This is a genomic window from Rhizobium sp. BK379 (assembly GCF_014193955.1).
Lineage (GTDB): Bacteria > Pseudomonadota > Alphaproteobacteria > Rhizobiales > Rhizobiaceae > Rhizobium.
The window spans coordinates 1-54901 of the sequence record NZ_JACIAD010000013.1; the positions used below are offsets into that span (position 1 = coordinate 1).

The 54901-nt window shown below is 58.3% G+C and carries 47 protein-coding genes and 9 pseudogenes; 39 read left to right on the forward strand and 17 right to left on the reverse strand.

The window, feature by feature from the left end; all coding sequences use genetic code 11:
- Nucleotides 1-90: 90 nt before the first annotated feature.
- Nucleotides 91-863, reverse strand: a pseudogene (locus tag FHT93_RS34590) (DUF2213 domain-containing protein); the annotation flags it as partial.
- A 724-nt stretch (nt 864-1587) separates the two neighbouring features.
- Here FHT93_RS34590 and FHT93_RS34595 point away from each other — a divergent pair.
- Nucleotides 1588-1749, forward strand: coding sequence for a hypothetical protein (locus FHT93_RS34595; protein ID WP_018116047.1), 162 nt, complete (start codon nt 1588-1590; stop codon nt 1747-1749).
- 310 nt (nt 1750-2059) lie between these two features.
- Here FHT93_RS34595 and FHT93_RS35830 read toward each other — a convergent pair whose 3' ends face one another.
- The 4 genes from FHT93_RS35830 to FHT93_RS34615 all read right to left on the reverse strand — a co-directional run bounded on the left by FHT93_RS35830 (nt 2060) and on the right by FHT93_RS34615 (nt 4565).
- A complete protein-coding gene (locus FHT93_RS35830) occupies nt 2060-2341 on the reverse strand; it encodes a hypothetical protein (protein ID WP_246781794.1) in 282 nt (93 codons plus the stop codon).
- Complete coding sequence (locus tag FHT93_RS34600) at nt 2338-3318, reverse strand: SGNH/GDSL hydrolase family protein (RefSeq protein WP_348649818.1); 981 nt, start codon at nt 3316-3318, stop codon at nt 2338-2340. The genes FHT93_RS35830 and FHT93_RS34600 overlap by 4 nt, the downstream gene beginning before the upstream one ends.
- A gap of 493 nt (nt 3319-3811) precedes the next feature.
- Nucleotides 3812-4138: a hypothetical protein gene (locus FHT93_RS34610; RefSeq protein ID WP_018116043.1), complete on the reverse strand. Its 327-nt coding sequence runs from the start codon at nt 4136-4138 to the stop codon at nt 3812-3814.
- Nucleotides 4139-4268: 130 nt separating this feature from the next.
- Nucleotides 4269-4565 (reverse strand): hypothetical protein, encoded by a 297-nt coding sequence (locus FHT93_RS34615; RefSeq protein ID WP_246781795.1) that lies wholly within the window; start codon nt 4563-4565, stop codon nt 4269-4271.
- A 17-nt stretch (nt 4566-4582) separates the two neighbouring features.
- Here FHT93_RS34615 and FHT93_RS34620 point away from each other — a divergent pair, with 17 nt between their 5' ends.
- The 8 genes and pseudogenes from FHT93_RS34620 (at nt 4583) to FHT93_RS34655 (ending at nt 10694) form a co-directional block, all read left to right on the forward strand.
- On the forward strand, nt 4583-4873 hold the full coding sequence (locus FHT93_RS34620; RefSeq protein WP_183851369.1) for a hypothetical protein: 291 nt from the start codon (nt 4583-4585) through the stop codon (nt 4871-4873).
- Between the two features lie 542 nt (nt 4874-5415).
- Nucleotides 5416-5709 (forward strand): hypothetical protein, encoded by a 294-nt coding sequence (locus FHT93_RS34625; protein WP_162709981.1) that lies wholly within the window; start codon nt 5416-5418, stop codon nt 5707-5709.
- Between the two features lie 472 nt (nt 5710-6181).
- Nucleotides 6182-6355 (forward strand): annotated as a pseudogene (locus FHT93_RS34630) (transposase); the annotation flags it as partial.
- A gap of 1159 nt (nt 6356-7514) precedes the next feature.
- Nucleotides 7515-7778, forward strand: a complete 264-nt coding sequence (locus tag FHT93_RS34635) for a hypothetical protein (RefSeq protein WP_183851370.1) — start codon at nt 7515-7517, stop codon at nt 7776-7778.
- A gap of 123 nt (nt 7779-7901) precedes the next feature.
- Entirely contained in the window at nt 7902-8114 is a 213-nt protein-coding gene (locus tag FHT93_RS34640; protein ID WP_018116039.1) for a hypothetical protein, read from the forward strand.
- Between the two features lie 160 nt (nt 8115-8274).
- Nucleotides 8275-8553 carry a hypothetical protein gene (locus tag FHT93_RS34645; RefSeq protein ID WP_018116038.1) on the forward strand — a complete coding sequence of 93 codons (279 nt, stop codon included), beginning with the start codon at nt 8275-8277 and terminating at the stop codon, nt 8551-8553.
- A gap of 731 nt (nt 8554-9284) precedes the next feature.
- Nucleotides 9285-10290, forward strand: a pseudogene (locus tag FHT93_RS34650) (PAS domain-containing protein).
- Nucleotides 10287-10694 (forward strand): response regulator, encoded by a 408-nt coding sequence (locus FHT93_RS34655; protein WP_183851371.1) that lies wholly within the window; start codon nt 10287-10289, stop codon nt 10692-10694. The pseudogene FHT93_RS34650 and the gene FHT93_RS34655 overlap by 4 nt, the downstream one beginning before the upstream one ends.
- Nucleotides 10695-10741: 47 nt before the next feature.
- On the opposite strand, the pseudogene FHT93_RS34660 reads toward FHT93_RS34655, so the two are convergent.
- Nucleotides 10742-11796 (reverse strand): annotated as a pseudogene (locus FHT93_RS34660) (histidine kinase dimerization/phosphoacceptor domain -containing protein).
- Between the two features lie 262 nt (nt 11797-12058).
- Here FHT93_RS34660 and FHT93_RS34665 point away from each other — a divergent pair.
- From FHT93_RS34665 to FHT93_RS36060, 3 genes are all read left to right on the forward strand, one after another.
- Nucleotides 12059-12856, forward strand: a complete 798-nt coding sequence (locus FHT93_RS34665; protein ID WP_183851372.1) for an alpha/beta hydrolase — start codon at nt 12059-12061, stop codon at nt 12854-12856.
- The gene (locus tag FHT93_RS34670; RefSeq protein ID WP_183851390.1) at nt 12856-14520 is read left to right on the forward strand and encodes a PAS domain-containing hybrid sensor histidine kinase/response regulator; all 1665 of its coding nucleotides are present in this window, start codon (nt 12856-12858) and stop codon (nt 14518-14520) included. The genes FHT93_RS34665 and FHT93_RS34670 overlap by 1 nt, the downstream gene beginning before the upstream one ends.
- Before the next feature lie 908 nt (nt 14521-15428).
- Nucleotides 15429-16091: a hypothetical protein gene (locus tag FHT93_RS36060; RefSeq protein ID WP_348649819.1), complete on the forward strand. Its 663-nt coding sequence runs from the start codon at nt 15429-15431 to the stop codon at nt 16089-16091.
- Here FHT93_RS36060 and FHT93_RS34675 read toward each other — a convergent pair.
- Nucleotides 16030-17553, reverse strand: coding sequence for a PAS domain-containing sensor histidine kinase (locus tag FHT93_RS34675; protein ID WP_246781796.1), 1524 nt, complete (start codon nt 17551-17553; stop codon nt 16030-16032). The two genes, FHT93_RS36060 and FHT93_RS34675, sit on opposite strands and share 62 nt — an antisense overlap.
- A 572-nt stretch (nt 17554-18125) precedes the next feature.
- On the opposite strand from FHT93_RS34675, the gene FHT93_RS34680 reads away from it, so the two are divergent.
- Together FHT93_RS34680 and FHT93_RS34685 are read left to right on the forward strand one after the other, a co-directional pair.
- Nucleotides 18126-18326 (forward strand): type II toxin-antitoxin system VapB family antitoxin, encoded by a 201-nt coding sequence (locus FHT93_RS34680; protein WP_088703492.1) that lies wholly within the window; start codon nt 18126-18128, stop codon nt 18324-18326.
- Nucleotides 18323-18706, forward strand: coding sequence for a type II toxin-antitoxin system VapC family toxin (locus FHT93_RS34685; RefSeq protein ID WP_113207582.1), 384 nt, complete (start codon nt 18323-18325; stop codon nt 18704-18706). Before FHT93_RS34680 ends, FHT93_RS34685 begins: the two co-directional genes overlap by 4 nt.
- A 736-nt stretch (nt 18707-19442) precedes the next feature.
- On the opposite strand, the gene FHT93_RS34690 is transcribed toward FHT93_RS34685, so the two are convergent.
- Entirely contained in the window at nt 19443-20465 is a 1023-nt protein-coding gene (locus FHT93_RS34690; protein WP_183851374.1) for an aldo/keto reductase, read from the reverse strand.
- Nucleotides 20466-20524: 59 nt separating this feature from the next.
- On the reverse strand, nt 20525-21139 hold the full coding sequence (locus FHT93_RS34695; RefSeq protein ID WP_183851375.1) for an NAD(P)H-dependent oxidoreductase: 615 nt from the start codon (nt 21137-21139) through the stop codon (nt 20525-20527).
- 203 nt (nt 21140-21342) lie between these two features.
- Here FHT93_RS34695 and FHT93_RS34700 point away from each other — a divergent pair.
- The 9 genes and pseudogenes from FHT93_RS34700 to FHT93_RS34740 form a co-directional block, all read left to right on the forward strand.
- Nucleotides 21343-21519: pseudogene (locus FHT93_RS34700) on the forward strand (cold-shock protein); the annotation flags it as partial.
- A 350-nt stretch (nt 21520-21869) separates the two neighbouring features.
- A complete protein-coding gene (locus FHT93_RS34705; protein WP_183851376.1) occupies nt 21870-22562 on the forward strand; it encodes a hypothetical protein in 693 nt (230 codons plus the stop codon).
- Between the two features lie 241 nt (nt 22563-22803).
- On the forward strand, nt 22804-23118 hold the full coding sequence (locus FHT93_RS34710) for a plasmid stabilization protein (RefSeq protein ID WP_183851377.1): 315 nt from the start codon (nt 22804-22806) through the stop codon (nt 23116-23118).
- 38 nt (nt 23119-23156) lie between these two features.
- The gene (locus FHT93_RS34715) at nt 23157-23453 is read left to right on the forward strand and encodes a DUF3175 domain-containing protein (RefSeq protein WP_183851378.1); all 297 of its coding nucleotides are present in this window, start codon (nt 23157-23159) and stop codon (nt 23451-23453) included.
- Between the two features lie 83 nt (nt 23454-23536).
- Nucleotides 23537-24868 (forward strand): zinc-binding dehydrogenase, encoded by a 1332-nt coding sequence (locus tag FHT93_RS34720; protein ID WP_183851379.1) that lies wholly within the window; start codon nt 23537-23539, stop codon nt 24866-24868.
- Between the two features lie 23 nt (nt 24869-24891).
- On the forward strand, nt 24892-25335 hold the full coding sequence (locus FHT93_RS34725; protein ID WP_183851380.1) for a PPC domain-containing DNA-binding protein: 444 nt from the start codon (nt 24892-24894) through the stop codon (nt 25333-25335).
- 338 nt (nt 25336-25673) lie between these two features.
- Nucleotides 25674-26320: pseudogene (locus FHT93_RS34730) on the forward strand (IS110 family transposase); the annotation flags it as partial.
- 449 nt (nt 26321-26769) lie between these two features.
- The gene (locus tag FHT93_RS34735) at nt 26770-27813 is read left to right on the forward strand and encodes a porin (protein ID WP_113207590.1); all 1044 of its coding nucleotides are present in this window, start codon (nt 26770-26772) and stop codon (nt 27811-27813) included.
- A 316-nt stretch (nt 27814-28129) separates the two neighbouring features.
- Complete coding sequence (locus FHT93_RS34740) at nt 28130-28306, forward strand: hypothetical protein (protein ID WP_183851381.1); 177 nt, start codon at nt 28130-28132, stop codon at nt 28304-28306.
- Between the two features lie 509 nt (nt 28307-28815).
- Here the strand turns inward: FHT93_RS34740 and FHT93_RS34745 are convergent.
- Nucleotides 28816-29115 carry a hypothetical protein gene (locus tag FHT93_RS34745; RefSeq protein WP_183851382.1) on the reverse strand — a complete coding sequence of 100 codons (300 nt, stop codon included), beginning with the start codon at nt 29113-29115 and terminating at the stop codon, nt 28816-28818.
- A 643-nt stretch (nt 29116-29758) separates the two neighbouring features.
- Here FHT93_RS34745 and FHT93_RS34750 point away from each other — a divergent pair.
- The 9 genes and pseudogenes from FHT93_RS34750 to FHT93_RS34790 all read left to right on the forward strand — a co-directional run bounded on the left by FHT93_RS34750 (nt 29759) and on the right by FHT93_RS34790 (nt 38705).
- Nucleotides 29759-30025 (forward strand): DUF1488 domain-containing protein, encoded by a 267-nt coding sequence (locus tag FHT93_RS34750; protein WP_029616594.1) that lies wholly within the window; start codon nt 29759-29761, stop codon nt 30023-30025.
- A gap of 434 nt (nt 30026-30459) precedes the next feature.
- The gene (locus FHT93_RS34755) at nt 30460-31413 is read left to right on the forward strand and encodes a class I mannose-6-phosphate isomerase (protein WP_183851383.1); all 954 of its coding nucleotides are present in this window, start codon (nt 30460-30462) and stop codon (nt 31411-31413) included.
- Entirely contained in the window at nt 31410-33692 is a 2283-nt protein-coding gene (locus tag FHT93_RS34760) for a glycosyltransferase family 4 protein (protein ID WP_183851384.1), read from the forward strand. The genes FHT93_RS34755 and FHT93_RS34760 overlap by 4 nt, the downstream gene beginning before the upstream one ends.
- Nucleotides 33693-33722: 30 nt before the next feature.
- Complete coding sequence (locus tag FHT93_RS34765) at nt 33723-35021, forward strand: glycoside hydrolase family 130 protein (protein WP_029616593.1); 1299 nt, start codon at nt 33723-33725, stop codon at nt 35019-35021.
- 301 nt (nt 35022-35322) lie between these two features.
- Nucleotides 35323-35457, forward strand: a complete 135-nt coding sequence (locus FHT93_RS34770) for a DUF4167 domain-containing protein (RefSeq protein ID WP_112542234.1) — start codon at nt 35323-35325, stop codon at nt 35455-35457.
- Nucleotides 35458-35459: 2 nt separating this feature from the next.
- Complete coding sequence (locus FHT93_RS34775; RefSeq protein WP_246781797.1) at nt 35460-35750, forward strand: response regulator; 291 nt, start codon at nt 35460-35462, stop codon at nt 35748-35750.
- A 524-nt stretch (nt 35751-36274) separates the two neighbouring features.
- Nucleotides 36275-36571, forward strand: a pseudogene (locus FHT93_RS34780) (co-chaperone GroES).
- Between the two features lie 65 nt (nt 36572-36636).
- Nucleotides 36637-38262: a chaperonin GroEL gene (gene groL / locus FHT93_RS34785; RefSeq protein WP_018116019.1), complete on the forward strand. Its 1626-nt coding sequence runs from the start codon at nt 36637-36639 to the stop codon at nt 38260-38262.
- Nucleotides 38263-38315: 53 nt separating this feature from the next.
- Entirely contained in the window at nt 38316-38705 is a 390-nt protein-coding gene (locus tag FHT93_RS34790) for a hypothetical protein (protein ID WP_018116018.1), read from the forward strand.
- Between the two features lie 363 nt (nt 38706-39068).
- Here the strand turns inward: FHT93_RS34790 and FHT93_RS34795 are convergent, their stop codons facing one another.
- From FHT93_RS34795 to FHT93_RS34805, 3 genes are all read right to left on the reverse strand, one after another.
- Nucleotides 39069-39440, reverse strand: coding sequence for a response regulator (locus FHT93_RS34795; RefSeq protein ID WP_018116017.1), 372 nt, complete (start codon nt 39438-39440; stop codon nt 39069-39071).
- A gap of 100 nt (nt 39441-39540) precedes the next feature.
- Nucleotides 39541-40158 (reverse strand): response regulator transcription factor, encoded by a 618-nt coding sequence (locus FHT93_RS34800; protein WP_183851385.1) that lies wholly within the window; start codon nt 40156-40158, stop codon nt 39541-39543.
- Nucleotides 40158-42041 carry a HAMP domain-containing sensor histidine kinase gene (locus tag FHT93_RS34805; RefSeq protein ID WP_183851386.1) on the reverse strand — a complete coding sequence of 628 codons (1884 nt, stop codon included), beginning with the start codon at nt 42039-42041 and terminating at the stop codon, nt 40158-40160. Before FHT93_RS34805 ends, FHT93_RS34800 begins: the two co-directional genes overlap by 1 nt.
- Nucleotides 42042-42226: 185 nt before the next feature.
- Here FHT93_RS34805 and FHT93_RS34810 point away from each other — a divergent pair, with 185 nt between their 5' ends.
- From FHT93_RS34810 to FHT93_RS34820, 3 genes and pseudogenes are all read left to right on the forward strand, one after another.
- Nucleotides 42227-43252: an HAD family hydrolase gene (locus tag FHT93_RS34810; protein ID WP_183851387.1), complete on the forward strand. Its 1026-nt coding sequence runs from the start codon at nt 42227-42229 to the stop codon at nt 43250-43252.
- Between the two features lie 108 nt (nt 43253-43360).
- Nucleotides 43361-44199, forward strand: a pseudogene (locus tag FHT93_RS34815) (hypothetical protein).
- Nucleotides 44200-44399: 200 nt separating this feature from the next.
- Nucleotides 44400-45188 (forward strand): hypothetical protein, encoded by a 789-nt coding sequence (locus tag FHT93_RS34820; RefSeq protein WP_183851388.1) that lies wholly within the window; start codon nt 44400-44402, stop codon nt 45186-45188.
- 163 nt (nt 45189-45351) lie between these two features.
- Here the strand turns inward: FHT93_RS34820 and FHT93_RS34825 are convergent, their stop codons facing one another.
- The 3 genes from FHT93_RS34825 to FHT93_RS34840 form a co-directional block, all read right to left on the reverse strand.
- Nucleotides 45352-45810, reverse strand: coding sequence for a hypothetical protein (locus FHT93_RS34825; RefSeq protein ID WP_246781798.1), 459 nt, complete (start codon nt 45808-45810; stop codon nt 45352-45354).
- 10 nt (nt 45811-45820) lie between these two features.
- Nucleotides 45821-48262 (reverse strand): arylsulfatase, encoded by a 2442-nt coding sequence (locus FHT93_RS34830; RefSeq protein WP_183851389.1) that lies wholly within the window; start codon nt 48260-48262, stop codon nt 45821-45823.
- A gap of 455 nt (nt 48263-48717) precedes the next feature.
- Nucleotides 48718-50391, reverse strand: coding sequence for an arylsulfatase (locus tag FHT93_RS34840; RefSeq protein WP_018116008.1), 1674 nt, complete (start codon nt 50389-50391; stop codon nt 48718-48720).
- Between the two features lie 419 nt (nt 50392-50810).
- On the opposite strand from FHT93_RS34840, the gene FHT93_RS34845 reads away from it, so the two are divergent.
- From FHT93_RS34845 to FHT93_RS34860, 4 genes are all read left to right on the forward strand, one after another.
- The gene (locus tag FHT93_RS34845; protein ID WP_029616589.1) at nt 50811-51779 is read left to right on the forward strand and encodes a formylglycine-generating enzyme family protein; all 969 of its coding nucleotides are present in this window, start codon (nt 50811-50813) and stop codon (nt 51777-51779) included.
- A 1564-nt stretch (nt 51780-53343) separates the two neighbouring features.
- Nucleotides 53344-53610, forward strand: coding sequence for a DUF1488 domain-containing protein (locus FHT93_RS34850; protein WP_018116005.1), 267 nt, complete (start codon nt 53344-53346; stop codon nt 53608-53610).
- 135 nt (nt 53611-53745) lie between these two features.
- On the forward strand, nt 53746-54012 hold the full coding sequence (locus FHT93_RS34855; protein WP_018116004.1) for a BON domain-containing protein: 267 nt from the start codon (nt 53746-53748) through the stop codon (nt 54010-54012).
- Nucleotides 54013-54171: 159 nt separating this feature from the next.
- Nucleotides 54172-54540 (forward strand): hypothetical protein, encoded by a 369-nt coding sequence (locus FHT93_RS34860; RefSeq protein WP_113210953.1) that lies wholly within the window; start codon nt 54172-54174, stop codon nt 54538-54540.
- On the opposite strand, the pseudogene FHT93_RS35840 reads toward FHT93_RS34860, so the two are convergent.
- Nucleotides 54527-54808: pseudogene (locus FHT93_RS35840) on the reverse strand (glycosyl transferase family 1); the annotation flags it as partial. The gene FHT93_RS34860 and the pseudogene FHT93_RS35840 overlap by 14 nt on opposite strands.
- Between the last annotated feature and the right edge of the window lie 93 nt (nt 54809-54901).

The window sequence follows — 54901 nt, forward strand, 5'->3', positions numbered from 1 at the left end:
AACGCGCTGGCACCAATGATGGTGGCGGCATAATCGAGGCGGAAATCCACTTAGCGAAACGCCCGAAACTGTTCAGACAAACCGAGCCACCTCTATTTCGGCATCCTTCTTGGCGAGCTCGCTGTCTTTTGCAGCGATTACGGCGACGTGCGCGGCGTCTGCCGTGCCCAGCTTGGAGCGGGCATCCGCAAGCAGCTGCTGCAGCGTTGCGATAACCGTGGCACCCTGATCGGTTACTTCAACCGGGATGGCATCGACGGTAACCGTCTTCAGGGGCATGATCGTTTCCTTTGTCGGGTTGTGATCAGGGGTGACGGGGCTGATGCCCCAATTCGCACCGTCACCGATGCGAGCCTTTGAACAAGCCCGCGCGCGATCGACGACGGCCAGGTGGTTGATTTTGATATTGGTCTGCTGTGCGTCGAATTGCTGGCCGTCCGGCGTGACACCGTCGCCCCATACGAGCTCGCAGACATAGCCGGCGGAGAGCCCGCGCTTGCCACCCTCGACGCCTTTGATTGCCGCTGCGTCCTTAAGGATGAGCGGGAGATAGACCCACTCCCCGTCGCGCTTGGCGGCGGTGCTGACCTCGCCGACGGCCAGATCCTTCCAGTTCTCCGCGGTGACCGCGTCCTTCGGGTGATCCATGGTCACGGGCGCGCGTGAGTGAAGCTCTGCAGGCTGGCGTCAGCCAAGACCGATTCCGGCGGACGATAGACACGCACGACGGACAATTCCGGCTTGCCGACCTCATCACCCGTATAGAGCTGGATGCCGGTCCGAACTGCCTTCGCTTCGGCGGCAAGGTAGCCGTCGTCGGTCCGCCGCGTTCCCGCGATGGTGACAGCATCAGTAAAGTTCATGGCTTCGCTCCCCGCTCTGTCTAGAGCCGGTTAGGTGGGCGTTCAGATTTCAGGCGGGGAACCCATATCCGGACCAAATTGATGGCCGAGGGAACCTTCTGCTTCGTCGGAAGTAGGGTGTACGGGACGTTCGATGGACTCCAGACCTGCGTTCGAGCGTTCCTGTTTCCAAGTCCCTTAAATTAGCCCGCTTCGGCGGGCTCTTTTTCGATCGCATAATGGCCCTTATTCCAGGCCGACCTTCGGTCACGAAGCCGAGAAAACTCCTTTAAATTGCATTATATTCATGATACACCTCTGATATCGACCGAATTTGTGCACTTCCCCAAGTGCAAGTTCGGAAGAGCAATGCACGGCCCGTAGTCGCGCCTGCGTGATTGGTCGGTACCCGACTGCAGGAGGGCGTCACCCCTCGTCCTCCTGCTCCTCTCAGCGCGGCGCTTAGCGCTGGCCGAAAGCTTGACTGTCACGCAAATTTACAAAACCTCCGGTAGACTTCCAAAATCTGGCCAGTAGACTTCCGCGCGCGCTGATGCTGCACTATCAGCGGGAGAAGGGCTCTTTATTCCTAACTCAGAGACCCTTCTCCGTTTTTCTCCAAACGCACAATCGGCGCTAGCTCGTCTCCACCTTTTTCCTACGGTCACTTCCCCTTGTCGATAGATCGTCACCGACCTATCTGATCGAACCCGTTCGGACTTGTTCAAGTGAGGATGGATGAGCCATGCTGTGGTGGATCTTGTACATTTACCTCTCCTTGCAGGTTTTTATTGCTGCAGGGATTTTGCTCTTGCTGGTGAGGGCCAAACTCAAGGCATCAGAAAGTGTGGGCAACGCTCGGTCAGCGCCGATGCAGCGCGAGGATCAGCAGCAAGCCTACCAGTGATCAGTGCTCGATTTCGGCGCCCGGCCACGGGAGATGAGGTTACTTGCACGACTTTTTCTTCCAAGGACGCTGGAAAAACTCTGATCTTTTCTTAAGTCTCACTCTGCTGAAGTGCCCTCAGCTTTCAGCTGGAGAGCAGTTGCTCGCGAAGCTGCTCTCCTGAAACCCGCCGTGACCTCCGGCGGGTTTCGCATTTCAAGCCGCCAACTGCCACGCCGCGCGCGGGCTCGCGATCTTCCGAATGACCGGCGCCCCGATCGTGGCAACGCCAGTCCCGCCCGTATTGCACAGGTGCCTCAAGATCAGCAGGTTATCGAGCCGGATGTTCGTCATCGTTAGCCCCGTCGGCAGCCAGAGTTTCGAGCCGCAGACGAGCGATCTTCCACGCCCGCCGATGTAGTTGTCCCGTCGTCCAGCCGCCGCCGGTTACGGTGACCGTGTTGCCGATCTGGACTGGTCCGCGAATTGAACCATCCAGGTAATCCCAGCCTGCCCAGTCGTTGAGCTCGACCGGGATCTGGATCTCGAGCCAGTCGCCGGCGACGAGGCCGAGCGTTGCGAGACTGAGGTTGGCCGGCAGCCCGTACGTCACGGTATGAACGGCGGCCGCGTCGTTGACAGGTGTGATCGTGATGACCTGCTTCTCGTTGCCGGCCGCCACCACTTCTTGCTGGCGACATAGGTCGAGGTGCCGGTGCCGCGCACCAGGCGCATGCCGGTGGCAACATCGCCGGTGACGTTGGTCTTGGCGCCAGCAATTCCGGGCGTGCCCTTCGGCGGGAAGATGTTGTAGGCGGCAAGCAGGTCGAGCCACCTCGTCTCACCTGCAGAAACCATCCCCTGCAAGATGGGAAGGAGAATATCGGAGCGCTTCGCCATCAAATCGGGCTTCGGGTGAAGCCCGTCGACGAACATTGACGCGGCGATGCCGGAAGCCGGGCCATCGAGGGCAAGTGTGTTGCAGAGCACGACGCCATTACGGCCGGCTTGGGCGAGAATCCACCTATTGATGCCATCAAGGATGCCAGGCCAGGCTGGATCGTCAACGCCTGGCTGATCGTCGAGCGTGCTGGTCCAGCTCAGCGTCTGCAGGATCACGTAGACCCCAGCATCAACGATGCGCTGCACCTGCGTATCGAAGTCGGCAATGATCGCCGCCAAGCTACGACCGCGGACGATATCGTTATAGCCGATATCGACATAGACGATGTCCGGCTTCTGGCTCAGAGAGTGGGCCGTCCGCGCGAGCGTGCCCGGGAACTGCGCCCCAAGCCCGGGGACAGGAAAGAGGCAGTCGCCTGACTTGCCGGCCATTGCCCCCGAGAAGGCCGCGAATGAGCCAGGCGCGAAAAACGGACTGTTCAGCTCGGCGAACATGTCGAGGTTGAAGCGGCCATCAGCTGCCTTGATCCAAGAAAGGACGGTGCGTTGGTTCTCGTAGAAGCCGGTATGGCCGTTGGTCGCCGTCTGGCCGGCCGTATAGGTCTGCGCTGCTCCGAGGCCGATGAAGCTATGGCCGAGGCCCACGACTTTGGAGCCCGTCGCGAGCGGCAGGGTCCGCAAGGGCACAATGCCCCGTTGCTAAATTGCTTGATGGACAATTCCTGGACATACTCGACTATTAGTTGTCGAGTAAGATCGGCATACTCGTCACCAAGGGGGAACTCATGGCACTCTACAAAGACGGAAATCTGGTGCGTAAGGCTGACGCCGGGTTAGGAGCCTTCGACAAAGAGTGGAAGCCGGGCGAAACTCCAGATCATGCTGGGATATAAGTTGATCCTTGACCAGAACGTCAAGATTGAAGCCCTGTCACTGGAAGTCCGGCGCCTAACGCAGGCGGTTGAGACTACCGAGGTCGTCATGGTCGACCACCAGCGCCTTACGAGCGCCGAGATCGAGCATCGTGTCAAAACTCCACTACCCCGCGGGCCACACAACGACAATTGATAGGCTGACCTGGCGGAAGACCTTCTTCGGCTCCCGTCGGCTCTCCCCATTTGTACGTGTTGCCGTCCAGCTTCTTGTGCAGCGGCCGAACACGCTCATCGTGCGCCGTCAATCAGACGTATGAAGTAACGCCGGCCTGCTGCTGCCTGATCTTGTTCAGATCCGAATTGAACTTGCCCGTCTGGTCCCGAGCGATGAGCCGAGCCCGCCGATCGGTGATCCCGAACTGTGCTTGAAGCGACTTCCGGAGCGTCGTCACCGAATTGCCGGCGATGCCGCTGGTATAGACCGTCTGCTCTATCCGCTTCACGATGTCGTCGGATAGGCTCTGGATCAGCGATGTGTTGCGGGCGACTGCCGCCTGCAGGTAATCGGCCAGATCCTCGTCCCGCACGACCGCAGAGAGGTTGATGCCAAGTGCCCGTTTGGCCGTTGCCATGAACGCTTCGGTGTGCCAGTGTCGGCCGGTGTCTTTGCCGTCTTAGCATTCATCTTGCCGATCTCGGCCTGCTCCTTCTCGGTCATCTGCTTGAGCGGTGACCCGATGATGAGACCGATGAGCCGGACGATCAACAGCAGACGCTCCATTCGTAGAAGACTCGGCCGGCCGCCAGTTCAGCGAGGACGCGCTCTTTCGTGATGGCGAGCTTGTCGATCGCCTTTTCAGTGGCTTTCCGGTCTATCGTCTGCTCCCACTCAAGAAGCTCGGCAACGCGTTGTACGATGTTGTCTTTATGCTGTAGGCGGGACGCATTTCCCCGGTCAGGTTTGAAGCCGGCCTCCGCATATGCGTCATCTGCTGTCTTGCCTTTGAAGAGAGCCTGAGCAAATTTCTCATGCCGTGGATTCTTAGGACTGGCATGCATCACCAATTGGAGGAAAAGTGAAGAACATAGTCGAGGGCTTCAAAGAGCAGGTATGGCGCATCGTCGAAATGAATGGCGCCGAGATAATTTCTGAAGAGTTCATCCCGCTATCGAACGCGACTGAAGCCCAAATCATTGCAAGGATCGAGAGAATGGCCAAGAGGCACTTGTCGGAGCGAGAAATCGCTGGGTCACCGTCTCTCTACAAGGCCGATCGCGATGAAGGCAAAGGCGATCGCCTTATCTACATGGCGGGAGAGAACCCGTACATCATCGCCAGCCTATGGCGCGCTGACGAGCTCTCCTAAAGCGCCCGCCATATCCCCTCACCCGGAGGCTAACAAGATTGGCATGCCGTGAGGAAAGCGGCAGCCATGCAGGCGACGGCTATGCCGAACAGGACAGCAATCACGGTGCGTCTCATATCGCTCTCCAAATAGCCTGCATTCTCTCACGCGCTGCTCGGTAATGCGCCGTTTGCTTAACCAGAAAGAATCGATGGCTAAGGGTCAAGCTAGAAGCAATTATAAAAGGTACGAGGCCGCCCCTGCCGCAGCGCCGGCTACTCAGGGGCCAAGGCCGTGGAGTTCAGTAAGCACAAGAAACCCTGAGCTATTTCATCCTCCCCGATCTGCTCGTCGGGGAGGCTTAAGCCTCACACGCAGACGCGCTCCCGAGCGATGGTGGGCTCGATGGAGTCGGAGGGTAATCCGCGCTTCGGCTCCTGCCGTTTTGGCGGTTCTTCCCTATAGACATTGTGGGCCGCATCGAGGTCGACCAAACCAGGTCAGGTAACGAAAATCAGTGGCGCTGGAACGGCGGCTTTGCCTCGTGAATACGCAGGCGCATCATGCCGCAGCAGGGCTGGGAGGCGACGGCGAGAGAGGCGTTGCGCAATGCCGAAGAGCACTCCGATAAGCTTAAAGAGATGCAAGGCTTGGAACGCATCGTGAGCAACGGGGTAATTCATCGGCGCCAGCGCGCACGTGATGTCGAGCACCTATGCTCCGTCCCGGGCTGCGGGAAATGGGGAGGCTTTGGTTTTTCCGCCGGCAAGGCCGTGGAGACGCGCTGGTGGTGCTCGCGCACTATCCGCACTGGGAATCGGGCCAAAGAAGCGGCAGAGAATGTTCAGGCGGTTTGAGGTGCACTTTTGGACTATGGTGGCCTTTCTGGCAGGATACGGCTTGTACGGACTGGGCAAGCTGATCGTGGTGTGTTGGGTCAATTGATCTTCAGCCAATGATGGCAATTTCGGGAATTGGAACTTTCAGCGTGGTTCTGTGTTTCACGCGCAGATCGCGCGGAGACCTCGATTGTATGGATCCCTTCTAAGCCCTGGGGGTTCGTTTGCGCGGTCCACCCACGCGCTTTTTGAGTGGCCGATCAATTAATCTTCAGCCAGTGGCGAATAGCAGAGACGGTGCCATCACCAGTATAGGCAACGATACCGCCGATCGTCAGGCCGGCGAAGGCTTGTTTCATCACAGTTCGTGGCCGGCCTCGGGTTTCTAGTCGATCAGTGTGGAACATCTTAACGTGCCCCCAATAAATTAGGCCATTTGAAACTGAAATTTTCCACTTATGCTCCCTGATGGGAAGAAGAGGAGAATTCGATGAAGGTCTCGAAGTTTTCGGAAGCGCAGATCGCGTTTGTGTGAAGCAGGCAGAGGATGGGACGCCGATCGGTGAGGTCTGCCGCAAGGCAGTAATTTCGGACACGACCTTTACAACTGGCGCAAAAAATACGCCGCCTGATGCCCTCGGAGATGAAGCGTCTTCGCCAGCTCACAGGAGCTGATAGTCCCGATGGTCTGCCAGCAGCGACTGAGCGATTTGCTCAGTGCGATTGCGTTCACGGATCAAGCCTCGTCCCTGGCCAATAATCATGCGGAACATGCTGATCGCGACGGCGTCTTCGGCTATAGGCAGCGCTACCGATGAGCAGGCTGTCTCGAAGATATCATTGATTCATCGTGCTTTTGAGACTTTACGGCCAACGAGCGACCACGCTTCCGCAACAAAAGCCTCGCGTCCGAGCGAAGTGATGCTAACGGGTGTCGGGAAGCGTTCGATCAACGCCAAGACCAGTCCGACCGGCTATTTCCAGCATGGGCGAGCTCGGGAAAATAGAGTGCCAGGTGGTTCAGGATCCGGTGCCAGGTCTCACTACAGAATGTTGCCTACCGCTCGTCGGCCCTTGTCTCGGGGGCCTCGCTCTCGTTCGCTCTTCGATCTGCGAGCAATAAGTCTAAAGCCTGATGTTCCGGACCAAACGGCCGTTGGTTCAAGAATGAACTCACGGGGATAATCGTTTCGTGCCCGCCCGACGATGAGTTCCCACGATGAACGACGACTTCTCTATTGGTGGCAGGATTGATGCCGAGAAACCATCGATCGCCATTCGTGCTTGAAGCAAATTCTTTCAGATTTTCCAAGTTAGCGCTCCTTCTAAAGGGGAAGTAGCGCGAGGACCCGAAATTGCGAGTTGCCTCAAAGTCGCAGGTGCCGGCGGAGGAACTTAGGTATCCGTCCCATGTTGTAGATCCAATGAACAACGGTGATCAGAAAGCCCTTCCGGACCATTTCTACCGGTAGCCCGAGGACGCCCAAATGCGATACTATGTCCGTGCGATACATACGGACGATACGCGCAACCGGCTAACGGACAGTAGAACCGAAGCCACAGCCATGGAGGAAGAACTTCAGAACCACACACGCCCCGGAGACAACTACTTCATCAAAATGTCTCCGGCGTAGAATGTTGTTGAAGCAAGGGTTAAGGCCGACTGTATGCGCTCAGTCCCCCTGATGCTCAACTGACTGGAACATATCGATGGCCTTGTTGGTCGGGATAGACATCGAGCCTGAAGCGTACAATTGGAGTAATTGAAATGAGCAAACACTTTAGCGCTAAGGAGACTTTCGCAATTTGCGGCGACAGCGACGATGGCTACGGTTGTACTGGACAACTTTTCTACCGAGGAAAAGACCTTTCCCACCACGCGAGATGCCGTCGATTACCTGAAGGCGTCGGCCCCGATCTCGCCAAAAATGTTATTGCATATCCAAGCTTTCGGACACGATGTATCTTTCGAACGTGAGGATATTGCGAAGCTTATTCAGGAACTTGGCGACGTGGACCAGCATTTCTTCCATCGGGCCGAGTTGGGTCGTCGATCTCCACTTCCGGCGCCCCACCCCGGGGGATAGTTGGGTGACAACATGGATCGCCGGAATGTGATATAGTTTTCTGCCTCCCATGAATACTCAGATTTTCATGGACTCTGACCACCCGTTATTCAATTCTGGTATCACAAACAAGGGAGTACGGAGATGGCATTTGTTAAGCTGACGTGGACGACGACCAAAGCTCCGATTCATATCAACGTCGATCATGTCGCCGCTGTGTACCAAGATGGAGAAGGAACGGGAACAATCCTTGCGCTAGCTATTCCTCAGGGCAACGGCGTCGTGACGAGAGCCGTGAGCGAATCTGTTGAGGACGTGATCGGCCGGTTTAATACCGTGCAGTTTCTCACGCGATAGGAAAAGGGCGACGGGCTCGCCGGGTTGGGATCTTAATTCCGGCCCTCGTGCCAGGCCCTGTTCTGTAAATGACGTGGAAAATATCCTAGAAGTTGAAACGACGCTTGCCGGCTCACCGCGTGCATGACCAGTTTCTTATGCAACTAGTTCGGAGACCATCATGGCAGCCCCCTATTTGATAAGTTACGACCTTCGCAAGGTTCGAAACTATAATCAGCTTCTAAATACCTTGCGCGATTGGGGATGCATCTCACCGCTTGAATCAGTCTGGGTCGGACATATGAATGGTGCCGCAACGACCATTCGAGATCTGCTTGCGCAACACATGGACGCCGACGATGGGCTCCTCGTAGTCCAGATCCAATCACCCGGACAGTGGGCAACAATGCAGGTTAAAAATAACGCTGCTGATTGGTTCCGCAAACATGTGGCCGCGTGATTTGGTCCCGATCCAGAACAAGGAAACCGCCGTGATCACCTTGGCCCAAACCCAACGACCGCGCCCTCCGCAAGCCGCGTAAATTTATGTGCCACGGTCCTTCTATTATTTTCGAAAAGGGGAGCGTCCATTCTCCTCTCACAGCGAACGAAGACCCCCGGACGGTGGCGACCCCTTGGCTCCAGACATTCGAACGCCCCAGGGGTGGCGATCGACGATCGCACCAGATTTCCAGCACCTCCGTTGGTGCTGTGCCTGCCCTCGATACTATCTCATAGCCAAGCTGCGGATGCCTTCGAACAAGCTCCATCTCCTCTGCGATCAGTTTGCCGGTCTTAGTCAGGCTGTCGTCGGGGAGCGTCATCTTGCCTAGATCATGCACCTGGCGCCGACGAGCCCAAGAAGGCGGATATCGGCTTCGCTGTGGCCGAGCCTACCACCAAATGCGACCATCAGAGCGCTGACCGCCAGCGAGTGAAGAAAGGTGACCCGTCCTTTGCCTTTAGTTTGGCAACTGCGATCAGGTCGACAGAGCGGTAGATATTCTGATGCCCTTCGAAACAAAAACTTGCCACAGCCTAGGATAAACAACTTCGGGATTCTCGAGGCAGTTTTGCCTCGCAGCTTGCCATCACGCCTCTTGCAGGATAGTTGGCGCAGGCTATTTTACAGCACCTGGAACATGATGTGCCCTCGCGCCATTTCATCTCTCCAGGTGCATAGAAGGCAATATGGCAGATCAAGATAGCATCAAGCAAAATGCCCGCGACGCCGGCACGCGGCTCGTGGACGGCCATCCGTCCGAGGATCCCTTTGCCGCGGCTTTCAAGGCGACACGCATGCCGATGATCATCACGGATCCTCGACAGCACGACAATCCGATCATCTTCTGCAACAAGGCGTTCAATGACCTCTCGGGCTATTCGAATGATGAACTCATCGGCAGGAATTGCCGAATGCTTCAAGGGAAGGAGACCGATCCGGCAACGATTTCCAAAATCCGCCAAGCGATAGCGTCGGAGGAAAGTGTCGCCGTCGACATCCTCAATTATCGGAAAGATGGCACGACGTTCTGGAATGCGTTGTTCGTCAGTCCGGTGAGGGATGCATCCGGCGAGGTCATCTACTTTTTTGCTTCACAGCTTGATTTCACCAATATCAAGAGCAAGGAGGCGGAGCTGGCCAGCGCCCGCCATTCGGCGGAACAGGAAGTCGAAAACCGCACACGCGATCTGACCGAAGCGCTTGAGGCCAAGACAATGCTGGTTCACGAAGTCGATCACAGGGTGAAGAACAACCTCTTGACGATTGCCTCCATCGTCAAGCTCCAGGCGAAGATGACGACGGATGAGACGGTGCGAAAGACGCTGCGATCCGTTCTCGACCGTGTCGAGGCGCTCAGCACCGTTCAGCGCAAGCTGTTTACCGCCGAAGACGTTGGCCGCTTTGACGTCTCAGGGTTCGCGAACGAACTGGTGGTCGACCTCGTCGGATCGCTGAAGCGTGACGACATCAGGTTCACCACGGACCTAAGTCCAGTGCTGGTCCCCGCTTCCAAGGCGTCGGCCCTCGCCTTGATCGTCAACGAGGTTGTCGGAGATGCCGTCCGGCGCGGACTGAGCGACGGCGGCGGAGACCTGCGCGCGGCAGCTCGACGCCAAAATCGAACGACAGGTCGAGGGCCACAGCACAGACGTGAGGGTGACGATGATGGTCGACGAAAAGGAGCATGCATGAGGGTGCTGATCGTTGAGGACGAGGCTCTTCTAGCCCTTGAACTCGAAAGCGAGATCGAGATCGCCGGCCACCACGTCGTGGGTCAGGCTGCCTCCAGTGTCGAGGCCAAAGATATTGCTGAGCGTGAACGCCCGGATTTTGCCTTCGTCGATATCTCGCTCGTCGATGGCCCGACGGGGATCGACGTCGGCCGTTTCCTCGCCACGCGGCACATCCCCTTCGTTTTCGTCTCCGCCAACATCAAGCGTCTTCCCGAGGACTTTGCAGGCGCGCTCGGCGCGATCGAAAAGCCCTACACCATGCACGGCCTGCAGAACGCGCTGGCCTACCTGGCTAAAGTTATTGATGGCGAGGCTGCTGTTGTTGCACCGCCGAGTATCGTTATGGCCACTAGAGCTGCGTGATCAGGCCCGCGGCTCGACCGAGACAGGCCCCAGTCCGAACAAGTCAACTAGAGGCCTGTTGCATCCGCTCGTTTGAAAATGATCGTCACAGCCATACCCTGACCGGGTCCGGATTGCACGTCGATCTCGGCCTTGGCATTCTGCCTCACCGGCTGAACAATCATCGCGCTTAGGTTGCCCCGGCGGGGCCACTCGCTTTTGTCCGAAAGGCCGACACCATCGTCAGCAACGAGGACCTTACACCCTTCGTCATCGACCGTGCAGCGGACTCGCCTCCGTCACGGCCGATAAAGGCGTATTTGAGGGCGTTTGTCATCAACTCGTTGATCACGAGACCGACGGGCATGGCGACGTTGACAGAGACTGGCCAGGTGTCGACCTTCATATCCAGGCGTATGCCGTCGACCGCATGAGCGACCATGACAGACGACGCGATCTGGCTGACATAGGTCCCAAGATCGACCGTCTCGGCCTCGCTCCCGAATAGAGCGAGCGGTACAGGATCGATAGAGCTTCGATACGTCCGGCGAGCCGGTTGAAGCTCGCATTCTCTTTCGTTCGCTCCGCATTGCGTGCCTCCATCCGGATCAGAGCGGTAATCATCTGAAGGTTGTTTTTGACCCGGTGCTGCAGTTCCTTCAGCAAAGTGTCCTTTTCCGTCAACGCGTCTGTCAAGGCGGCCAAATCATTGCCGCCATTGCGAACGGATATTGCCAAAAGACGAAACAGCGGCTCGCCAGCGTCGTCGACAATGGTGTTCGACCAGGCGTCGACCACGTGCTTATCGCCGACTGCGAGTGAAAGTTCCGAGATATTCTTCATTTTGCAACAAAGCCTGGGCTAATTCCGGCCCGCCCGCCAAAGGCAAGGCTGGGGGAAGCACGGACCACTCCTGCCCCTGGAGATCGTTTCCGGAAAGGCCAGTCAGCCGCTCGAATTCGATATTGCCGTAAACCGGGCGTTCATTGCGGCCCAGTTCAGAGACCGCGACCGCGAAGGGCACATGATCGAGGAACTGGCGAAATCGATCATCGTCCAGCGCTTCCGCCAGGTGCGGGAGGTCGGAGAGGGTCGCCGGAGTGGTATCGTCTGGGGTGGTCATCGAACTTCCATGGTTTGGCAACGGGGAGTCCATATCATGGCAATCGACGCATCCAACAGAACATTCGGCCGAAGGAGGACGCCACCATCTGCATGATTTTGGCCGCTTGACAGTATCGATTATTGTCGGCCTGCGCAGTCTGCGCGCCACCAACACACGTCGTGACTTGATTAAAGCCGCGACCTGACAATATTAAGCCAAGATCACAATTGCGGCTCAAGGTCGCGCGCAAGCCGATCGCTTGCCAGACCAGGAGCATTCTATGTCAGTCGTTAATCGGAACAACGTCAAGGTCGTCGGCAATGGCTCGCAAACGATGTTGTTCGCGCACGGTTTCGGTTGCGACCAGAATATGTGGCGGTACGTCGCGCCGAGATTTGCGGACCGTTTTCGGGTGGTGACTTTTGACCATGTCGGCGCCGGAGGCTCCGATCTGTCTGCCTACGATTTTAAAAAATATAGCAGCCTGGATGGATATGCAGCCGACATCGTCGAGATCGGAAAGGAGCTCGGGATCGAAAATGGCATATTCGTCGGTCATTCCGTCAGCGCCATGATGGGCGTGCTCGCTTCTGCAGAGGCGCCGACGATGTTTTCCAGGCTTGTGCTCGTCGGCCCGTCGCCCAGATATATCGACGATCTCGATTACCATGGCGGGTTCAGCCGGCAACAAGTCGATGAACTGCTGGAATTTCTTGACAGCAACCATATGGGCTGGTCGCAGGCAATGGCGCCCGTAATCATGGGCAACACCGACCGGCCCGAACTCTCGGAGGAATTGACCAACAGTTTCTGCCAGACCGACCCGGAAATTGCCAAGCATTTCGCGCGCGCGACGTTCATGGCCGACAATCGGGCGGACCTCGACAACGTGAGGGTTCCGTCATTGATCCTTCAATGTGCGGAGGACGTGATCGCTCCGGTCTCCGTCGGCCATTATCTTCACGCCAAGATCCCCGGCAGCACTCTCGTTCTGATGAGGGCGACGGGCCATTGTCCGAACCTCAGTCACCCCCAAGAGACCGTTGCCGCCATCGAGACATTCGTGGCCGCCGCCTGATGAACTCCAGCTTGGACATTCCCCAAAATGTAGACGACCTGCTGGATCTATTCGAGAATGCGCCCTGCGGCTACATCTCGGCTGGATCGGACGGGCGCATCATCCTTGCCAACAAAACGCTATGCTCCTGGCTTGGCATGTCCGGCGGCAAGATCGTCGGCCGCAAGTTCATCGACTTCCTGACCATGCCTGGGAAAATCTTTTTCGAGACGCATTTTGCACCGCTGCTGACGATGCAGGGTGCTTTCAACGAAGTCGCGCTCGACATGGTGAAGGCGGATGGCACCCGTCTGCCGGTCCTCGTTAATGCGGTCGCGAGGCTGGCCGAAGACGGCGCGGTCAAATTCGTCCGGATTACTATCTTCAACGCCACCGACCGGCGCCGTTATGAAAAAGAACTCCTCGAAGCGCGCGCGGCGGCCGAGCGGTCGGCCGCCGCGCTGAAAGATCTCAATACAACGCTGGAAGAGCGCATCGCCATCGCCGTTCAGGAAAAAAGCGCTGCGGAGAGTGCTCTACACCAGGCGCAAAAGATCGAAGCACTCGGTCATCTCACCGGCGGCGTTGCGCATGATTTCAACAACATGCTTGCCGTGGTCATAGGCGGCCTGAATATGGCGCAACGCCGGATCGCACGCGGCGCGCTCGACGACCTCCCGAAACTCCTCGAGGCGGCATTGGACGGAGCGCATCGTGCAGCCACCCTGACCCAGAGGTTGCTCGCCTTCTCACGGCAACAACCTTTGTCGCCGCAATCCGTCGATGCCAACAAGCTGGTCGCGAATATGGCCGAAATTCTAGCCTCGACACTCGGCGAGCCCATTCAGAAAGAGACGGTACTGGCGGCTGGACTGTGGCGAACCAAGGCCGACCCGAACCAGCTCGAAAACGCGGTTCTCAACCTCGCCGTCAACGCGCGAGACGCCATGCCGGACGGCGGCAAGCTGACGATCGAGACAGCAAACGCGCATATCGACGAAGCATATGCGGCAGAGCATGATATCCGCCCTGGGCAGTATGTAATGATCTCCGTCACTGACACAGGGTGCGGTATGGCGCCTGAGATTATCAAAAAGGCGATCGACCCATTCTTTACGACAAAGCCGGTCGGCAAGGGAACAGGGCTGGGCCTCAGTCAGGTCTTCGGCTTCGCAAGACAGTCCGGTGGGCACATGAAGATCTATTCAGAGGTTGGCCTCGGCACCACAATGAAGATGTATTTGCCGCGGGATTACGGACCGACCGCGACGGCGCAGCTGCGGAAAGACGAAAGCGTGCCGCGAGGCTCCGCGACCGAACTCGTTCTCTTGGTGGAGGATGACGCCAGTGTCCGCGAAGTGCATACCAAGATGCTGGAGGAGCTGGGATACCCCGTCGTGGCGGTCGACGGTCCCGTTGCAGCCCTGAAACTCATCCACGAGCGTCCGGACGTGAAGCTCCTGTTCACGGACATTGTCATGGCACCGATGAACGGCCGAAAACTGGCGGACGAGATCTGGAGCAAGCGTCCAGGACTGCCAGTCGTGTTCACGACCGGGTATAGCCGCAATGCGGTCATCCACAATGGCGTGCTTGACGAGGGTGTTATTTTTCTGCAGAAGCCGGCAGCGCTTGGAGACTTGGCGCGCAAGGTACGTATGGCTCTCGACCATAGACCAAGATAAGGTCGTGACACCATCCGCCACGCCAGTGTTTTCGCGATGAAAAAGCTACAGAGTTGTCGAAGTCGCTCGCAGTGGCGGGGCTGAATCTGGGACCTCTAGTCCATGCTTCAGCGGCCGCCATCGAATGATCGCCGCACCCGATCGCCGCACTTGGCGCACACCGTGCCGCCTTCGAGCAGCGACGTTACTGCACGCCAAGACTGGCGAGTGTTACGCCCTGGATCTGCACGTGGAAATGCGCTTTGCGTGTCTGGCCGGAGCTTCCAAGGTTTTCCAACCAGATGCTGGGTTATCAGCGCAGGCCCGTAGGCCTGATCCACGAGATCGGCCTGCCCGCCCATCGGGCCATGCCCGATGCCTATGTCACGGCCCATCATCTGCGTGACGAGCTAAACGCCGCTTCGTTGGATAAGCTCCTGTTTCGGAGTTCTGAGCCGGGCATATTACCCGGGGTTCGGGCGGGTCCTGATCGCGGCAAAAGCTGGGAACGCCTCTCTATGGAGACACTCACTGCCTTCACAAGGGACCGCGGCGCGGACATTGGCTTTAGCGCCGATACGGAGCGTCTGCGGCGAGGAGAAACGCAAGCACCGACAGTGTCCGTTCGCCCAGCAGACGCTTTTGTGACTGATTTGACTTTACTAGATGAGTCGGGACCGCCGATTTGAAGACACGCCATCCCATGATCCTGACCGCCCGAATTGCCGAGCATGATGTCATCCCGTCCGATCTGCTACGTCAGAAACTTTTTTCCCAAAGACCGGAATTTCCTGCGGGCTCATCTGACGATGTTTCACCGGCTGCCGGGCGAATAGGTTGGAAGGATCGTCGAAAGCCTTCAATTTGTTAAGAAGGAGACGCGCACGATCTTAGCCCGCGCTAGCGGCGTCCGTCATCTCGGAGCCGGCGTGGCATTCACAATCGAAAGCACGGAGCTGAACTCGATCGGGGATGGCCTACGCAGGGATTTCCTCCACTGGTTTGGGTCGCAGGACATGCAGACGTGGCGGCCGCACATCACGATCCAAAACAAGGTCTCCGTCGCCGAAGCGAGCAAGCTTCATCGCGAACTCGCCGGCAATTTCCATCCCCACGACATCGACATTATGGGGCTCGATCTATGGAGATATCTTGACGGTCCTTGGACTAGCGAAGCCACAATGCCATTCGCTCATTGGTTCACGGTAACCTTCAGAGCCGGTTTATGGCTCGCATCCAATCGAGAAAATTCTGGCTGGGTACGATTTTGGATTTGCTTGGCCTCTCGTCACGGCCCCAAGGCAAAACGCAAGCGTGCCGCGGGAGGAGGTGCGGCAAGGTTCTCGAAGATAACCCAACAGCGATTGCGGAGAGGAGTGCCGCTATTCCCTCAGATGTCCCCTTGGAGAAGTGGAGCGTCTGACATCGGTAGCGGTGGACATGCTCGCTTCTGGATGAGTCGCACGACGCTTGCACATCAAGCCAAATCGCAGCCTCGCAACGCATCCGCCCAACCCCCGCTGATATCGATCAGAAACAGCGGCCACCTTGGCGGGCCTCTGCCAGCGCCCGCGACAACTGTTTCTGGCTGAACGGCTTCGACAGCCTTACGACCCCACTGATGTCGCCGGCGCCCTCTGGTAGTTCCGCATAGCCCGTCGCAAGCACGACCGGGAGCGTGGGAAACCTCGCGTGGATTTCCTCACAGAGGCGCGCACCGGTCATCTTCGGCATCGCATGGTCGGTGACTACCACATCGGGAAGCTGCCCCGAACCCAGGATAGCGAGAGCCTCCTCGCCGGAGGAGGCCTCGATTGTTTCCATTCCCAGATCCTCCAGCAACAGCACCGTGTTCATGAGAACGAGCGGATCGTCGTCGACGACCAGAACCGTCATAGCGGTTGGAGCTGGATCGATAGGAACTTCTTCGGCAAGCGCAGGAGTAGCGGCATCAACTGTAATCGGGAGCCAAAGCTCGGCGGTCGTGCCCTCGCCCGGGGACGATTTCAGAATGAGCTGACCGCCGGATTGGGCCATGAGCCCGTGTACCATCGGCAGACCAAGTCCAGTGCCTTTGCCGACGCCCTTCGTGGTAAAAAAGGGTGTCGTGGCATTGGCGAGCGTCTCGGCGTCCATTCCCTCCCCCTTATCCCTCACGGACAGACAGAGGTATTCGCCAGCGGGAAGCAAAGCAACCGCCCCCGCCTCGATAGCTTTCCGCTCCGCGGCGATAACGATCTCACCTCCCTCCGGCATGGCGTCGCGCGCGTTGACGACGAGATTGAGAAGCGCGCTCTCAAGCTGGTTTGCATCCGTGCGGACAAGAGGCAGTTCGGGCGGAAATAGCGTGGTGATGACGACCTCCGGCCCGATTGTTCGCCGCATCAGCTCCGCCATTCCTCCAACCAGATCACCGACATCAACGGGACCGAGCTGAAGCTCCTGACGACGAGAGAAGGCAAGGAGCCTCTGGGTCAGGGTCGCGCCACGTTGGGCGCCTTGGATGGCGTTTTCGATAAGGTCGGCGACGTCTGGCCGGATTGCTCTCTTCTTTGCGATCTCCAGGCTTCCGAGGATCGCCGTCAGGAGATTGTTGAAGTCATGTGCGAGTCCGCCGGTCAACTGCCCAACGGCTTCCATTTTTTGCGCTTGGAATATTGCCTCCTGGGCGGCGCGCTTTTCGCTGATATCTCGGGTGATTTTTGCGAAACCGATGAGCTCGCCGTCGGCGTTCCTGATCGGATCGATGATAACGTTCGCCCAGAAGCGGGAACCGTCCTTCCGCTGACGCCAACCTTCGCGCTCGAAACGGCCCTCCAGCTCAGCGATTTGGAGCGCCCTTGCAGGAAGCTCCGCGGCGCGATCCTCGTCCGTGTAAAAGGTTGAGAAGTGGCGCCCGACGATTTCCTGTTCCGTATATCCCTTCAGCCGTTCGGCGCCAGGGTTCCAGCTTGTCAGGAAGCCGCCCCGGTCGAGCATGTAGATCGCATAGTCAGTGATCGCTTCGATCAGAAGTCGGTAGCGCTGCTCGCTCTTCACATCATTCTCGTCCATGCCTTCTCCCGCCGGTACCGCCCATATTTTCCTTCCGACTTTTAATCGCTCTCGATGGCAAGACAACCTGAAAGCGCTGCGAGGCCTCATACCCTGGAGTTAGATCTATGTCGCCGGTTGCTCATGGGGATAGGGCCGAAGCAGTTGGGCAATTCGGCACGAACCGATTACGAACGCTCATCGATGTCAAAACTGCCCTGCCGCCATGCTCAGCGAGGACCCGCGCGGCGCACTTTCTTCCTACCCATATTCCTGAAGTTAGTGCTGCAGGTGTCGGCGGGTCCTGTTGGAAGTCTTGAAGGGATACGAACAACCGACCCCGCCATTCCGCAATCGTTCTGTCGACGGGATACAAAACCGCGCGCGCCTGCAGTTTTTAGGTTTCAAGGGTACGAAGTCGACGCATATCGCTGGCGAGGCCACACTTGCCTTGAGCTGAGGGTGCCCGCGCCCGGGCAATAACACGTTGCCGGAATTGCATCATCCGACGGCGGACTTATTAGAGTGGAGATAAGGCGTATATTTCATCACCAAATGGTGCTATTTATAAGATCAACTCAGGAAACCAAACGATGCGATCGACTATCAATCTCGACGATACCCTTATAGAAAGGGCTAGGTCCCTAACCGGCACGAAAGAAACCGCCACTTTGGTCCGCCAAGCGTTGGAAACGCTTGTTCGTGTGGAGTCGGGAAAACGCCTCATCGCGCTCGGCGGAACTATGCCGGATGCGGAGGCAGCCCCACGCCGCCGGAGCGCAGCTGCCAAGTGATACTTGCCGACACTTCCATCTGGATCGATCATTTCCGGCATGCCGATGCAGAGCTGCGTAAGATTATTGAAGACGATCGTCTTTTATGCCATTCAGCCGTAATCGGAGAGCTCGCACTTGGCAGCTTTCGGGAGCGCACTGGCGTGATAGCTTTCCTGGCGGCCCAGCGCGAAGCGTTCGTCGCCACTCACGAAGAAGTCATGATGATGATTGATCGCCACGCCATTTTCAGCATGGGCATTGGCTACACAGATGCCCACTTGCTGGCCTCAGTTCTCCTCGATAAACGAGCGGCGCTATGGACCAGAGACAAGCGACTGCGGGCAGCGGCCGAAAAGGCGGGGGCCTCGCTGCACACCCCTGACAACGCGCGAAACTAAATGCTGTATCGAAGCGCGGCACACCGCGTGACACCAACGATATCCCAGCCACCCTCGTAACGCGGATCTCGCAAATCCTCGATATTCGGCTAATAGCGCCGCGCCGGCCGTTCCGACCCCGGAGAATTCGTTGAAGTTCGGCTAGAGATGGATGGCCAGCGCCTTCAGATCGACCGTCGATGCGGGATCTGCATCCGCCTCCGCCGCGAGCCGCGGGATCTCTATCCGTAGGTCATCCTTTTCCATCAGGGTTGCATCCCTTTCGTAAGGAGTTTCGGACGAGCTCGCTCAAGCCATCTCCTTGTTCCGGATTTCCGCCACCGCCTCGTCCGTCTTTTCAGGGTGAAGACCCATCGAGCGCACACAGCATCCGTCTTTGTGAACTGCAGATCGCAGTATTCGACGACCTCGATGCGATTGCCCCAGGGGTCGAGGAAGTCCAGGAAAGGGCCGTCGAGTATCGTGGCCTTGGCGGCAAGCGCAAGTTCGCCTACCCGTCCGCGGCAGTCGACGACCAGCCCGAAATGTCGGCTCGTGTCCGGCGGTTGATGGCGACCTTTCACCAGCGCGAGAAACCGGTCTCCCGTCGATGAAGGGCAAAGAGCAGTGCTGCGACATGCGGAAGAAACCGCATCTCGATCTGATATTCCGCCAGCCATCCGGTCATGTGACCACCCTCCCCTTGATCCCATTGCAGGGAAATGGCGCCCGATGGATTGCCGGCAAGTGCGCGATATCAGACCGATGGCACGGCAGCATCGCGGTGGACCAGACCGCGATCCTTCAGCGCCTGCCAGAACGAGTTGGGGATCTTGGTCTGCAGGGAATTCCAGTCCTCGCGGATCTGCCGGTCGCTGCCGGCGCCAACCACGAGGGCGACGGCGACGTCCGGGGCGGCGGAGAACTGGATGGCGGCGGTTCGAAGATCGACGCCGAATTGTTCAGCGACTTCCCGCAGCTTGCGGCGCTTCTCGATGACTTGCGGCGGAATCTTGTAGTTGTCCACCCCGTAGTTGTAGCGCGGGCTGCCGCCGATAAAGCCGGCGTTGAGGCTCGAACCCATGACCAGCCCGACGCCTTTCTCCCGCACCTTCGGGAAGAGCTTTTCGACTGTAGCCTCGTGATCGATCAGCGAATATTGGCGGGCGCACAGGCACACGTCCGGATCAGCGTCCTCTATCACTTTGAGGATCGCCATCGGCGTGTTCACGCCGACGCCCCACCCCTTGATGATGCCCTCTTCCCGCATCTTCGTGAGTTCGAGAAAGGCGCCTTTGCGGGCGATCTCGTACTGCTCCTCCCACGGGGTCGGAAAGAATGCGAAGTCGGGCGACAGATCGTGGACGAAGGCGATGTCGATGCTGTCGACGCCCAGGCGCTGGAGGCTGTCCTCGATCGAACGACGGACGCCATCTGCGGTGTAGTCGATGAGGAGGTCGTTCGGAGAATCCGACAGCGGGTACATCTTCTCGTGGCCGTTTCCCTTCGACGCCTTCAGGAGCTTTCCGACCTTCGTGGACAGCAGGTAGTCGGATCGCTTCTGATTGTGAAGGAAATGCCCGAAGCGCCGTTCGGCAAGCCCAAGGCCATACCAGGGCGCGACATCGTAATATCGCACGCCGACGCTCCATGCCGCTTCGAGTGCGGCCTCGGCCTGCCTGTCGGAGATCTTGTTGAACTCGTTGCCGAGCGAGACGCCGCCCATGCCGAACTTGAACTCAGGCTTGAAGATATCGCGGACGCGGCTGTTCAATGGCATGATGGAATTGCTCTGATGCTTTGCAAACTATTCGGTTGGGAACCTAGGCTAGCGGTAGGCTACTTCTCGCCGGGGTACTGGCTGGACCTCAGGAGCTTTGCCAGATGAATGGTGTTTCGGGCGAGCATCTCGACCATCGTCGTGACCTCCTCGGGAACTTTTTTCAGATCCACGAAGTTCGTGCTCCCCATCGCTTCACCCACCCAGTAGGCGACGGCATTAGCCGGGATCGTAAAGCCGACGTCGTTTAGCGCCTGGTACATCTCGGCCGACACATGATGGGCACCGTCCTCGTTGCCGACGACGGCAACCGCCGCGACCTTGCCGTAGGAGACCATCCGGCCTTCGTCATCGGTCTCCTCGAGGAACGCGTCCATGCGCTCGAGGACGCGCTTGGAAATGCTGTCCGGCTGCCCCATCCAGATCGGAGTGCCGAATATGACGATGTCGGCTGCAAGCACCTTTTTGCGGAGTGCCGGCCATGCGTCGCCGGTCCCTTCGTCGGAAGTGACGCCCGGCAGGATGTCATAATCGGCAAGCCGGATAGTCTCTGTCTCAACGCCGGACTTTGCCATCTCCGCAGCAATGAGGTCGAGCATGCGTCCGGTTGAAGACGGCTCCTTGTTCTCGCTGCGCTTCAAGGTCGCGTTGAACGCCAGGGCTTTCAGGGTCATAGGTCATCCTCTTGATAATTTGGATGGCAAACCCCTGCTGGCATTCGAAGTTCCATCGTTTCCTTCCGTCTCATTCGAAAGAGGACGGGCGGCCAAAGTCCTGGCGGGCCGCCGTTACGAAATGGCGGCGGTACGGCTATTAAATGCACGTCAGCAATCCACGAACCGGGGGACGAAAGTGGCAAACTGAACCGTAAAGTTTTTTCAATGAAGACAAAGGCTTCGGTTTCATCACACCAGAGAACGGCGGACAGGACATCTTCGTTCATATTTCCGCAGTCCAAGGTGGCGCGCTGCGCGATGGGCAGAACGTCTCCTACGAGCTCGGCCAGGATCGGGAGACCGGCAAGTCGAAGGCCGAAAACGTCCGAGCGATCTGACCCTTTCCAAAGCCTAAATGCCTGCCCACCCGTCTGTGACAACAGCCGTTCCTCGCATCTCCCGCAACAGTTGTCGTCCATCAAGGGACGGCGCCACGGTAATCGCACGGGCCGGGCCCGTATACTCGGCCCAAGATCTTCTGTTCAGCGGCAGGATTTCCATTGCGTCGCCGTCGAAGAGCGTTCTCTGCAGGAGGCCGTCCATTGTCGTAGTTCCGGCAGCCTCCCGAGCGGCGCGCTTGCCTGCGGGATGTGCGCCCTCCTCGGACATGCATGGATCCGACCTAGGGTGACCGGAACATTAGCCTCCTCCCTTCGTTGGTCTGCCACACGAACTCGGAGGAACTCTCGTGACCAATCTCTATAACGACGGCGCGCCCGTCATCACAGGCAATCGCGCCAAGAGCACGTTAACGGCCTTTTTCGATTCCAGAAGCGACGCCGAGGCGGCGATCGACAAGCTGAAGAGCGCAGGCGTTGTCGACGTCCGCTTGATGCCCGGCTACGAGGCCGACGGCGAAGGATTGACGACAGCATCGGAAGGCTCAGGCTTCTGGGCAGGGCTCGCAGACTGGTTCTTCCCGGACGATGACCGCGACGTGTATGCCGAAGGTCTTCGGCGCGGAGGTTTCCTAGTCTCCGCCTCCGTCGACCGGGGCAATTACGACATAGCCCACGATATTCTCGACGACGAAGGTTCCATCGACATGGATGAGCGAGCCGATCTCTGGCGCGAAGAAGGCTGGACGGCCGGACGCGACCGATCGGCGGTCGCGACGAAGGATGGCGTATTTCAGGCGGACGCCGCTGCCGGTGCTGCGACGGGCGTCGGTCGGTATGCTCGCAGTACCGAGGCGACGTCGCCTCGCGTCCGCGCCTTTGAGCTGACGGAGGAACTGCCCGACGACGTCGTCGATGACGTACTTCAGACAGGTCATCAGCGCGATGTTTCTGAAGGCGGCCAACCTGCAGGCGACAGGAGGCCTCAGGACCAGTCGATCGACGACCTTCGGCAGGGTCAGATTCTGCCTGGAAACCGCTGAGGGTCGGCTCTCCAAGGAAACGTTCACTGGTTCGGAAAATGGTTCCATGGCGACGCAAGCGCAAACGCGCTTCTCCTCAATGGCGGGGCGGCGTCTCGAACCGATAGGACCAGCCTGCCGTCGGGAGTCAAAATCGCGACGATCTCAGGGATCTTCCGTTACAAACGGCCCGGTTTCGTTCAGGAACTTTGTAAACCGGGTATCGTTTTCCTTGCTTCATCGAAACAACAGGAGATGTTCCATGCCACAAGGTGACAAATCCGCTTATACCGACAAGCAGAAGCGCAAGGCCGAACACATCGAGGAAAGCTACGAAGATCGCGGCGTCTCGGAAAAGGAAGCCGAGCGCCGTGCATGGGCTACCGTCAACAAGGAAAGCGGCGGTGGCAAAAGGTCCGGTTCCGGTCGCGGGCATAAGGAAAACCACGCTTCCTCCGAAAAGGACGGACGCAAGGGTGGGGCGGCCGCCGCGTCACGCACGAAGGAGGAGCGTTCTGCATCAGCCAAAAAAGCTGCGGCAACCCGCAAACGCAACGAACACCACGCTCATCACTGATAGGACCCGGCGCCGTTCTCTTTGGTGGAGGAACAGTCGTGCCAAAAAAGAAATCCAAGCAGAAATGGTCCCAGGATGTGACCGACGACAGTGACGCAATGGACCTGAAGCAAGGCGTGTTCAAGCAGCGCAGCGCCAAGAAGATTGCGGATTCCCTGAAAAAATCGTCCGAACAGAGCGGCCGCCGCAAGGCAAGTCCTTTCCAGTCCGCCATGTCGATGCTCAGTTTTTACATCAATCGCGCCGGCAAGCATCTGTCGAAATCAAGATTGGCCACGCTCGATCGGGCCAAGGATGAATTGCGCAAGGATTTCGGCAGGGAGCCGAAACGCTAGAACGACGCTTGGGGTGCTCAGCGTCGCCATCCCAGACAACCAATAACACATCGTCGTGTCCGTATTTTGAGAGGAACCTCATCATGCAAGCTGTCCGTATTCATCGTTTCGGCGGACCGGAAGTGATGGCGATCGAGGAAATCGACCGGCCGGCACCTGCCGCGAACGAAGTGCTCATCAAAGTCTTCGCCGCAAGCGTCAATCCGGTCGATGCCAAGATGCGGGAAGGCAGGTATCCGGTGGTGACCGAAAGAGATCTCCCCTATGTGCTTGGGCGGGACGTCAGCGGTCGTATCGAAGCCAAAGGCGAAGACGTTTCCAGTTTCCAGCTTGACGATGAGGTCTTTGCATTCCTGTCGCCAGAACACGGAGGATACGAGGAGTTCGTCCTCGCACGGGTAGACGAGGTCGCCGCCACGCCGCGTTCACTGGGCACGATCGCTGCAGCTGCCGTACCGCTCGCTGGTATCACCGCCTGGCAGGGACTCTTCGATCATGGCGGTCTCCAGCCCGGCCAGCGCGTCCTTGTTCATGGCGGTGCCGGCGGTGTCGGTCATTTCGCCATTCAGTTCGCCAAGGCGAAAGGTGCCTGGGTCGCAACCACAGTGTCCTCGGATGATACGGAATTCGTACGCGATCTCGGAGCGGACCAGGTCATCGACTATAAAGCCGAAAAGTTCGAAAACCGCGCTGAGCCCGTGGATCTTGTTTTCGATCTTATCGGCGGCGAGACGCAGGAGCGCAGCTTCAGCGTCGTCAAGCCTGGTGGAGCGTTGATTTCAACGCTTCAGGAACCGGACAAACGGAAGGCCAAAAGACTGAATATCCGCGTTAGTCGCTATACGGCCCAGCCAAGCGGCGCCCAACTGCAGGAAATCGCCGCCCTGATCGACCAAGGCAAGGTGAAGGTCATTGTCGACGCCACCTTCGGACTTCGCCAAGTGGCGGAGGCGCAGGCCGCGCTCAAGGAGAAGCATATCCGCGGAAAAGTGGTTCTGAAGGTCGTCGAGCAGCCGCAGAGAGCCCCGATCGACGAAGAGGCACGCAGGCTTCGGGCCTATCAGATCTGGGAGAATGAAGGACGCCCGGAGGGCCAGGTCCTTGCGCATTGGTATAAAGCAGGTGATGTCGACGCATCGGCAACGGCAGAACACGCTGGCTATCAGCAGTATGTTCCGGGCGCAACGCCCGCGGGATCGTTGGTCATTAAATTCTACCATTCGGGCGACCAGGTCCGGGGGTATGTACGCAAGATCGCGGACCCGGGCACGGGTGACACGATCTTCCCCGGTGAAGAGATGGAACCTGAGGCAGCCTTCAAACTGGCCGACTCCCACAATGACGACCATAAGCCCATTTTCGTCGAGCTTGTAGAGGGCATCGAGTGGCATGCAGCCTGGGGCCGTTTGGGATAAGCGATAACAAATCGGAGATCTAAATGAAGAGCAAGGAACTTGCCGAGAGCGACCCATGGCGGGAGCGCAATTTTGTAGTCGTGCTCGATAATGGTGAAGAGGCGTTCGCGGCCATTACCCGGTTTGCCGAAAAACATGAGATCGGCGGGGCATCCCTGACCGCGATTGGCGCCTTCCGGAGCGCCATGCTAGGCTTTTTCGACTTCGCAACGAAAAGCTACCGGGAAATACCTGTTGATGACCAGACTGAGGTGCTCAGCGCGATCGGCGATATTGCAATCGGCGACGATGGAAAGCCCAGTCTCCACATGCATGTCGTTCTCGGCTTTCCGGACGGATCCACAAAAGGCGGGCACTTCTTGAAAGGCATTGTTCATCCGACTCTTGAGATCATCATCAGGGAAAGCGCCGAGGGATTTCGCCGAAAAAAACGGAAGGACCTCGGGATCGCGTTGATCGACCTCTGATCTTGCGAGAGACTACACGCGCGTTTCAGACAACGACGCGGTGGGCAAGGCGAATTTCTTCTAGGTAACCGCCTCTCCGGTGCTGTGCATGCATATTGACTTCGTCGTGAACGGCAGGGCGGAGACTCATCGCTCCCACCGTAGAATCGTCGATTTGCGCACCAAATTGCAAAACCATAGGTTGAGCTTATATAGTTTTTATCGACCATTGCTTGTGACGTCGTTCCAGAGCCTTGTGCGCCTTTCCGATTTCCTCTCAAAACCTCGATCTCATCCCGCAAGGTATCGCGGGAACCACAACGATTGCTTTCGAAAGGAATCGTTATGTACACTGGGTTCGCAAGCAGGTCTCGGGCATGTCGATCCAGCTCAGCAACCAAATCCGTGGTGTGATGAAGACGTTTGGCTCATCGTGCCAAGGAGCAAAGGCCAGGTATTCGAGGGGCACGTTCGAGAACTGCTCGCCGGAAACGACAATCTGGCCAAGGGGATATTACCTCTGGTCGATGCATCGCGCGACATCCGCAAGCATGTTGCCAACTTGGACCGGGAGTTGCTGGCAGCGGCGCGCAACAGCAAGGCAGCCAAATTACTGATGACAATCCCGGGTATCGGCGCCATCACCTCGCTGTCGTTCTCATCCGCGATTGAAGATCCGGACAACTTCAAGCGATCTCGCTCTGTCGGCGCCTGGCTCGGATTGACCACGAGACGAAATCAATCCGGAGAAATCGATTACGACGGCCACATCTCCCGTCGTGGAGATAGCCACTTGCGAAGCCTTCTCTACGAAGCGTCGATGGTGATGCTCACGCGGACCAAGTCCCGAAATGACAGTGGCCTCAAGAATTGGGGGCTCAGGCTTCGAGAGTGTCTCGGTATCAAGCGTGCCGCCGTTGCGGTGGCGCGTAAGTTGGCCGTCATCATGCACAGGATGCTGAAGATGGAAGAGCCATTCAACCGGTTGGTTGTCGTTCCCGCATAATCCGAGGCCCTAAAAGTCAGAAATTCTGCGCGTCACGATCGTCGCGTGAGAGGTCCCTGCCGCGGACGTGGGTCTGGTCATTCCGTTTAGATTGGATGCAGTTCCTAAAACTGCGTGCTGAGCACAGGAAGGCCATCCTGCGAAGACCATGATGCGGCGGCTCCTGCCGACCGCGGAAACAACCCCGCTCCCGGTCGGTGATTATCCTCACACAAAATCTGGACGAACGGGCTTGACCTGTGCGATGCGATCAAACGACCATTGGCTTTATGGCTGTTGCTTTCCTGTCACATGAGTTTCATTTTCGTCATCGAGCGGCGAGCGAACCCTCCACGGCTGCCTTGATGCCAAGCGGTTTCGACGTAGATTGCCGGTACCGATTACATCGGGTTTTATCAGCGGGGTGTTTCTTCCAAGACATGCGCCCGGACTTAGGAGATCAGTTTTCCATGAATATTCGTATGATGTTGCTCGGTTCCGCAGCTGCCCTCGTGGCTGCACCGGCATTCGCAGCAGACGCAATCGTTGCTGCCGAGCCGGAGCCGGTTGAGTACGTTCGCGTCTGCGACGCTTACGGCACCGGCTACTTCTACATCCCGGGCACGGAAACCTGCCTGAAGATCGAAGGCTACATTCGTTTCCAAGTTAACGTTGGCCCGAACGCTGGCGGCACCTCTGCCACCAACGATTCGAGCTGGGATGCTGTAACCCGTGGTCAGGTACAGTTCACTGCCAAGAGCGACACAGAGTACGGTCCGCTCACCGGGGTTATCGTTCTCCAGGCCAATGCCGACAACGCAACGGACCAGGACACGATCCTCGACTCCGCCTACCTCGACGTTGCTGGCTTCCGCGCTGGTCTCTTCTACTCCTGGTGGGACGATGGTCTCTCCGGCGAGACGGACGATATCGGTTCTCCGGTTACCCTGCATAACTCGATCCGTTATCAGTACGAAACCGGCTCCTTCTACGCTGGTCTGAGCGTCGACGAACTGGAAGATGGTGTTTTTCAGGTCGGTGAAGACCCGAACAATGTCGGCGTTGCCTTCGGCATCGGTGGCACGGCTGGCGCCTTCAGCTACCAGATCACCGGCGGCTGGGACTTCGACAATGAAGACGGCGCAATCCGCGCTATGGGTACGGCTGAAATTGGTCCGGGCACGCTCGGCCTTGCTGCTGTCTACTCCAGCGGCCCGAACTCCTACTACGCGAATGCTGAATGGGCAGTTGCTGCCGAATATGCCATCAAGGCAACCGACAAGCTGAAGATCACTCCTGGTGTTCAATACTATGGCAACTATTTGGGCTCCATTGGCTCAGATGCTGTGGTTCCGGACGACTTCGACGGTCTCGGCGATGCCTGGAAGGTCGGCCTGACGGTTGACTACCAGATCGTTGACAACTTCTACGCCAAGGCTTCTGTCCAGTACCTGGATCCGGAAGATGGCGACGACGTCACGACGGGCTACTTCCGCCTGCAGCGTTCGTTCTAATCTAAACATTGAAAACCCCGGGATCGCATCCTGGGGTTTTTCATCACAGGCTTCTGCTTTGGTGACCTCCAATTCAGAAGAAGGAGGTCGGTTCGGTTCCCTGCCGGATCGGCCTCACCCATCGATACAGAATTCCACTCCTGTAGATGGCAATGGCTCGCCCTCATTCGAGGGCGAGCTTTCTTTGTGGCCATGCTGATGATCGAGTGATCGGTCGTCTGAAAATGTCAATGAGTTCAGTCTGTAGCCTCATTTTCGGTCGAGCTTCTGCCAGCCGCTGTGGGCGAGACGACTTTAGGCTCTGGCCGAGCGGTGCATGGCGGAAGCGCTCGTCAGCAACAAGGGAGTGACCACCGAGTACTTGCGTATCCGTCCACTTACTTACGGTCGACGAACTCCACTAGCATTGCCGAAGAAAGATTTCGACGTCGATCGAGCGCAGGTCGCCCACATCAAGCGCTCATTTTGGCTGCCGTTCATCGTTGTTCTTTGACATACGGACGTCCTCAATGATGACTGGGCTAACAGGGCGACTCTTTGAAGTTCCGGCAAGGGCACGGCTCTGACGCCTTGAAGCATGGCGGACTACCGGACGTGGCTGCTCGTTTCGATCGCACGGACAATGGCTATCCGCGGGTTTCTCAATGCGAACGATGGTGCTGAAACCTGGCGGGGCTCCCGCCCTGAGCCGTAACCGGTCACGAAGGCAAAGGGCACGTTGCTTTCCACCAGCCTAAGGCGATTTCACCCGTCTCGATCGCTGCCAGGACCCGGCTCATGTCCGGCGCCGGCCCAATCACATCGTGCCGAGATCGGGCAATACGCTTTCCGACGAAACGGTCTGCCATAACGGAATAGTGCGGCCTCGGCGGCCCCGTCCCCCCCACTTGAGCCGGCGTGCGTCTGGCCGTGCGGACCCGACTACGCAAGCCTCGTCCTCGCACGATGCAGGCTATGTCAAGAGATCCGGACCAAACGCCTGGATTATAGGCGAAGCGATTTTTACAGGCATATTATAGATGAGGATTCTGCTGGGATTGTTTCCCGGTCGTAACCGGCCGCGAAAACAAACGAGATCTTGCGCTTCGACAGCACTGCGGCAACCCGGAAGTCCGCACCTTCGCCGAGATTGATATCCAGAGGCACCTCCGATGGTGTTTCTTCGGCCAGGAAATCAAGGCCGCCTCGACAATGGCCGTGGATGACACGATCAACTTCCTGGAGGGGCGACAGTCCGAGTCTGCCAGCGACGGCAGGGTGACCGCAGAACTCGGTGACATCATCTAGTTGCTCAAGGGTCAATCCGTCACGATAAGGAGCGAGGGAGAAGGCGACGACGGCTTTCGTAACGTATTCGCATTGGGCCGAAGCTCACAACAAATGGGACGGCAGAAGATTACGCCGCGTATAGGTTCAGCTTATCGCTCTTCCCCTCGATTGGAGTTGAATTTCTGGCTCGCTGTCTCTTCGCTCTGTCATGGCAGAACTTTCTTCACCTTCGGATTGTCCAGCACAGCAGTAAACAGTCCTGGAAAAATGCCCCGCACCTTTTTGTCCCTTGTAATCCAAGATTTCAGCACGACTTAAGGTATTAGTGACGGCTCGTCTCTAGGGCGCTGTCATCAAGGGTGCAACACCTTGCCCCAACAAAGGAGGATGTAATGTCTTCCAATCCAGCAGCACCGCATGTCGAATCCGCCGGCTTCAAGCTGGTCAGGGAAGTCTTAAGGTCCGCCGGCCTCCGGGGATCTCAGTCGGACGCGAGTTCCGACATGAAACGTGACGCTTCGCTCTTTCTCTCAGCCGCGTTCCGCAACGGTGTGAGGACCGAATCGGCTCTCCTGCATTCTCTCGCCAACCGCAAACAGTCGTCGACACGAGTAAGCCTTGATCCCCAATCGAAGGATAGCGCTGTTGATCGGTGGCAAGATGAGGGTGGGCGCTGATGGGAATCTCCTTCCCAAACCAAGCTCGTAGTTTTGACGATAGAAATCGCTGTGTCCGTTTCACCGGATACGACGGGATGTTCGAGATCAAATTCTATGTGGCGACCGAAGTCTTGGCCTGCGAGAAATCGCATCGAAACGCCAGCGAGGCAGATTACCTGACGGCGTTCGATGCGTTGCGGCCGCGAATTCTGAAAGCTGCGACCTCTGCTTATTCGAAGGTTCGATCCAGCACAATCACGCTGGATCTCGCGCATTTTCGTTGAGCATACCGTGATCCTGAAAGGATACGATCGTGCGTCATCATAGCCAAATCTGCTCAAACCAGGGGCAGCGATGGCCGTGCTTGTGAGCGAATTTGCGAAAAGGTTTCGTCTCGGTCAGGTTGAGGAGAAACGGCAGCTTCTCAGGATGGCCCAACCTCATCCACCAGGCATCTTCGACCTACAGATTGACGAGGAGCCTGTTGATGTCACATGGCAGGCTTATCATACGACGATGACTCTGCTCCTAGGCTCCAACGGGCGCACCGAGGCTTGGCCTGTGTCGCGGGAGGAATTTGAAAGGACACTGGCGCCGTCTATTGCCCCTTGAGCGATCTCGCCTTCCGACCCGACGTACCGACAACGCAGGAGCGACAGCAAAAGACAATCCGATCTCAGGTCACCCCGATCTTAGCGGCAAGATCAAGGAGACCACTATGACACTCGACCGTGCCAGTGTGAGAACAACGCTCAAGCCATGGGGTCGTCTTGATCTCGGGCCATGGGCATCGGAAAACCATCAGGATAGCCCCGTCGGCGAAATCTCGTTTGCCTATGACGAAGCGGGGGAGCGGGATCGTCTGCTCCTCCTGAAGCTTCTCTTCACACGGGAAACTCTGTCGATACAGGTTCATCCAGATGATGCCGCCGCCAAGTCGATGGGGATGGAAAGCGGCAAGAGCGAAGCCTGGTATGTGTTGGCAGCGGAACACGGGGCGCAGGTCGCCGTGGGCCTCAAGCGACCATTGACACAGCTCGAATTCAGGAAGGCCGCGATCGACGGATCAATCGAGGGCCTTCTCGACTGGCAGGAGGCCGCGGCCGGTGACGTGTTTTATGTTCCGGCTGGCACCGTGCATGCCATCGGTGCTGGTCTGGTCATTGCTGAAATCCAGCAGCGCAACGACACGACGTTTCGCATCTGGGATCATGGACGCTCGCGAGAACTTCACATCGAACAAGCCACAGCCGTGGCACGGCTGGAACCAGCGAGCAGCAGAAAGCTGCCACGCCATATCACCGTCGAGCGCTCCGAGCTCATGTCCTGCCCATTCTTCACCCTCGAACGGTTGGACCTCCCTGCGGACACCGTTTGGGAATTGATCGCGAGCCGAGAGAGCTGGGCGCTGGTCGTCGCGGGAGACGGAACGATAGGAACTTTGACGGCCACAATCGGCGAAGGGTTTTTCGCAGAAGCTGATCGTGCCGACATCCGTGTCGGGCCTGACGGAATTGTCTTGCTCATTGCCACCGCAGCGAGTGCGCCCGCGATCGGGCTCCTGAAGCAGCTCCCGGCCAAAGACCGAGCGCAACCCCGTCCCGCGGGAGTGAACAGTGGTAGTGAGGAGCGAAGCGTCACTCCATTCCGCTCGCCAGGAGCTTCGCTATGAACCAGCTCAAAAATGTAGCTTTAATCGGCAATTCTCTGCCGCGCCGCTGTGGTATCGCCACTTTTACGACCGACCTGCAACAGGCCGTTTCGAAATCTGCCGCCCGCGTTGGCACGGCTGTTTTTGCCATGACGGACCATGGTCATGTCTACGATTACCCGCCGGAGGTCCGCCTCTCGATAGCCGACGACAATCGCGATGATTATGCTCGCGCTGCAGATGTCCTGAACGCCGGCAATTTCGACGTCGCCTGCTTGCAGCACGAATTCGGAATTTTTGGCGGAGAGGACGGCGATCATATCCTTGCGCTGCTGTCGCGGTTGAAGATGCCGATCGTCACCACGCTGCACACGGTTCTCGCGGAGCCAAGTCCCGGCCAGCGCCGCGTCCTGAACGAAATCATCGACCTGTCTGCCAAAGTAGTGGTCATGGCGGAAAAGGGCAGGACTTTGTTGTCGGAGGTCTATCGCGTAGCGGCCGAAAAGATAGAGGTCGTTCCTCACGGAATTCCCGACATGCCGTTTTTGGAGCCGGCAGTCTCGAAAGCTGGCCTCGGGTTCGACGGACGCTCGGTGATCCTGACTTTCGGCCTTCTCTCGCCAAACAAAGGCATCGAGGTCATGATTGATGCCATGCCCTTGATCTTGAAAAGTCGACCCGATGCTGTCTACGTGATCCTCGGAGCAACTCATCCCAATCTCGTACGCGACGAAGGTGAGACCTATCGCGAGAGCCTGGTGACGCGGGTGAACGACCTGGGCATCGAGGACAGCGTGGTGTTTCTCGATCGCTTCGTCGACAAGGCAACGCTGCTGGAGTTTATTTCCATGTCCGATGTCTATGCCACGCCTTATCTCAACGAAGCCCAGATGACATCGGGCACCCTGGCTTACAGCTTCGGTCTCGGGAAGGCCGTCGTCTCCACACCCTACTGGCATGCTCAAGAGCTGCTGGCAGACGGCCGTGGTGTGCTCGTTCCCTTCGGTGACCCGACGGCCATCGGGCGCGAGATCGCGTCGCTTCTCACCGATGACACAAGACGCGACGCGATGCGCCGGCGGGCATACCAAACCAGCCGACCGATGACATGGCAAAAGACCGCGGAGTGCTATCTCGCATTATTCTTACAGGTGGCAATTCAAAATCCCGCACGCCAGCCCGCAGCATCAACGAATGTCGTGATGCAAAAGGCCCCGCCCCTCCCCGAGCCACAGCTCGGCTACTTCATGTCGATGTGCGACGATACAGGACTATTCCAGCATGCCGTCTATTCGGTGCCTGATCGCGCGCACGGCTACTGTGTCGACGACAATGCCCGCGCGCTTCTCTTGTCGGTTGCTCTCGGCGAGCCCGGCGAACGGCTTCTTCCGGAGGCGCTCCCCTCGCGCTTCGCTTCCTTCGTGCAGCACGCCTGGAACCCCGACGAGAAACATTTTAGAAACTTTATGGGCTTCGACCGACGCTGGCTGGAAGACAAGGGATCACAGGACAGCCACGGCCGAACGCTCTGGGCTCTCGGGGAATGCGCCCGTGGCGACACTAGCCCCTCCCGGCGCGCGTGGGCTGCGGCCCTGTTCGCGCAGGCATTGCCGACCGTTGAAGGTTTCGGCTCGCCACGTGCCTGGGCCTCTGCGCTCTTGGGACTGGACGGCTATTGCGCGGCCTTCCCTCGAGACGTGCTCACCCATCAGATCCGTTCGACACTGGCCGACAGGCTGATGGATATTTTCCATCGTGTCGAGAGACCGGGCTGGATCTGGTTCGAGGAGAACCTCTCCTACGACAATGCCCGACTGTGTCAGGCCCTGATCGCCACGGGATTGAGTGCTGAACGATCCGATTACGTGGTAGCAGGGCTCAAATCCTTGCGATGGCTGATGACGATACAGACGAACCCTGAAGGACTATTCAGGCCTATCGGCACGGATAGCTTTACGGATCGGACGGGAGAGGTGAAGCTCTTCGATCAACAGCCTCTGGAAGCGACGGCGACGATCGCTGCATGTCATGCCGCATGGCGGGTCAGCCACGACATCACATGGAAAGAAGAGGCTGCAAAGGCTTTCGCCTGGTTCCTCGGCAGCAACGATCTCTCATTGCCGGTCGTGGATCTCGAAACAGGCAGTTGCCGCGACGGTCTGCATCCGACCCGTCCCAATGAGAATAGAGGCGGCGAATCCGTAGTCTGCTATCTCCTCGGCCTTGTGGAATTTCGCAAGCTTTCGCGCGCCAGTGGTCGTCCGTCGACATTGGTCCCGCTTCGTGCGCTGACGGCGTGAATCACGGCCTCAAATCAGAGCGAGATCATGGTGTCGCAGATAGCATTTCTCAACCGCCAAGCACTTTTCCTACGACCGGATCCCACACGCGTCGTGGTGCGGCCCTTCAAGCCGGCCACGGAACCGCGAGATCTCAAACCGACCGACAAGACGCGTGCCAATCATATCGTGGATCGTGTGCTCGGCCTAGACGTCGAGGTCGCGAAGCAGCAACTTGCAGAGGTCCTCGAAAACTTCGAGGGCCGACACCGCAATCTGCTGGCGACGTTCGAAAAGCGCGCTTATGAAATGGAAGAGGCGTTCGCACCCCATATTACTTTCACCAAGGAGCAACGCCAACTCGTCGGTGCCTACTTCATGCACGAATATTCCTTCGAGGCATCCGCTCTTTTCAACCCGAGCATTGTCGCCCATGCGGATCAATCAGGGGTCCCCAGCGGCAGCAAGCGCTTTGTCTTGAGCCTGCGTGCGGTCGGCGAAGGACATGTTTCGTCTCTCACCTTTCGATCGGGAATTGTCGACCAGAATGGCACCGTGGACATTGAACCCACGGCGCGACTTGCGTCCATTCCCGTTGTTGAAAATCCCCTATCCATATCTCCCGACGAGCCTTTGGAACTGACGTTTTTCTCCGAGCACCCAATCAGTGAGAGGGTGATTTTTCCGATTACCGCCGCGCAGTCGAACGGCATCGAAGATGCTCGCTTCGTTGAGTTCGAAGAGGCTGGGCACAAAACCTATTACGCCACCTACACGGCCTATAATGGCAGAGACATTCGCTCTGAACTCCTCGAGACCAGAGATTTTCTGTCGTTCCGGATGACTCCTCTCATGGGGACAGCTGCCAAGAACAAGGGGATGGCTTTATTCCCGCGGAAAATCGACGGCCAGTTTGCAATGATCGGTCGTCAGGACAACGAAAACCTTTATCTCATCCGTTCCGATGACCTCCACGTCTGGAATGGCGGCAAGATCATTCTTGGGCCGAAATTTCCGTGGGAATTCGTGCAAATGGGCAATTGCGGATCGCCGATCGAACTGGACGAGGGTTGGTTGCTTCTGACCCATGGGGTAGGTCCCGTGCGAAAATACGCCATCGGCGCAGCCCTTCTCGACAAGAGCGATCCGTCCAAGGTGCTCGCCCGCTCGAAAGAGCCGCTCGTTCACCCGGAGCCTTCGGAACGCGAGGGATATGTTCCGAACGTCGTCTACACGTGCGGCGCGATGCGCCACAACGATCAGATCGTACTACCTTACGCCATCTGTGACACGTTCTCGAACTTCTCGACGATCAAGATCGCCGACCTACTGGACACGCTGACCGGCTGACTCTCTGCATTGGGTTATCATCGTTTGGTGCCGACACGGGAGCCAGGCAACATCAAACGGCCGCAATGCCGCGGTACACGACAGCTGCACTGCGATGCCGCCCCAAGGGGCGATACCATTGGCGAGTTTGCCAGAGGTAGTCGCCGTCAATCAATCCCGAAATCACGACCTTTATGGAGCAAGCCTCAAGACGGCTTGAATTGTTCTTTTGAAATCTCCACGCCGAAATTCTACTCCGTCTGCCAGCAGCCGTGCTCGAGCCACCGCGGATACAGCAGTAGTTTCGAGCTCGCAGAACCTAATGAGACGATATGAACAATATATGGTTTCAGCCCGAGAAGCCGCCCAAGCCGGTGACCGGGTCGAGGCGGAGAACCTTTATCAGCACGCTGAACACTTCTATCGCACGGCAGCCCTGGAGAAAGCCGGCACGTAACGATGATCGCGGAAACAATGTCATCCATGGATCGAGGCTCGGACGAAAAAGCCTGGCTAACCCTCGAAGACGTCGTGACCGAAGCGGGCTTCGAGCATATTTCATTACCGAACGCGGACGAGGCTATCCGTGCTTTGGAAAAAGACTCGGCTCGCTTTTGTGCCCTGATAACCGACGTAAGGATGCCAGGAGAAATGGACGGTTGGGATTTGGCGCGACGGGCGCGGGAATTGAATCCGATCATGCCAGTGATCTATATGACCGGGGACAGCGCCAAGGGATGGGCAGCTTAAGGCGTTCCGAGTAGCGTTCTGCTCCAGAAGCCCTTTCGTCCATGCGCAGCTCGTGACGACATTAACCACTCTGCTGAACGATGCTGCCAAGAGCGGGATTGGCCAACAGCGCGTCAGCATGAAAGACGGGGATCGCTCGGGCGCTCAATCTTTTTGCTTGGCCTCCTCGGCGGCGCTGTGCCAACGGCTGCGGTCTGCCTGCCGTCCCGGCCTTTGCCCGGCCGGCGGTCTCCTCACCGCCATTCGCAATCTATCGTCGGGTGGCCACTCGACCGCGTCGTCCTGCTATCGCTGTCGCCGCTTCCTGCAAGCGGTCGTTCATTGCGATCCGTTCATTGAAAGCAGGCGGCCTTCCTCGTCGCGTTTTTAGTACGGATAAATACCTCGTGTTCAGTCGTGGCGGGCGTTTAATTCCTCTCGGCTGGCCGTCACATAAGAATTCTCTAGCACCCTTATCATTAGACTGCTAACGTACACTATCGGGAGCGGCCATTGGGTTTCGCTCCCGTCAAAGGATCCCAAAAATGCTAACTACTGTTTTTCGGCCGTTGCACGACCGGGTTGTCGTGCGTCGTATCGAGGCCGAGGTAAGACCAAGGGTGGGATTATCATTCCGGACACCGCCAAAGAAAAGCCAGCTGAAGGCGAAATCATTGGCGTTGGCTCTGGTACCCGCGACGAAAGTGGCAACCTTAACCCGCCTGACGTGAAAGTCGGCGACCGCATCTTGTTCGGCAAGTGGTCCGGCACCGAGATCAAGTTCAACGGCGAGGACCTGTTGATCATGAAGGGAAGCCGACGTCATGGGCGTGATCGCATAACTTCCGAGCGCATTGTTTTCTCGTTTTCATGAAGTCCATAGGGCGAGGAGCCCGGGAGTTTTTCAATGTCTGCCAAACAAATCATATTCGGCCGTGATGCACGCGAAAAGCTGCTGCGTGGCGTCGATATTCTCGCTGACGCGGTCAAGGTGACGCTGGGGCCCAAGGGCCGCAACGTGGTGATCGACAAGTCCTACGGCGCGCCGCGCATTACCAAGGACGGCGTCACTGTCGCCAAGGAAATTGAACTCGACGACAAACTGGAGAACATGGGCGCCCAGATGGTGCGCGAAGTGGCATCAAAAACCAACGATGTTGCCGGCGACGGCACGACCACTGCAACTGTTCTTGCTCAAGCTATCGTTCGCGAAGGCGGCAAGGCCGTTGCTGCCGGCATGAACCCGATGGATCTGAAGCGCGGCATCGACCTTGCCGTCGCAGCCGTCGTCAAGGACCTGCTGGCCAAGGCCAAGAAGATCAATACGTCGGAGGAAATCGCCCAGGTTGGTACTATTTCGGCCAATGGCGAAAAGGAAATCGGTCAATATATCGCCGACGCGATGCAGAAGGTCGGCAATGAGGGTGTGATCACCGTCGAGGAAGCCAAAACCGCTGAAACCGAACTCGAGGTCGTCGAAGGCATGCAGTTCGACCGCGGCTACCTGTCACCCTATTTCGTCACTAATGCCGAAAAGATGGTCGCTGAGCTGGAAGATGCCTACGTGTTGCTGCACGAGAAGAAGCTTTCCAATCTTCAAGTTATGCTGCCGATCCTTGAAGCTGTCGTCCAGACCGGCAAACCCTTGCTGATCATTTCCGAAGATGTCGAAGGCGAAGCGCTTGCGACGCTTGTCGTCAACAAGCTGCGTGGCGGCCTGAAGATCGCTGCCGTCAAGGCGCCCGGTTTCGGTGACCGCCGCAAGGCGATGCTCGAAGATCTCGCCATCCTGACCGGCGGCACGGTCATTTCCGAAGACCTCGGCATCAAGCTGGAAACCGTTACGCTTGACATGCTTGGCCGCGCCAAGAAGGTCTCGATCACCAAGGAAGCGACCACAGTTGTCGATGGTGCGGGCACTAAGGCCGATATCGAAGGCCGCGTTGCCCAGATCAAAGCGCAGATCGAGGAAACAACGTCTGATTACGACAAGGAAAAGCTGCAGGAGCGACTTTCCAAGCTTTCCGGCGGTGTCGCCGTGATCCGCGTCGGCGGTTCGACGGAAGTCGAGGTCAAGGAAAAGAAGGACCGCATCGACGACGCGCTGAACGCAACCCGCGCCGCTGTCGAAGAAGGCATCGTTCCCGGCGGTGGGACGGCACTGCTGCGTGCCTCGATCGTCCTCGATATCAGGAGCGAGAACGACGACCAGAATGCCGGCATCACCATCATTCGCAAGGCCCTGCAGTCGCTGGTACGCCAGATTGCCGAAAATGCAGGTGACGAAGGCTCGATCGTGGTCGGCCGTATCCTCGAAAGTAACACCGACAATTTCGGTTACAACGCCCAGACGTCTGAGTACGGCGACATGATCGCCATGGGTATCGTTGATCCGGTCAAGGTTGTTCGGACAGCCCTGCAGAATGCGGCTTCCGTTGCCGGCCTTCTCGTGACGACAGAAGCAATGATTGCGGACCTTCCTAGAAAGGACGGTGCAGGCGTCGGCGTGCCTGATACAGGCGGAAGGATGTAACGCTTATTCTGAAATTTGGATCAGTGACCCCATCTATGAGGAGAGAGAATCCCATGGCCCTGCAGAACAGCAAGAGATCAATATTCCAGCGTTTCAGTTCGTATCAGCCCTCCAAGACCATTCTTGTGTGGGCATGTGTGGCGACGGCGGTCGCGACCATCGTCGTCGGCTTTAACTGGGGTGGCTGGGTGACCGGCGGATCTTCACTCCAGGCAGCGACGGCTGCGGGCAAGACGGCCCGTGGAGAGCTTGCATCAGCCATATGCGTCGAACGCTTCAAGGCTGCACCGGACGCCACCGGAAAACTGACCGAGTTCAAGGCTCTTTCAGATAGCTACAAAAAGCGTCAGTTCATCGAAACGGGGGGGTGGGCATTCATGCCGGGGCAAACATCGGTCGACAGTAGTGTCGCCGAAAGCTGCAGCGCGGCGCTCTCCGTTTAGGGCCGTGCTTGATGCTCCCCTAGCTTGGGCGCTCCTGCGGGAGCGCCTCGTTTGCCTCCCTCACTTCGTACCCCCGGAACGATTGTCATAATCACCTGATGATACCGAAAATCCCACGTATAGATGGCAGACAGCGCGAGGACATAAATCTTCTGGCATCATCACCGGGATATGTCTGGGCACCAAAATGCCGGTCGAATGAGGGACGCCTTTATTCTCTCCGCTCGGCTACATCAGTAGGACCTACAATCAAGCTCTTGAAAGGACTCGATCCATCGACCCTATCTTCAGCCTCCCTGCCAGGGGTGAACAAATGATCCGCATCTGACCTGCCGTCGTGGCTCTCTTTCCTTGATCAAGAACTCACGATCTGAGTGCCTTCTTGACTGCGTCGATGAGTACGGATCCCGCAAAGGGCTTCCGCAAATATGCGATGCACCCGGCCTGCTCTGCCTCAGTCTGCAGGCGCGTGTCTTCCAGTGCGGTGATGAAGATTGTCGGCAGCTTCGCTCCGTCCCCTTTCAACTTGCGCTGCAGTTCGATGCCGGACATGCCTCCGAGATCGATGTCGAGCACGAGACAGTCGATTGGCGTTTTCGGGTCGTGAAGGAGAAAAGCTTCCGCCGATGCATATTCGACAGCCGCAAATCCGTAGGCATTGAGGAGCCGACCGACGCTTCGACGTAGGCTCGCATCATCATCGACTACAGCGACAGTGCGGCGAAGCTTTCCCACCTCATGCCCTCATGCGTGACAGTGCGCGAGATACGCAATTACGCCCATTGTAGGCGTGTCGGCTGTCGCTTGATATTGCCCTAAGGGGAAGATTGTTCGATCACTTCGACAGCGCAGTACGACCGATGTCGGCGGCGAGCGATACCACCTCGGCCAGAGACCTTGCTTGGAGCTTCTCCATGACCTGATGGCGATGCACCTTCACCGTCCGCTCCGATATACCAAGGGCATACGCAATCTGCTTGTTGAGATGGCCACGGATGATCAACCCAAAGACTTCGGCTTCACGCGCGCTCAAGCTCGCAACCAAGGCTCTCAGTGCCTGTAGACGCTCGTGTTCGGCACGGAACTTTTCATATTGTGTCAACGCGCGTTCAATCGTTTCGATCAGGACCGAGACCGAGCCAGGCTTTTCCAGAAAGTCATGAGCCCCCGCCTTCATAGCCTCGACGCTGGCCTTTATGTCTCCTTCGCCCGTGAGGAATATGATTGGCAAAAGCGGCGCCTGCTCGCACAGTTGGCGCTGTATTTGCAGGCCAGACTGGCCGGGCATCTGTAGGTCAAGGAGAACGCAGCCCGGCTCGGAGCCTGGAAGATGGGCGAGAAACTGATCTCCGGACTCATACGCTTCGACCGTTAGGCCATAGGCGGAGAGCAGGCGTGCTGTCGCAGTTCGATAGGATTCGTCGTCATCGACGATATGGACGACCGGTTTCATCACCCTTGCTCCCTTCGAGCAAGAGGTAGGACCACGCGAAAGATGGCCCCGCCTTCAGGTCGGTTTTTAGCCGAGATCGAGCCGCCATAGGTCTCGACAATGGCGCGTGCTATGGAAAGACCCAGTCCGGTGCCCGCCTGCTTGGTCGTGTAGAACGGCTCGAAGATGCTGGACAGCCTCTCTTCGGGAATGCCGTTGCCTGTATCAACGACACAAAGCTCCGCCTTCTCGTTCGCCACTCCTGTCGCAAAGGTGAGCATTCTTTTGGCTGGAACGTCCAACATGGCGTCCATGGCATTGGTGGCGAGATTGAGAACGACCTGCTGTACATGGACCTTGTCCGCCCTTACCGGCAAAACCGCCGTCGGTCGATTTGTACTTAGCGTGATCCCCCTGCGTTCGGCCTCGCCATGAATGATATGGATTGCGCTCGAAGCCACATCGTTCAGGTCGAACTCCTGCCAATCGATCTCGCTTCTCTTCTTGAGCAATCCTCTCATCCGGCCAATGATGTCGCCCGCACGCTGATCGTCCTCCTGGATGTCGAGCAGGATCTGCTGGATCAACTCAAGATCCGGGTTGCCGCTTCGCAGCAGCACCGACGCCGCCTCGGCATTGTTTCGGATGGCCGCAAGGGGCTGGTTCAGTTCGTGGGCGACCGACGAGGACAAGGCGCCGGCCGTTGCGGACTGGTTGAGATGGACAGCTTCGAGCAGGTGAAGGCGTGACCTGCTCTCCGCATCGCGGCGACGGCGTCGCTCGAGCAGCAATGCTGCGATGACGCCCGCCTGTATCAAAACCAGGCCGAACGTCGCCGCTGCCGCCAACCAGTGTTCTTCCCAGAGGCTCTTTTCCTTGTGCATCTGAATGGTGCCCGCGGGCAGATTCACCTCCGAAAGCCCCCAACGCCGGAGCTGCCGGGCATCCACGACATATGTCTGAATTGCTTGAATATCCGAGGCCGCCCGGCCGGCAATGAGATCAAGGACTAGGTCTCCGACGGTGCGGCCCAAAGTGTCAAAGGTGACGGTATTGCCCCCGACCACGCCGTAGCCGATGTAGGTCTGGTAGGGGCCATAGACAGGTGCGTTGGCGGTTGCTGCGATCTGCCTGATCGCCTCACGCGGGACGAAATTTCGCCCTGCCCGATCTTTGAACACCGTCAACGCCAGGATAATGCTGTCGGAGGGGACATGGGAGGCACGTTCGATGAATTCGTCGATCGTCAAATCTTCAAGGTATGTCGTTTCGTATGACTTGGAGAACTCGTCTAGGTCGACGCGCGCCGTCGCCAACCATCCTCGGTCGAACTCCGAGGATCCGCCGATGATGTAGAGGTGACGGGCGCTGGGCTGCAGGTCGCGGGCCATTTGCGCCGTCTTCAGAATGTCGAATGTCGTGAACGCTCCGATCACGTCATCTGGTAGGTCGATGTTCTCGGCGGTGGCGTTGCCGAAGCCTGCCGCGACGATCTTCGCATCGGGAGCGATCGTCCCACGGTTCGTCGATATCAAGCTGGCAGACTCCTTGCCGAGTGCCACGACTACATCCGGACGGCGAGAGGCGTACTTTTCCGCCATATAACGTACCATGCGCGCGACGTGCTCCGCTTCCGGAAACCGCGACAGATCCAGGAATTCCGAAAACAGGTCGATCCTGCCGTCTGTGGCTTCCAGCAATCGGGTTCGCAACGCCTCTCCGGCAACGGTCGTCGCCACGAGCCTCTCGTCATATGGGTAGAGAATGAGAACCCGTGGAACCCGATCAACGATTGCGTGCGACGTCTCCGAGGCGATGGCGCCGCAGTTCGCAGCGATCAGCAAAACCCACGCCAGCAAGACACCAGCGCACCGCAATCCGCCTGCCCCATGGCCCAAAGCCATTGGTCGTCCCCCCAAAACTGTGAGACGATAACACCTTTTTGGTGTGGCGTCATCTGATGCAAGCACCACTGTTGATTGCCGCCGGAGTTCTCGATTCCCCAAAGGGCAATATCGGTGGGGGAACGCATTCGGTAGACTTGGAAAGCGCTGGTGGAATGCAACTCGCCGGGCGCGGACTCTCACTTATGGGGGTACATCTAAAGTTTAATGTCCGCCACCTCGTCAACTTGGCACGGAACACAATCTCGATCGTCATCGGAGCACTTTTCCTTGCGGCTTCTGCACAGGCCCAGAGCGATCCGCTGCCCTCGTGGAACGATACCGCGCCCAAGGCAGCTATCGTCTCCTTTGTCGAGAATGTTTCCAAGCAAGGTTCGCCGGACTTCGTCCCGGAACCCGAACGCATTGCGGTGTTCGACAACGACGGCACGCTCTGGGTCGAGCATCCCATGTACACCCAGTTGGCCTTCGTCCTGGACCGCGTGAAGACGCTCGCTCCGCAGCATCCGGAATGGAAAAACGTCCAGCCGTTCAAGGCAGTGCTCGAAGGCGATATGAAAACACTTGCCGCATCAGGCGAAAAGGGCCTTCTCGAGCTCATCATGGTCACCCATGCGGGAATGACAAACGACGATTTCCAGAAGGTCGTCACGGACTGGCTTTCCACGGCACGCGATCCGCGGTTCAAGCGACCCTACACCGAGCTCGTCTACCAGCCGATGGTCGAGCTGCTTTCCTATCTGCGCGCCAACGGCTTCAAGACCTTCATCGTATCCGGGGGCGGCGTGGAGTTCATGCGGCCATGGACGGAGAAGGTTTACGGCGTCCCGCCGGAGCAGATCATCGGTTCCTCGATCAAGACGCAGTTCAAGATGCAGGACGACACGCCGACCCTCTATCGTCTGCCGGAAGTCAACTTCATCGACGACAAGGCTGGCAAGCCAGTCGGGATCAACGAGCAGATCGGCCGCCGGCCGATTGCCGCTTTCGGCAATTCTGATGGCGATCTCGAAATGCTGCAATGGACAACGATGGCGGGAGCGCCTGCGCGTCTCGGCATGCTCGTTCACCATACCGATGCGGAGCGCGAATACGCTTACGACCGCAAGACCGAATTCGGCAGCCTCGACAAGGCGCTCGACGCGGCCGCAATAACTGGCTGGACCGTCATCGACATGAAAGCCGACTGGAAGCAGATGTTCAAGGACTAAGGAGGATGCGCCTCGCGGCTGGGCGTTCCAAAGCCTTGTGACAGCAGATTCCAAATGGGTTCATCAGGCGACGGGCATGCCGCCCGTCCCGACTGGGAGGATATCGCCATGAACATCGATAGTTTCGCTACGTTGGTCTTTGCCGGAGGTTTCGCGATCACGACCTCTGCCCTTGCGCAGGACACCCCGAAGAAGCCGCACGTACCGCTCGAAAAGTCTATTGGGATAGTTACGCCAACCGGTCCGGTGCCGTCGCTGGCGGTCATCAATTCGGCCGGAGCGAAGATCGAAAACGGCAAGCTCGTTCTGACGGTGTCTCCGCAAACTCGATCGTCTTTGCTGACCGGCCGGTGCGAGCCGCCGGTCATGTGGCAACCGAACAGTTCATCATGCAATGGGACGACGGCAAGGATAATTTCGCCGTCGATCCGCCGAATGCGACTGTGTCGGTGCTGGGCGGCGATGGATCGGACGTCAGCGACGCCGTCGTGACGCTCAAGGCTCCGAAACTCGATGGCACGACGCTGACCTTCGACATCACCATTCTGGAGGGTAGCCTAAGCGGTGTGTCTGGGCCGGCCGCGCTGTTCATCGATCACTTCGGGGGTGGAGGAGGATTTGGCGGCGGGGGCTTCGGTGGCTTCCATGGCGGCGGCTTTGGCGGCGGCAGCTTCGGGGGCGGCGGATTCCACGGCGGAGACTTCGCGGGAGGTAATTTCCGCGGCGACTTCCGTGGAGACGACGTGGATATCGGCGACACGAACATCAATCGTGTCGGGGGCACCTATTGGCACGCACCCGTCTATCACGGCGCGTGGTATCGCGGTGCTCCGGTCGCAGCGGGCGTGGTGGCCGGTGCGGCCATTGGGGCCGCTGCAGTCCGCCCCTACTATCCCTACTACAACGACCAGCAATGCGGCTACTATCCGTACCCGCCTTGCTATTGATCTTCAAAGGGAGACGCCAGTTTGGCCGCGTTTCCCTCTCTTCCCAGCAGGAGACAGGCCTGATGCCGGCGGGCCACACCCTTCGGTATTCCGCCTCGCTCGCAACTCCCAATAGGTGGTTCGTATTGCGGGAATCCACTTGCTGTCACATAGTCTCCCTCGGAAGCAGTGCTGGATTCAAACGAGATCGGGGGATTCTCATGAAGGCCATTCACTTGCATGCGATTGTCCTGCTAGCTGGCATCTCTTTAGCATCGAGCGGCAATGCCACCGATATCACACCGCTCACGCCGGAAGCGAAAACGGTCGAGACCCAAAGCGGCTGGGAGTTCACGGTCGCTCCATATTTTTGGGCTGCCGGAATTTCCGGGGATGTACGGCAATTCGGACTTCCCGAGGTCGGCATCGATGCCGATTTCGGCGACATTTTCGACAATCTCGACTTCGCATTCATGGCGACTGCCGAAGCAAGATATGATCGCTACAGCATCGTCGGCGACATGATCTACGTAAAGCTGGGTGCCGATGCGCACACGCCCCGCGGCATCTTTGCCGACAGCGTCGGCGTGACATCGGAGACCTTTGCAGGGCTTCTCGGCGTGGGTTACGCCGTGCTCGAAGATCAGAATGGTCACCTTGACGTGTTCGGCGGTATGAAAGTGTGGTCAGTCGAGACCGACATCTCTTTTAACGGCGGACTTTTGGCCGGCGTGGAGCGGGATGACAGTGCCACGTGGGTGGACGCCGTTGTCGGCCTGCGCGGGAATTACTTTTTCACCCAGGAAATCTATCTCACAGGATGGGGTCTGGTGGGCGGTGGCGGCGCCGACCTCGACTGGGATGTTGGCCTCGGCCTCGGTTATAAGTTCAACGACACCATCTCGGCTGTCGCCGGATACCGGGCACTAGGCGTCGACTACGAGAACGACGGGTTTGTCTTCGACGTCGTCCAGCACGGACCCATTATCGGTGTATCCTTCCACTTCTAGCGCTGCTGCAGCCAAGGTACTCGTTTGTCACCGTGCCGCTGAACGTCATGCTCGCTCTGTGAAGCCTAATGTCCTGCAGTAGCCGGAAAAGCGACGCCATCAGGAAACAGAGAGTAAGCGATGCGCCGCTCACACCTTGGCAGCATAATTCCGAGAATCGACGCTATGGCAACGATGCATCAACAGCAGAGCATGAGCAGCGCGAGCCGCTAGCGTTTTGCGAGGCGGGTCCATGCCCAGCCACAGCTACACACCAGACGCCGAGTCCGACGTGCGCCGCGACGACCGGCCAAAAAGCGATACCGGAGATACCGTGGCGAAGCCACCCAAGTGTGAGTGTGGCGGCCACGGCGAAATTGTAGAACAGCATCGCTATGCCCAATCCCCTGGCAGCATTGCCTTCTAAGTCATCCCGCGCAAACCAGCAAGCGACGGCCAGGCTCAGTACTGCTGCTCCAGCAACACGGGCGGCCGTGGTGCCGACAGGCGTGTCTGGCACGGCCCCGAGGAGCACCTCGATCAACAGCGCGGGAGCCAGCAGCAATGCCACCCTCGTGACCGCTTCAACCACGCCTGTTACCGATAGCAGCAGCCTTACATTTGCACCTATCGTTTCAAACATGCCGCCCCCACTACTGCCCGAGCTTGAAGGTCAGCTTGTCGATCTTGCCGGTGAATTTGAATGGAGCGTCGTACCGATATTCGATCATGGTGACCCCTGTGCGCGTGTCCTGTCCAACGTCGAAGCTTTCGTCCTCCGGAAAGGTAACCGGGGTCGTATGGTCCAGCGAGTTTGTCGCCACCTCCTTGCCGTCCACCGACAGGATGCCGCTACCGCCCTTGCCGAGGCCCGGACCATCGGACTTGAACTCGAAGACGATTTGATGCTTGCCGGGTTCCAGTTCCGGCCCTTCCCACATCGTGCGCTTGAGGTCGAGAAGGTTGTAAAGAAACACAACCTTGCCCCGTCCGACGCCGAAGTCGCCTTTGCTAAGAAACAGACCATAACCGCCGAACCGTCCGCCCTCGGTCACGATCATGCCGTCCGCACCGCCTTCGGGTATCTCGACCTCGGCCGTGATCGTATAGGACTTGTTGAGGACACTCGGTGCAGCGCTGGGCGGCACACCGCTCAGTGCCCCCGAATAGGTGAACTCGGTTCGCCCGGCCGTCAGGTTGGGGCGCGGCGTGTTCCAGCGGGAAAGCGTCGAATTGTCGAGCGGCAGCACGTCGTACTTCTTCGCCTCGGAATAGAAGAGGTCCTGCATCTGCTTGAGCTTGTCGGGCATCTTGGCGGCCAGGTCGCTGAACTGGGTCGGGTCATCGTTGACGTTGTAGAGTTCCCAGTTATAGCCGGTGATGACGTCGGGCGGCGTGGCGGTGCTCAGCTCCCACGGCCGGGTTGCTGGCGTCGTCGCTGCCACCCAGCCATTGTCGTAGATGGCGCGATTGCCGAGCATCTCGAAATATTGCGTCGTATGCCGGGTGGGAACATCGGCATTTGCCTTGTCCCATGTGTAGGCCATGCTCACCCCTTCGACCGGCTTCTGAGCAATGCCGTTGATCGTCTCGGGTGCCGGGATGCCGGTGGCTTCGAGGATGGTCGGCACGACGTCGATCACGTGCGAGAACTGGCGGCGGATACCGCCCACATCAGTGATGTGGCCGGGCCAGGACATCACCACCCCTTGCGAGGTTCCGCCGAAATGCGACGGCACCTGCTTCACCCACTTGAACGGCGTGTCCATCGCCCAGGCCCAGGCCGCGGCAAAGTGCGGGAATGTCCGTTCCGATCCCCAGAACGGATACCAGAGTAACTGGTCCTTCACCGGCACCGGGATGCCGTTGAAAGTGGTAAACTCGTTCGGCGTGCCATTCAGCATGCCCTCCGCGCTCGCGCCATTGTCGCCGCCGATATAGATGATCAGCGTGTTGTCGAGTTCGCCGAGGTCGTCGACGGCCTGAATGACTCGGCCGATCTCATTGTCGGCATAGGCAAGGTAGGCGCCGTAGATATCCGCCTGCTTGATGAAGAGTTTTCTCTCTTCCAGGTCCAGTGCATCCCATTCCGGCAGTTCCTTTGGCCACGGCGTCAGTTGCGCATTCTCGGGCATGATGCCGAGCCGCTTTTGATTGGCGAAGATCGTTTCGCGCAGCTTGTTCCACCCTTCGTCGAAGAGGTGCATATCGCTGATCTTCTTGACCCATTCCGGTGTGGGATGATGCGGCGCATGCGTGGCGCCGGGCACGTAATAGACGAGCCAGGGCTTTTCGGGAGCGATCTCCTTCAATTGCTTCATGTAGTGGATGGCTTCGTCAGCCATCGCCGTTTCCAGGTTCCAGCCTGGATTGCCTTCAAATGGGTAGATGGCCGTCGTGTTGCGGTAGAGGTTAGGCTGCCATTGGCTGGCGTCGCCGCCGACGAAACCGTAGAAATATTCAAAGCCCATTCCCGTCGGCCATTGATTGAACGGCCCTGCCTGGCTCGACTGATAGGACGGGGTATTGTGGTTCTTGCCGAACCACGATGTCGCATAGCCGTTCTCCTTGAGGATCGTGCCTATGGTGCCTTTCTCGACCGGGATGATGGAATCGTAGCCCGGATAGCCGGTCGCAATTTCGCCGACGACACCGGCGCCGACCGAATGGTGGTTCCGCCCGGTGATCAACGCGGCCCGCGTCGGCGAACAGAGCGATGTCGAATGAAAATTGGTGAAACGCAGACCTTGGTTTGCAATGCGGTCCATCGCAGGGGTCGGAATGACGCCGCCGAATGTGCTCGGCGCGCCAAATCCCTGATCATCCGTCATGATCAACAGCACGTTCGGCGCGCCTTTCGGCGGAACGACGCGCGGCGCCCACCAGGGCTGTGACTCGGAGGCCTTCTCCTTGATCACCCCGCCAAATTCCGGCGTGGGCGTCGGAAGCTGCTTGCCGTCGAGAGTGGTCGTCGCTCCCGGCTCTCCCGATACGGCCTGCGCGAATGCCGCCGGACAGCCGAACCCGGTCAAGGCAGTGAAACCCAGCGCGGCAATCAAGCTGCGAGAGATATGCAATACACGATGGCGACGCATGGAACCCCTCCTCTTGGCCAGGCGAAGCAGCGTCTGTGGCGAAGTACAGAACCAGTATTCGCTCGTTCGAGCACAACGGTCGGAAACCATGAAGGCGTCCGGCGAGAATGAACCTGAGCAATCGTTGGCAGCGCTTCTATTCCCGGACACATGCAACCGTATGCCATACCGTGCCTGATTGCCGCCCGACTGTATAGTAGAATACCGTATGATACGGGTGCCCTCGGCAGCCGAGCTCCACAGGGACGTCAGGGATCTTGGCGGAACTTGCTTTCTGAGGTTGGATGATGCCACGCAAAGAGCTCGTCGATCCGGCTTTGTTTGTGGCCGTTGACGATGGCGGCGAGCGTGCTGGTCAGGTAAAGGCGATCAAGGACGCCAGGAACTGATAGGTGAACGACAGAGCGGACGCCGCTAGGCGCGTCCGCTCCGAAGTCGTTACGAAACTGCGCGCGTCAATCGCGACCAGTCTTCATTTCCCGGACCTGCTGCATGACCTGCTCCAGATTGTAGCTTGCAGGGCTCTGAAGCGGCGGGAAAGCGATATAGGTCTCGAGATGCTTCAGCCACAACTGCTGACCGATGGGCAGGATGTTCCAGTCGTAGACATAGGCGGTGGACGGCGAAGCGATGGCGCCGCCCATACCGAAGAGTGTCTTGATCTGCTGTCCGACCGAGGTCTCAAACGGATCGCGCTTGATGTTGACGACCTGCGTCCAGGCGTACGGCCTCACCCCGTCAATGAAGCCAGCCGGATCGTCGGAGACCATGGCGAAGTACATCTTCCAGTTCTTGTAGCGGACAGCCGACGGCTCCTTGCCGGAATAATACAAGAAACTGTCGCGCGCGGATGGAGACTTGCCTTCCAGGTAGTCACGTTGATCGATGCCGTCGAGCGTCGTCTTGACAATCCCGGGATACGTACCCGCCTCGATCTCTTTCTTAAGACCATCGCCCTTCGGACCGCCCGCGATGTTGACCAACGTCGGCAGCCAGTCGAGCGCCGAGAACATCTCGTTCTTCACCGTGCCGGGCTCGATGTGCCCCGGCCAGCGAACCACAAGCGGCACCCGCATGCCGCCTTCCCAGGTGCTGAGCTTTCCGCCCTTGAACGGGGTGGTGCCACCGTCCGGGAATGTGATCGTCTCGGCGCCGTTATCGGTGGTGAAGACGATGATCGTGTTGTCGAGTTCGCCAATCTCCTCGAGCTTCTTCAAAACGTAGCCGATGTTGTCGTCCATCTGCTTCATGCCGGCTTCATTGACGCCCCAGTCCTTTCCGCCGACTTCGCCCACCATGTTCAGATACTTGTCGGGCAGCACCGTCGTAATGTGCATGCGGGCCGGGTTGTACCAGACGAAGAAGGGCTTTTTGGTTTTCTCGGGGTCATTCCTGTCAAGGAAATCGATGACTTTGCCTGAAATCTCTTCGTCAATCGTCTTGGAGCGTTCAAGCGTCAGCGGGCCCTCATCCTTGCATGTCTGGTTGGCCGGCGACCCGTCGGAGGATGTGCACGCGAGCATCGGACGCGGCGGCGTAAGGCAGGTCGTGGTCTTGGCGTCCACGGACGCCGGGTCTTCCGTTAGGCCGGGGACCGGTGTGTTTCTGCAAGGGGGGGCGATCCCCTGCTCCGTCGCGGTCTTGTTGATGTCGGGAAAGCTCACGCCCTGCATGGCATCAAGGTGATAGAGGTAGCCCCAGAATTCCTGGAACCCGTGTGCCGTCGGCAGGGATTCGGTGGTATCTCCGAGATGATTCTTGCCGAACTCCCCTGTCGAGTAACCGAGATCATACAGGAACCTGGCGAGGTGAGGCGTGCCGGCCCGCAGGTAGGACGGGCTTCCGGGAATCTCCGGCAGAACCATGCCGACGCGCACAGGCTGCATGCCGGTGATGAACGCGGTCCGCCCGGCCGTGCAGCTCTGCTCGGCATAGTAAGTCATGAACTTCGCCCCTTCCCGGCCGATACGGTCGATATTGGGCGTTTCACCGACTGCGAGACCTTGATGATAGATGCTCGGCTGCATCCAGCCGATGTCGTCACCCATGATGAACAGGATGTTGGGCTTCCTGGTCTCCTGCGCCTGAATTGCCGCCGTGCTCGCCAACAGGCTGCCTGCGACCGCCATTGCTGCTGTTATCAACTTTGTAGTCCGTCTCATTTCGAATGCCTCCCTCAGGGGGTCGCCACACGGACGACCAAGGTTGGTTGAAAGACGAGTAGAATCAGGAGAGGGTGTCGGCGACGTCTAATTTGCCGAATGACAAATCGGACAGATCATTTCGATAAAAACGCGGCTGTCGTCCCTCGCGCGCAGTCACCCTCGACTTGCCGAAGAGGGCATGTCCACTCTTCAATCCATTGTCTACATTGTATTAGCACTATCAGATATTGCCCTTTGGGGAATCCGTCGGGACGAGGCTACGAATTGCCAGTAACAGGGGCCGTTCACGCCGTATTTCTGCTACCGCATCGCGACCTCCCTAAAGGACAATAGGCAGCAGCCGCGACCGCGTGTCATAAGTTGGCTGCAGGGACGTTCTAGCGATGGACAGTGCCGTGGGCGCAGTGGACACAAATGGTACGGGATTTGGGAGCTTTGCCTGGGTGCCTGCCCGAACGTTCACCATGGGATCGGATAGGCACTATCCTGAGGAGGCCCCCGCCCATCCGGTAAAGGTTGACGGCTTCTGGATGGACGTGACGCCCGTGACCAACCGTCAGTTCGCAGCGTTCGTCAAAGCTACCGGTCATGTCACCGTCGCAGAAAAGACCCCAAACGCGTCAGACTATCCCGGCGCCATTCCCAGCATGCTGCGCGCCGGATCGCTGGTGTTCACTCAGCCGAAAACCGTCGTCGGCCCTGACATTAGACAATGGTGGTCGTTCAAGTTCGGCGCCGACTGGCGGCATCCTTATGGCCGCCGCAGCGATATCCGCGGGAAGCTCGACCATCCGGTCGTCCACGTTGCCTATAGCGACGCCCTAGCGTATGCCCACTGGGCCGGGAAGGACCTGCCGACCGAGGCCGAATGGGAGCTGGCCGCTCGCGGCGGTCTCGAGGACGCCGAATTCGCATGGGGTGACGAATTGATCCCCGGCGGAAGACTCATGGCCAACATCTGGCAGGGTGCGTTTCCCACAGTGAGCGCAAAGCCCGCGGGAGGGGATAGAACATCACCCGTGGGCTCGTTCCCGGCGAATGGCTACGGCATCCACGACATGATCGGCAACGTCTGGGAATGGACGTCGGATTTCTGGTCGACCCGCCACTCGGAGCCTGCGGCGGAATCATGCTGCATTCCCCGGAATCCGCGGGGCGGCGATCGAGACGCGAGCTTCGATCCCCGCGAGCCGGAAATTCGGATTCCGAGGCGGGTGCTGAAGGGCGGATCGCATCTTTGCGCGCAGAACTACTGTCGGCGTTACCGTCCCGCCGCCCGCCATGCGGAACCAGAAGACACGTCGACTAGCCATGTTGGGTTCCGATGCGTCACGCGAGTCCTGAAGGACTAAGCGGGGCGCTCGGGTGGGTATGGTCACGTCGATCTTGGCATGGCATGGGCGCCAAATGGAAGGGCGCTTCTGGACATGATGTCAGAACGCCTCGGTCGGAGGCGGCGGCGTTTCCGAGCGGATTCGGATATGCGGTGCAAGATATCGCCCAGTGCGGCACGTTAGGTGGCGCGAGTGCCTACAGCCCCTTAACTGCCTTCACGGAATTTCTACAGGCTAAGCGCTTGATGCGACGATCTTGGAGGAAAGACGACCGCAATCGAGGCATGCAGAACGCCGCGTGAGTGCAGATAGGGTCAGTAGCCGTTAATGCCGCTGCCACGAACTGGGACAATCCCGGCGCGGGTCGCGTAGGAATTATTCTCTGTGCCGGTAGTTGCGCATCCTGAAAGCGTACAGAGTAATATTGCAGCCGCGACTATATGCTTTGTAGGCATGGCACATCTATCGAGCGTGGCGTAATCTGCTCGCTTCGGAAGCCTGCGCAGCAGCGATTGCTTCAGGTTGGATATGTTCACCAAAGCCAGCCCCCCCCCCATCAAGAACATGAGAAAAACAAAGCTGATCACGCTGACGGCTACTGGAGCGGCATTGGGAAGCTTGGCAGAATATTTGTAGGAGTGGCAGTCATATCCGGTCCTTCCGATTCATGCGCCCGGGGCGGCATTGACCCGACAAAAGCGTGTTTCCACACCAGCTCCGTTCAACGGTTGCCATCAAGCCGGAATTGCTTCGGCGTCGAGTTGGGCGGACCGGCTTTGGCTCGACCGGCTGCGCCTCGCGCAATTGACGCAAGCGCGCAGTCTTCCGGGTCTGGTCAGCCCTCTCCGTTTCGATGATCTGCCGCGCGATCTCACTCGTGGTCGCGGCCTTGTCTCGTGCCGAATTTTTTCGGGCTTGAAAAATGCCTGCTTCGTCATGGTCATGACAATCTTCTTTCAGTCTGGCGCTCGGACGCATCCAAGAAGTCGGGTTGGATCAAAGCCGTCAGAGCTCGGTCCAAAAACAAAAAGGCCGGGCGCTAACCCGACCTCGCAGTCACTCCGTTCTGCTGCCGGTACATCCGTGGTCAGCGGGGCGAGTGAAAACTTTAAGCTGCCTGAAGATTTTCGGCGGAGCTTTTGCCGGACTTGCGGTCCTGAACAACCTCGTAAGGAGATCTCCTCGGGCTCTTGGAGGATGCGGTAAGGGCGTCAGCCGCGCGCCACTGGGTTAGCGGGGTTTATTGGCAGCAAGTCATTGCAATACCCGGACCGCGCCCCATATCCCATCATAGAGGTATCCGGAACAAAAGAGCCCTTCATAGGCAAAGACGCGCTGTACCCCGGCACCTTGCAGAGCAGTTTTTTCCAGCGATCCTGAACAGCATGGACGCGTCCGCAAGGGATGACAGCAATGGCTGTCGTCCGCCTGCGGACTTTAAAGAGCGCGCCGAAGATACAGCCTGAAAAGACATCTGACCCAGACCCGATGTGAGCCCGACGTGCCTATCCCGCCGATAACAGGTGTCGTGCCCAAGAGTTTCCGGCAGGAGCCGGAGTAAACGATTTCTGGAGAGACCTCGATGCCCCTGATCTTCCCCAATAAGAGCCGTAGTTTCGACGAGGGCCGCGATGGGGTTCGTTTCTCCGGCTATGACGGCATGTTCGAGGTGCGATTTCTGATCGAGACGAGCGCGCTGCGCTCCATCTCCCAGACGAGCCGAACCGAAGCCGAATGCCTGAGCGCCTTCGACGCGGCGCGCCCCGCCATTCTGGAGGCAGCATCCGGTGTCTACGGCCGCGGCGGTAAGGACCGATACACGCTGACGGAGAAGGATGTCCACCGCTAGGCATGTCCCGCAACAGTTCGCGGCGGTCTCATGCGACATGCATGGAGACAGCGGCCTGAAGAGTGGCAAGCCAGTCTGAAGGCCGTAGCGTGTCTTGCTTTTACACCCGGGATGAACCGGACACGGAGATGAGCAATGTCAGTCGATAGAAAACATCTGAGCGTAGTGGACGATGCCCCGCGAGCTCGGCCCCAGGACGTTGATCTCGAGACGGCGGTTTATGATGCGCTTGCCCATACGGGCGATCTCGACCCCAGCTATATATTCGTGACGGCGCGCGGCGGAGACATCACGCTTGCCGGCTGGGTTTCCATCAGCGAGGAAATCTGGCTCGCCGAAGAAGCCACTTTGCGAACGCGTGGCGTGCGCAGCGTTCATAACGAGCTGACGCGCGATCTCTAGCGCACTCTTTCATCTCGGCGCGGCTGCGCGCCGACTTCCGGCCAAGGTCGAAGCCAGCCGGAGGCGAGGAGCCCGGCCCTGCGCCGGGTTCCACGTTGCCGGGTGCGGGCCGACAGCCAGCCCAGAACCGCCCCCACGCAAGCGACCGATGGATAAGCGATGCGCAAGAGAATAGACGAGACCACCAGACCCGCCCTCTCCACCACAGGCCGGCATGCCAATGCGAATGAGAGCCGTCCTGCCCAAAGCCCCTCCGCCAGGGAAATGATCGCCGAAGCCGAGGCCGCCCGCACAACGTTGGATGCGGACATCGATAAAGCGTCTTCGGCTGACACGCCCGGAAAAGACAAGGACCAGGCGGGCGACAGGACGTCGGCGCGCAGCCCGCTTCCGACCATTGAGGAACTGGAACAGGCCCGTGACGACCACAGCAGAAAGATCGCCGGAAGAGAGGCGGACGCGGCAGGAAGACTGCGCGCAGCGCGCGGCGGTTCGTTGCCCAAGCAGCCGCGGAAGCCACGATCATGATCTCGATACCTTTGTTCGGTGACAGCAGGCCGAACGTAAGGATGACGGAACGGTTCCCGAAGCCGAGTTTAGCTTTTGCCACATCAGGCTCGCTGAAAGCAATATCCGGGATCCCATCAGAGATCACGTCGATCTTCTCCATCTGGACGCCGTAGACCTGACGCAATAGCGACCGGCCCTTTTCCGCCATCACAACGACTTTCGCGGATATCTCGATGATCCGAGTGAGAACACGACGTTGCGCAGGGTTGGGTTTCGCCAGCACCGAGAGGTGGCTCGGTTTGTCTGAACAGTTTCGGGCGTTTCGCTAAGTGGATTTCCGCCTCGATTATGCCGCCACCATCATTGGTGCCAGCGCGTT

Excerpts from the sequence above, each read along its gene's own strand:
- FHT93_RS34655 (WP_183851371.1), top strand. The coding sequence starts at position 10,287 with ATGAGGGTGCTGATCGTTGAGGACGAGGCTCTTCTAGCCCTTGAACTC.
- FHT93_RS34845 (WP_029616589.1), top strand. The coding sequence starts at position 50,811 with ATGGACAGTGCCGTGGGCGCAGTGGACACAAATGGTACGGGATTTGGG.
- FHT93_RS34725 (WP_183851380.1), top strand. The coding sequence starts at position 24,892 with ATGAAGAGCAAGGAACTTGCCGAGAGCGACCCATGGCGGGAGCGCAAT.
- FHT93_RS34640 (WP_018116039.1), top strand. The coding sequence starts at position 7,902 with ATGGCATTTGTTAAGCTGACGTGGACGACGACCAAAGCTCCGATTCAT.
- FHT93_RS34695 (WP_183851375.1), bottom strand. The coding sequence starts at position 21,139 with ATGACCCTGAAAGCCCTGGCGTTCAACGCGACCTTGAAGCGCAGCGAG.
- FHT93_RS34720 (WP_183851379.1), top strand. The coding sequence starts at position 23,537 with ATGCAAGCTGTCCGTATTCATCGTTTCGGCGGACCGGAAGTGATGGCG.
- FHT93_RS34790 (WP_018116018.1), top strand. The coding sequence starts at position 38,316 with ATGGCCCTGCAGAACAGCAAGAGATCAATATTCCAGCGTTTCAGTTCG.
- FHT93_RS34840 (WP_018116008.1), bottom strand. The coding sequence starts at position 50,391 with ATGGCGGTCGCAGGCAGCCTGTTGGCGAGCACGGCGGCAATTCAGGCG.
- FHT93_RS34775 (WP_246781797.1), top strand. The coding sequence starts at position 35,460 with ATGATCGCGGAAACAATGTCATCCATGGATCGAGGCTCGGACGAAAAA.
- FHT93_RS34850 (WP_018116005.1), top strand. The coding sequence starts at position 53,344 with ATGCCCCTGATCTTCCCCAATAAGAGCCGTAGTTTCGACGAGGGCCGC.
- FHT93_RS34625 (WP_162709981.1), top strand. The coding sequence starts at position 5,416 with ATGCCGCAGCAGGGCTGGGAGGCGACGGCGAGAGAGGCGTTGCGCAAT.
- FHT93_RS34645 (WP_018116038.1), top strand. The coding sequence starts at position 8,275 with ATGGCAGCCCCCTATTTGATAAGTTACGACCTTCGCAAGGTTCGAAAC.
- FHT93_RS34755 (WP_183851383.1), top strand. The coding sequence starts at position 30,460 with ATGACACTCGACCGTGCCAGTGTGAGAACAACGCTCAAGCCATGGGGT.
- FHT93_RS34675 (WP_246781796.1), bottom strand. The coding sequence starts at position 17,553 with ATGGACGAGAATGATGTGAAGAGCGAGCAGCGCTACCGACTTCTGATC.
- FHT93_RS34770 (WP_112542234.1), top strand. The coding sequence starts at position 35,323 with ATGAGACGATATGAACAATATATGGTTTCAGCCCGAGAAGCCGCCCAA.
- FHT93_RS34670 (WP_183851390.1), top strand. The coding sequence starts at position 12,856 with ATGAACTCCAGCTTGGACATTCCCCAAAATGTAGACGACCTGCTGGAT.
- groL (WP_018116019.1), top strand. The coding sequence starts at position 36,637 with ATGTCTGCCAAACAAATCATATTCGGCCGTGATGCACGCGAAAAGCTG.
- FHT93_RS34820 (WP_183851388.1), top strand. The coding sequence starts at position 44,400 with ATGAAGGCCATTCACTTGCATGCGATTGTCCTGCTAGCTGGCATCTCT.
- FHT93_RS34740 (WP_183851381.1), top strand. The coding sequence starts at position 28,130 with ATGGCGGAAGCGCTCGTCAGCAACAAGGGAGTGACCACCGAGTACTTG.
- FHT93_RS34855 (WP_018116004.1), top strand. The coding sequence starts at position 53,746 with ATGTCAGTCGATAGAAAACATCTGAGCGTAGTGGACGATGCCCCGCGA.
- FHT93_RS34830 (WP_183851389.1), bottom strand. The coding sequence starts at position 48,262 with ATGCGTCGCCATCGTGTATTGCATATCTCTCGCAGCTTGATTGCCGCG.
- FHT93_RS34825 (WP_246781798.1), bottom strand. The coding sequence starts at position 45,810 with ATGTTTGAAACGATAGGTGCAAATGTAAGGCTGCTGCTATCGGTAACA.
- FHT93_RS34635 (WP_183851370.1), top strand. The coding sequence starts at position 7,515 with ATGGCTACGGTTGTACTGGACAACTTTTCTACCGAGGAAAAGACCTTT.
- FHT93_RS34665 (WP_183851372.1), top strand. The coding sequence starts at position 12,059 with ATGTCAGTCGTTAATCGGAACAACGTCAAGGTCGTCGGCAATGGCTCG.
- FHT93_RS34615 (WP_246781795.1), bottom strand. The coding sequence starts at position 4,565 with ATGCATGCCAGTCCTAAGAATCCACGGCATGAGAAATTTGCTCAGGCT.
- FHT93_RS34810 (WP_183851387.1), top strand. The coding sequence starts at position 42,227 with ATGGGGGTACATCTAAAGTTTAATGTCCGCCACCTCGTCAACTTGGCA.
- FHT93_RS34735 (WP_113207590.1), top strand. The coding sequence starts at position 26,770 with ATGAATATTCGTATGATGTTGCTCGGTTCCGCAGCTGCCCTCGTGGCT.
- FHT93_RS34805 (WP_183851386.1), bottom strand. The coding sequence starts at position 42,041 with ATGGCTTTGGGCCATGGGGCAGGCGGATTGCGGTGCGCTGGTGTCTTG.
- FHT93_RS34680 (WP_088703492.1), top strand. The coding sequence starts at position 18,126 with ATGCGATCGACTATCAATCTCGACGATACCCTTATAGAAAGGGCTAGG.
- FHT93_RS34610 (WP_018116043.1), bottom strand. The coding sequence starts at position 4,138 with ATGGCAACGGCCAAACGGGCACTTGGCATCAACCTCTCTGCGGTCGTG.
- FHT93_RS34860 (WP_113210953.1), top strand. The coding sequence starts at position 54,172 with ATGCGCAAGAGAATAGACGAGACCACCAGACCCGCCCTCTCCACCACA.
- FHT93_RS34595 (WP_018116047.1), top strand. The coding sequence starts at position 1,588 with ATGCTGTGGTGGATCTTGTACATTTACCTCTCCTTGCAGGTTTTTATT.
- FHT93_RS34690 (WP_183851374.1), bottom strand. The coding sequence starts at position 20,465 with ATGCCATTGAACAGCCGCGTCCGCGATATCTTCAAGCCTGAGTTCAAG.
- FHT93_RS34750 (WP_029616594.1), top strand. The coding sequence starts at position 29,759 with ATGGGAATCTCCTTCCCAAACCAAGCTCGTAGTTTTGACGATAGAAAT.
- FHT93_RS34800 (WP_183851385.1), bottom strand. The coding sequence starts at position 40,158 with ATGAAACCGGTCGTCCATATCGTCGATGACGACGAATCCTATCGAACT.
- FHT93_RS34760 (WP_183851384.1), top strand. The coding sequence starts at position 31,410 with ATGAACCAGCTCAAAAATGTAGCTTTAATCGGCAATTCTCTGCCGCGC.
- FHT93_RS34710 (WP_183851377.1), top strand. The coding sequence starts at position 22,804 with ATGCCACAAGGTGACAAATCCGCTTATACCGACAAGCAGAAGCGCAAG.